This window comes from Albidovulum sediminicola, assembly GCF_025751575.1.
Lineage (GTDB): Bacteria > Pseudomonadota > Alphaproteobacteria > Rhodobacterales > Rhodobacteraceae > Albidovulum > Albidovulum sediminicola.
This window is the reverse complement of record NZ_JAOWLA010000010.1, coordinates 1-55,761: the sequence shown is the minus strand read 5'-3', so window position 1 is coordinate 55,761 and position 55,761 is coordinate 1. Positions and strand designations below refer to the sequence as shown.

The following is a 55,761-nucleotide window of genomic DNA, read 5'->3' as shown; positions in this document are numbered from 1 at the left end:
GTCACGCTTGGCGGCTGGAAGGATCTTGGCGGTATGGGCGACCAGCGCGCCCGGCAGCCAGAACAGCAGAAGCGCCAGCAGAACCGCGACGAAGGCGGCCAGAAGCCCCTGGCGCAGCCGTCCCGGATGGGGGCGCCGTGCCTCGATCAGGCGATGCACCTTGCCAATCGCGGCGATCATGGTGTCGTCCCCGATCTCCAGCTCTTCGCCAGCATCAGCGCCGGGGGCGTAAAGCGCTGGCCGCTTGCCGGGGTTCAGGCGCACGATCGCGGGCAGGGACCAATGCGCAAGTGCGCTCATCGTGCGCGTGTCCGAGATGACGAGCGTCGCATCGCCGAACACGACCAGAACCTCGCGGCGCTGCCCCTCGGGCGCGGAACGCCAAAGGCCGGTCGATTCCAGCCGCTGATATTCGGGTAGCGCCGTCATGGGCGGGGCGGGCCTGCTCTTGCCTCGTTTGAAGTGAGGATAGACCATTGCGGTTTCGGGAACAATCGCAAGCCCGTTCGCCTTGGCCCGCAAGGTCGCGGTTGATTTGCGCTTCGAAGCCGCCTAACCAGCAGCGGCCCAATCCGCGGAGACCGCCATGGCCCAGAACGATTTCGAAGCCCGCCACCTAGAGACACTGGATCGCGACCTCGGCCGCCTGTCCAACCTGGAAACGGCGACGGCCTATGTCGCGCGGCCGATGGTCGGGCCGGGCATCGCGCTTGTGTTCATCGCCCTGGCCGGGCTGGCGGCGGCACTTTTCTTCGGGCAGACCAGCAACACCATGGTCGTGGTGATCGCGGCGGTCTTCGGCGCCTACATGGCGCTGAACATCGGGGCGAACGATGTCGCCAACAACATGGGGCCGGCCGTTGGCGCCAATGCGCTGACCATGGGGGGCGCGATCGTCATCGCCGCGATCTTCGAAAGCGCGGGGGCGCTGATCGCGGGCGGCGATGTGGTCAAGACGATCTCCAAGGGGATTGTCGCGCCCGAAAGCATCGAGACCTCGGCCGTCTTCGTTTGGGCGATGATGGCGGCGCTGCTGTCTTCGGCGCTTTGGGTGAACCTCGCGACCTGGATCGGCGCACCGGTGTCGACCACGCACTCGGTCGTCGGCGGCGTCATGGGGGCGGGGATCGCCTCGGCCGGGTTCGGCGCGGTGAACTGGGCGACGATGGGCACCATCGCGGCGAGTTGGGTAATCTCGCCGATGCTGGGCGGGCTGATCGCGGCCGGGTTCCTCTGGTTCATCAAGGCGCGCGTGATCTACCGGCAGGACAAGATCGCCGCCGCGCGGGTCTGGGTGCCGGTGCTTGTGGGCATTATGGCGGGGGCCTTCGCGGCCTACCTGTCGCTCAAGGGGCTCAAGCATCTGGTCAAGATTTCCTTCCAGATGGCGCTGCTGATCGGCCTTGTTGGCGGCATTGCGACCTGGGCGGTGATGATCCCGGTCATCCGCCGCCAGTCCCGGGGCCTGGAAAACCGCAACAAGTCGCTGAAGGTCCTGTTCGGCATCCCGCTGGTCGTCTCTGCGGCGCTCTTGAGCTTCGCGCACGGCGCCAACGACGTTGCAAACGCCGTGGGGCCGCTGGCCGCGATCGTCCAGGCCTCCGGCAGCGGAGAGATCGGCGGCAACGTCAGCATCCCGCACTGGGTCATGGTGATCGGTGCCCTGGGGATCTCCTTCGGGCTGTTCCTCTTCGGGCCGAAGCTGATCCGCATGGTCGGCAGCCAGATCACAAAGCTCAACCCCATGCGGGCCTACTGCGTGGCGCTTTCGGCGGCGGTGACGGTGATCGTGGCCAGCTGGCTTGGCCTGCCGGTCAGTTCGACGCATATCGCCGTGGGCGCGGTCTTCGGCGTAGGCTTCTTCCGCGAATGGGACGCGGAGCGGCGGCTGAAACTGAACCGCATCGCCAGCCCCGAACGCCCGGTCCTGGGGGCGGAAGAGCGCGGCCGCCGCAAGCTGGTGCGGCGTGCGCATTTCATGACGATCATCGCCGCCTGGGTGATCACTGTGCCGGCGGCGGCGCTTATGTCGGCGGCGCTCTTCTACGGTATTCGCGCCTTGGCAGGGTAGGGGCCGAGGCCCCGCCCCCTCACATCGCTTTCGCGCGGACCCGAAGCTCGAACTTCTGCACCTTCCCGGTCGAGGTCTTGGGGAGCTCGCAGAAGACAACGAACTTGGGCGTCTTGAACCCGGCCAGCCGCGACCGGGCGAAGGTGATCAACTCGGCCTCATCGGCCTCCGCCCCCTCTTTCAACTCGACGAAGGCGCAGGGCACCTCGCCCCATTTGTCGTCGGGCTTGGCCACGACCGCACAGAGGGACACCGCCGGGTGGTGCATCAGCGCGCCTTCCACCTCGACCGAAGAGACGTTTTCCCCGCCGGAGATGATGATGTCCTTCGCCCGGTCGGTGATCTTGATATAGCCGTCCGGATGCTGGAAGGCGATGTCGCCCGACCGGAAGAACCCGCCCTTGAACGCCTCCTCGGTGGCCTTTGGGTTCCGGTAGTAACCCTTCATCACCGAATTGCCCCGGATCGCGATTTCGCCCACGGTGGCGCCGTCGCGGGGCACGGGGTTGCCCTGTTCGTCATGGACCGAGATATCCTCCATGAACGGCATGAGGACGCCGGTGCGCGCCTTGATCGCGGCACGTTCCTCCTGCGGCAGGTCATCCCAGCGCGCGTGCCACAGGCATTCGGTGACATGGCCGTAGGTTTCGGTCAGCCCGTAGACCTGCGTGACGTTGAAGCCCAGGGGCTCGATCGCGGCCAGCGTCGCGGCGGGCGGGGGGGCGCCGGCGGTGTAGACCTCGACAATGTGGTCGAAGTCGCGCCGGTCGCCGGGCTTCGCGTTGATGATCGAGTTCAGGACGATGGGCGCGCCGCCCATGTGGGTCACGCCCTCGTCCGCGATGGCGTCGTAGATGTTTTTGGCGGTGATGTCGCGGCAGCAGACCACAGTGCCGCCCACCGCCGGCATCATCCAGGTGTGGCACCAGCCGTTGCAATGGAAGAGCGGCACGATCGTGAGGTAGACGGGCCTAATCCCCACGGCCCAGGTGACCGCCGTTCCCATCGCCAGCAGATAGGCACCCCGGTGGTGGTAGACGACACCCTTCGGCCGCCCTGTCGTGCCGGAGGTGTAGTTGAGCGCAAGGCTCTCCCACTCGTCGCGCGGCATGTGCCAAGGGGCGTGGGGGTCGCCCGTGGCCAGGAAATCCTCGTATTCCAGATGCGCACCCGAGGGCTGGTAACCCGCCTCGCGGTCCGCGACCTCAATGATCATGGGGGCGGGGCCCTGCATCAGCGCGATAGCGTCGGCAACCAGCGGCAGCAGCGCGGTATCGGCCAGCACCACCTTCGCCCCGCCGTGATCGAAGATGTAGCCCACCGTGTCGGCATCGAGGCGCGTGTTGATCGTGTTCAGGATCGCGCCGGTGGCGGGAACCCCGAAATGCGCCTCGGCCTGGGCGGGGATGTTGGGCAGAAGCGTCGCCACCACGTCGCCCGACACGACGCCCGCGCGTGTCAGCGCCGAGGCCAGCCGGCTGACCCGGGCATGATACTGCGCATAGCTGCGGCGCGTTCCCTTGTAGACGACCGCCGTCTGTTCCGCGTGGACATCGGCCGCCCGCGCCAGGAAGGACAGCGGCGTCATCGCCACGAAATTCGCGGGGGTCTTGTCGAGACCCGTTTCATCTGCAAGCCAGCCCATGGCACTCCTCCCCGACCGTTAATGTCGCAATCAGGCGCGAATATGGGGGGTTGGCGCGGTTCAAGGGAAGTGGAAAACGACACTGGATCTGAACATGACGACATTGGCGGGCACCGCGCCTGCGAACCGGACACTTGCGGCGGCGGGCGCAATCCTCGTCTATGCGCTGCTGATCGGCTTCACCGACAACTTCGTCCAGCATATCGCGGCGGATGGCGGGCTATGGCAGTTTCACGTCATGCGCACGGTGATGGCCTTCGCGCTTCTCGGGCTCGCGGCGGTGCCTTTGCGGCTGAGGCTCAGGCCGCGGAACTGGCGCGCGGTCGGGTTTCGCAGCCTCGTTCACGGCTCGGCCATGGTCGTCTACTTCGGTTGCCTGGCCTTCCTGCCCGTCGCGGTCGTCGCGGCGGGGCTCTTTACCGCGCCGATCTTCGTCCTGCTCATTTCGCGGCTTGCCTTCGGCATCCATATCGGACCTTTCCGCATCCTTGCCGTCGCGGTCGGGTTCCTGGGGGTGATGATGGTTCTCGGACCGGGCGGGGACGTGGCGATCGGCCCGGCCACCGTCCTGCCGGTGGCGGCTGGTGCGCTCTATGCGCTGGGCAACATCGCCACGCGCCAGTGGTGCGCGAAGGAAAGCGCCGAAACGATGGTGGCGGGTTTCTTCGCCGCGCTGGGATGCTATGGCGTACTCGGCCTTCTCGTCCTTGCCGTCTGGCAACCCGAGGTCCCCGCAGGCACCGAGGGCTTCATCCTGCGCGGTGCGGTCTGGCCGACGGCATCGTTCCTGATATGGACGTTCATCCAGGCCGGGGGCTCGCTTCTGGGCGTGGCCATGATGGTCAAGGCCTACCAGATGGCAGAGGCGAGCCGCGTCGCGGTCTTCGAATATGTCATCCTGCCCGCCTCGGCCCTCTGGACCTGGATCATCTGGGGCGAGCTCTTGTCGGCACGGGCGATGGCAGGCATGGTCCTGATCTTCCTCGCGGGTCTGATCATCGCGCTACGCGGCCGGTAACCCCTTCTTCATTGCGGAAATACCCCGCAGGGGATCCGGGGGGGCGCGAAGCCCCCCGGCCTCGCCGCAAAGCGCGCGTTCAGGCGGCTTGGGCCCCCGGCGCGAAGCGGGCATAGAAGCTCTCGCCCCTCTCGGCCATGTCGCGGAGCAGGCCGGGCGCGCGGAAGCGCGCGCCATGCGCGGCCTCCAGCCCCTCGCATATCTCGACGGCACGCGCCGCCCCGATCATGTCCAGCCAGGAGAACGGGCCGCCCGACCAGGGGCAGAAGCCCCAGCCGAGGATCGCACCCACATCGCCTTCGCGGATGTCGGTCAGAACGCCCTCTTCCAGCGCCCGCACGGCCTCAAGCACCTGAACTAAAAGAATCCGGTGCTGCACCTCGGTCAGTTCGGGTTGATCCGGGGACACCGGCCACAGACCCGCCAGCCCGTCCCAGAGCCCGCTGCGCTTGCCGCCCGCGTCATAGGCGTAGAACCCCGCGGCAGCCTTGCGGCCCAGGCGCCCCCGGTCCGCCATCGCGAACAGCACCTCGTCAACCGCGCCGTCGGGATAGGCCGCCCCCATCGCCGCCTTGGTGGCCTTGGCGATCTTCACGCCAAGGTCGATCGAGGTCTCGTCCACCAGTTGCAGCGGCCCCAGCGGCAGGCCCAGAAGCTTTGCGGCATTCTCGATCAGCGCGGGTTCCACGCCCTCGGCCACCATGCGGATGCCCTCGTTGATATAGGGGATGATGCAGCGGTTGGCGTAGAAAAACCGCGCGTCGTTGACGACGATCGGGGTCTTGCGGATCTGCCGCACGAAGTCGAGCGCCTTGGCCACGGCGACCTGGCCCGTTTCGCGGCCCTTGATGATCTCGACCAGCATCATCTTGTCGACGGGGCTGAAGAAGTGGATGCCGATGAACTGCTCCGGGCGTTTGGAGGCTTTCGCCAGCCCGCTGATGGGCAGGGTCGAGGTGTTGGTGGCGAAGATCGCGCCTTCGGGCAAGGCCGCCTCGGCCTTGGCCGTGACCTCGGCCTTGACGGCCGGGTCCTCGAACACCGCCTCCACCACCAGATCGCAGCCCGCAAGCGCGGCGTAGTCGGTGGTGGCGGCGATCTGGGCCAGGACCTTCGCCTTGCTCTCCGCCGTCACCTTGCCGCGCTTCATTCCCTTGTCCAGGATGGCTTCTGAATGCGCCTTGCCGCGGTCGGCGGCCTCTTGCGTGGCATCGATCAAGACGACCTCGATCCCGGCATTTGCCGCCACATAGGCGATGCCCGCCCCCATCATGCCGGCGCCCAGAACGCCCAGCCTGCTCACCTTCTGGTCGGCCACGGCGGGCCGGTTCGCGCCCTTCTCCAAGGCCTCCTTGTTGAGGAAGAGCGACCGGATCATGGCGGAGGACGAGGGGTTCATCAGCACCTTGGTGAACCAGCGCGCCTCGATCCGAAGCGCGGCGTCAAAGGGCACCAGCGCGCCTTCGTAGACCGCCGACAACAGCGCCTTCGCCGCCGGATAGACCCCCATGGTCTTGCCCAGCACCATGGCGGACGCCCCGACGAAGGTCATGAAGCCGGCCGGGTGATAGGGCGCGCCGCCGGGCATCTTGTAGCCCTTCTGGTCCCAGGGCTTCACAAGGTCCGCATCGGTGGCGCCCAGTATCCATTCCTTGGCGCGGGCCAGAAGCTGGTTGGGGGCGACGACCTCGTCGACGATCCCGGCAGACCTGGCGCGCTGCGGGTCCGAGAGCTTGCCCTCCAGCAGGAAGGGTGAGGCCGCCATGGGCCCGAGCTTGCGCACCAGCCGCGTGGTGCCGCCCGCGCCGGGGAAGATGCCGACCAGGATCTCCGGCAGGCCGATCTTGGCCTTGGGATTGTCCGCCGCGATGATGCGATGGCAGGCGAGCGGAATTTCCAACCCGATCCCCAGCGCCGTGCCGGGAAGCGCCGCGACGATGGGTTTGCCGCCCTTCTTCGATTTCGGGTCCATGCCCGCCAGCTCGATCTTCCGTTCCAGCGCGTGGAAACGCATGATCCCCTCGAAAAGGCCCCGCGCGGGGTCGGCGCCGGCATCCTCCTTCATCTTGGCGATGACGTTGAGGTCCATGCCCCCGGCGAAGTCCTTCTTGCCGGAGGTCAGGATCACGCCGCGCGCGGCCGGGTCCGCCAGTGCCGCGTCGATCAGCGCCTCAAGCTCGGCCATGCCCTCAAGGCTCAGCACGTTCATCGACTTTCCCGGAACATCCCAGGTGATCGTCACGACGCCGTCGGCATCCTGGGCAGCGGTGAATTCGGGCATCGGAACCTCCGTTAGTCGAGTGGGCTGCCGTCGCGGCGGGTGCGCCGCACGGTGCCGTTTTCGCGGGTGTAAAGCTTGTCGATGTCGCTGTAGTGCACGCGGTCGGATGGGGCGCGGGTGCCGACGACCAGATAGGAACAGGCTCGGGCGGATCGGTTGAGGACATGGTGCCCGTTCGCCTCCCCCGCGGGCCAGCAGGCCGCATCGCCGGGAAGAAGCCTGTGGGCGCCGTCATCCTCCACGACCGTCGCCTCGCCCGACAGGACCAGCAGGAACTCGTCCTCCGCCTCGTGCCAGTGGCGGTCGGAGGAGGCGGCGCCTGGCGCAAGCGTCTCCACGAAGGCGCCGAACTGCGTCAGGCCGCCGGTGTCGGAGATCAACTCGGCCGTGTAGTCCCCCAGATGCGCGATCTGCGCCGCGGTCGCCGTTTCGCACCGTGCCGTCCCCTTGCGCACGATCATCGCGGGCCCTCCCAGGGCGTGCCGTCCTTGTAGGTGAACGTCGCGACGCCGTCGGCGATCTCGACCCGCATGTCGACATCGCAATAGGTCCCGACCTCCTGTCGGGCCTTCGTGCCGACCACGAGGAACTGCGCGATCCGGTCGGAGCGGTTGACGAAATGATGGCCGTTGGCATCGTTGGCCGGGAAGGCGGCGCAGTCGCCGGGCAGCATCGGATGTTCGCCGTCATCGTCGATCAGCACGCATTCGCCCGCTGTGACCATGACGAATTCGTCCTCGTTCCGGTGCCAGTGGCGCAGGCTCGACATGGCGCCGGGTTCGAGCGTGACGAGGTTGACGCCAAACTGCGTCAGGCCCCCGGCCTCCCCCAGACGAAGGGAGGAACGCCCCACCATCATCGAGGCGTAGGGTTCAGGGTAGATGGACCCGGTCTTGAGCGGGCAACGGTTCAGGTCGAGCTTCGGCATTCTGTTCTCCCTCGGGGGCCCTCGGAAGGGTCAGACCCGTTCGATGATGGTGGCGGCCCCCATGCCCGAGGCGATGCAAAGCGTGGCAAGGCCGGTGCCCTTGCCGGTCCGCTCAAGCTCGTCCAGCAGCGTGCCGATGATGATCGCGCCGGTCGCGCCCAGAGGATGACCCATGGCGATGGCGCCGCCGTTGACATTGACCCTGGCCGGGTCGGCGTCGAAGGCCTGAAGGAAACGCAGCACGACCGCGGCGAAGGCCTCGTTCACCTCGAAGAGGTCAATGTCGGCGATCGACATGCCGGCCTCGCGCAGGATCTTTTCCGTCACCGGGACGGGGCCGGTCAGCATGATCGTGGGGTCGGTGCCGATCTTGGCGGTCGCGCGGATGCGCGCGCGCGGCGTTAGCCCGTGGGCCTTGCCGAACTCCGCGTTGCCGATCAGGACCGCCGCCGCACCATCGACGATGCCGGAGGAGTTGCCTGCGTGGTGGATATGTTCGATCCGCTCCAGGTGGGGATATTTCATCAGCGCGAGCTTGTCGAAGCCGGGCATGACCTCGCCCATCGCCTTGAAGGCCGGGTCGAGTTTGGCGAGCGCCGCCATGTCGGTGCCCGGGCGCATGTATTCATCGCGATCGAGGATCGTCAGCCCGTTCTGGTCCCTGACGGGAACGATCGAGCGGGCAAAGCGCCCTTCTGCCCAGGCCCGCGCCGCACGGGCCTGACTTTCGACCGCCAGCGCGTCGGCGTCTTCGCGCGAAAACCCGAACTCGGTCGCGATGATGTCGGCCGAAATGCCCTGCGGGACGAAATAGGTCTTCATCGCCAGGCTCGGATCGACCGCGATGGCCGCCCCGTCCGATCCCATGGGCACGCGGCCCATCATCTCCACCCCGCCCGCGATATAGGCGGCGCCCGCGCCACCCTTGACCTGGTTGGCGGCGAGGTTCACCGCCTCCATCCCCGAGGCGCAGAAGCGGTTGATTGAGAGCCCCGGAATGCTTTCGTCGAGGCCCGAGAGCAACACGGCCGAGCGCGCCAGACAGCCGCCCTGTTCGCCCACCTGCGTGACGTTGCCCCAGATCACGTCCTCGACCGCGTGCCCCGTCAGCCCGTTGCGGTCGCGCAGCGCATCCAGGAGCCGGGCGGAGAGTGCGACCGAGGTCACCTCGTGCAGGGCGCCGTCCGGGCGGCCCTTGCCCCGTGGCGTTCGTGCCGCGTCGTAGATATAGGCGTCCGTCATCGTTACCTCCGCGTCATTTCGCTTCCCGGTCGGACGGGTTGCCGGGCATCAGGTCATAGGGGGGCTTCCAGCCGGGCAGGGCGGCGATGTTGCTCAGCCAGCGGTCGATTTCGGGCCAGTCGGCGCGGGAAAAGCCGAAGGGCTCCGGGTAATAGAGATAGCCGCAGCAGGAGAGATCGGCGATCGTGGGGCCGTCCCCAACCAGCCAGTCCCGGCCTTTCAGATGCGTGTCGAGCGTCGAATACGCGCCCTTCAGCCGCGCCTGCATGAAGGTGATGACCTCTTTCGGACGCCGGCCCTCGGGCAGGAAGTTCATCAGGAACCGTGTCGATCCGGCCTGAGAGGACATCTTGTGATTGTCCCACAGGACCCAGCGCAGGACTTCCTCTGCCGCGCCGGGCGCGCCGCCGAGTTTGCCCGTGCGGGCCACGACGTGATACATGATCGCGCCCGATTGGGTCAGGATGTGGCCATCCTCCTCGAAGACCGGCACCTCGCCCATCACGTTGAGCTTGCGGAAGGCTTCGGTGCGCGTGGCCCCGTTGAAGAAATCGACGAATAGGGGTTCCCAGTCATAGCCCGCGAGCGTCAGGGTCAGCGCCGCCTTGTAAGCATTGCCGCTTTCGCCGAAGCAGTGGAGTATCGCTGTCATGCCGCTGTCCTCATGGCGCCGTTGGCGGTGGGGGGCCTCACGCCCCCCACACCCCCCGTGGGGTATTTTTCAATGAAGAAGAAGGATTTGTTAACCGATTCCCCGCACGCTTGGTGTCACGGTACAGGCTGGGGAGCCGATGACCGTCAATGGAGAAGTCGCCCCGGTCCGAGCGGCAAGCACCCGAAGCGTTCGGGACGACGGACGGGCCGGGGCGCGCCGTTTGCCCTTTCTCCATTGTCGAAATACCCGTTCCACCGGCCGTGGCGGGCGCGCGGACGCCAAAGAGCCCTGCGGTCGTCTCCGGGACTTTCATCAGAACGCCTCGGCGCTCAGGGCCATGACCGGATCGGCGCCTGACTGAATGCGGGCAAGGCGGAGGGCGGTCGCGGGCAGTTCGCGCGCCATGTAGTAGCGGCCCGTCGCGAGTTTGGCCCTGTAGAAGTCGGCATCGCCGTCGCCGCGTTCAAGCGCGTTGTGCGCGGCCAGGGCGGCGCGCGACCACATCAGCCCCATGCAGACATGCCCGAAGAGGCTCATGAAATCGTAGGAACCGGCCAGCGCGGCGTTGGGGTTCTTCATCCCTTCGGCCATGAAGAACATGCCCGCGGCCTGGAGGTCCTTTGATGCAGCCTTGAGCGGGTCGAGGAAGCCCGCCTTCAACTCCCCGTGGCCTTCGTTTTCCTTGATGAAGCCCTTCACCATGTCGAAGAAGCCCATGATCGGCTTGCCGCCGTCGGCTGCCAGCTTGCGGGCGACAAGGTCGAGCGCCTGCACCCCGTTCGCGCCCTCGTAGATCATCGTGATGCGGGCGTCGCGGACGAACTGGGACATGCCCTGTTCCTCGATATAACCATGCCCGCCGAAGACCTGCTGGGCGTTGACCGTGGACTCGAAGCCCTTGTCGGTCAGGAAACCCTTGATGACCGGGGTGAGGAGGGAGATCAGCCCCTCGGAAGCCGCGTCACCCCCGCGCTGCGCGCGATCGACAAGCGCGGCGCCCCAGTAGGTCAGCATGCGCGCGCCCTCCACGAAGGCCTTTTGCGCCATCAGGTTGCGGCGGATGTCAGGGTGGACGATCAGCGGGTCGGCCGGATCGGCGGGGTTTTCCGGGCCGGTCACCGCGCGCCCCTGAAGCCGTTCCCGCGCATAGGCCCGCGCGTGCTGATAGGCCGCCTCGGCCACCGCGTAGCCCTGGAGGCCGACGGAAAGCCGCGCCTCGTTCATCATCGTGAACATCGCGCGCATGCCCTTGTGCAGGTCGCCAAGCAGCCAGCCCGTCGCACCGTCGTAATTCATCACGCAGGTGGCATTGCCGTGGATGCCCATCTTCTCCTCGATCTTGCCGACCGAGACGGCGTTGCGCGCGCCAAGGCTTCCGTCCGCGTTGACCAGAACCTTCGGCACGATGAAGAGCGAAATGCCCTTGGTTCCTTCGCCGCCCCCCGGGGCCTTGGCAAGAACAAGGTGGATCACGTTTTCCGCCAGGTCATGGTCGCCGGCCGAGATGAAGATCTTCTGCCCGGTGATGCGGTAGCTGCCGTCCTCCTGCGGTTCGGCCTTGGTCCGCATCAGGCCCAGGTCGGTGCCGCAATGCGGCTCGGTCAGGTTCATCGTGCCGGTCCAGTCGCAACCGACCAGCTTCGCGAGGTAAGCCGCCTTCTGCGCCTCGGTCCCGTGGGCCTGGATCGCGGAGTAGGCGCCATGGGTCAGCCCCTGGTACATGTTGAACGCCATGTTGGCGGAGACGAAGATCTCTCCGGTCGCGCAACTCATCAGATAGGGCAGGCCCTGGCCGCCATAGGCCGGATCACCGTCGATCGCGGTCCAGCCACCCGCCTTCAATTCCGCGAAGGCTTCCTTGAAACCCGAAGGGGTCACGACCATGCCGTTTTCGAGCCGACAGCCCTCGGCATCGCCGGAGGCATTGAGCGGGGCGAGCACGCCGCTGGCGATCTTGCCCGCCTCCTCAAGGATGGCCCCGGTGAAATCGCGGTCCAGATCGGCGTAGCCGGGCGTGTCGTCGTGACTGACTTTCAGAACCTCGTGCAGAACGAATTGCATGTCCTGCGTTGGCGCTGTGTAGCTCGGCATGGTCTTGTTTCCTTTCTCAGGCAGCGTCCTGCGTCGACCTTTCCTTGAGGAGTTCGACGGCGCCCTGGATCTGGAGCTGTAGCTCGCCGATGGCGGTGTCCAGTTCCTCGCGCTGCTGCTGCATGTTTCTCAGATGGTTCTGGGCGAGTTCGATCGTCCGCGTCAGCTGCGTGCGCTGGTCGTCGCCGATGTCGTAAAGGCTGAGCAACTGACGGATCTCTTCCAGGCTGAAGCCGAATCTCTTGCCGCGCAGGATCAGTTTCAGCCGCGCCCGATCGCGCCGGGTGAACAGGCGTTTCTGACCCTGGCGGATCGGAAACAGAAGCTCCTTCGCCTCATAGAAACGCAAGGTGCGCGGCGTCACGTCGAAGGCGTCGCACATTTCGCGAATGGTCATCACTTCTTGGGGCATGTTTGTCCTCGAAAAGCTCTCTCTTTGAGTCATGAGGTAGGAAGTGACGGAAGTTTGACCAAGCATACAAGAATGGTTGACGTTAACGTCACCTGTGACGTTGCGTCAGGGCCTCCGTGACGAAACGTCATGAAATGCTGCCCCGGTGTAGCGCAATTTCCTTACGTTGCGTCAGTCGGGTCGGATGCGTGTTCAGAGCTGGTCGGCGACCTGATCGCGCAGCGCCTCAAGGTCGGCGATCGTGGCGATCAGTTCGTCTTGCTGCTTGCGCAGAACCGCAAGCTGGCGGTTCGCCATATCGACCCAGATCAGGTCCTGTTCGCGCGTGCCCTGCTTCTGGTAGACCTCCAGCCACTGGCGGATTTCCTCCAGGCTGAAGCCGAAGCGCCGGCCGCGCAGGATCAGGGTCATGCGCGCGATTTCCCGAGGGCCGTAGAAGCGCGCGCGGCCTTCCTTTTCCGGGGCCAGAAGCTCGATATACTCGTAGTAGCGCAACGTCCGTGGCGTCACGTCGAAGCGCGCGCACATTTCCTTGAACGACAGACGCGGATCAGACATCGCTTCCCTCCGCCGGCGAACCTATCGGCTTGGGCGGGGGCGCACAACTCAGTTCAGGAAGCCGGGCGCGAAGAAGTGCAGCGCATAGGCAACGACGAGCGCGGGTAGGGTCGAATAGACCGTGGCCATGATCGCCGCGCGGGGCGCAAGCGCGATGGCGGGGAACAAGGCGTCGCCGTCGTTCGAGATCGCGTTCGCCGCCAAGGCTGAGAAGGGGATCGCGCCATGCACATAAAGGGTCGCGACCATGACCTGTGGTCCGCAGCCGGGGATGAACCCGATCGCGGCGCCTACGATCGGCAGCACCGGGGCGATCGCGCCGAACATCGCCTTGAGGTCGAGCCCCGCATAGGCAGCCGCATAGTCATAGGCGAGATAGGCGATGATGACCCAGACCGAGATGAAGGAGGTCTCCTCCGCCATCCGCGTCACGGGGGTATCGGACGGGTTGGTCATCGCCGCGACCGGAGAGACGGTCCAGATGGCAAGCCCGATGAAGACGCCGACAAGGGCGATCACCTGAACGGGCACGGTCAGGATCGTCGCGATCTCCACCCCGCCGATCTGCGCCGCGCCCACGACAAGGCCGGGAACGACCGGGATCAGATAGGCGATGTCGCGCAGGCGCAGCTTGCCGATGGCCGCCACGATCTCGCAGGTGCCGCCGCGCGGGCGGTAATCGGTGACCACGAAACGGTCGATCAGCCAGCCCGTCAGGATGCCGACCGCGAGCTGCGTGGGCAGAAGGATAAGCGCGGCATCGGGGCGCGTCGCGATCAGCAGGAAGGCCGCATCGCCCATTGTCGCGGTCAGCGTCGCGACCACCGCGCCGAAGCTGACCTTGCCCGAGGCGTAGGCAGCAACGACCACCACAGCGCCGCCGCAGCCCGGGGTCGCCCCCAAGAGGGCCGCGATCGGAACCTGCATGGTCCGGGCACTGCCAAGCGCGATGCCGATGTCGAAGCGGAACAGCCGCTCAAGCCCATAGAAGATCAGGAGTGTCGCCGCCACGAAGACCGACACCTGGACGAAGGCGTCGGCCATGAGCGACCGGGTCAGCTCCCCAAGCCCCCCCGGCGCCATGGCCAGCGCGGCCAACGCAACAAAGAGAAGCGACCGCCGAGGGCTGAGGCGGAACGGGAGCGTCGAAGGACGGGCGGTGAGGTTGACTGTATCGTGCATCTTGTTTTGCGACTAATTCTCAATTGCGAAAGATAGCACTTGCGGCGCTCCGCGCAAGCCCCTTTTATCCCCGCGACGGCAACAACCCGAAAGGACTGCGGCGGTGGAGGAGCACAAGCACCAGGTAACGCGCCAGTTCGTCGAGGCGATTCCGCATGCGCGCGCCCTTGGCATGGTGCTTGAGGAAATCGGCGCGGGCCGGGCCGTGATCGCGATGGACTACGACACGCGCTTCGTGGGTGACCCGGAAACCGGGGTGATCCATGGCGGCGCGGTCTCTGCGCTGATGGACACCTGCGGCGGGGCGGCGGTGATCAGCTATCCCGGCGTGGTCTCGACCGCGACGCTCGATCTGCGGATCGACTACATGCGGCCCGCGACGCCGGGGCAGCGGATCACGGCGCGGGCCGAATGCTACAACGTGACCCGCACGGTGGCCTTCGTGCGCGCGACAGCCCATGACGAAGACCCCGACCGTCCGGTGGCGACGGCGACCGGGGCCTTTACCGTCGAGCGCGGGGCTTCCGCATGAGCCGTCAGCGCCCCGAACCGGTCCAGGTCGTCAAGCAACGGCGCGACGCGGCGCTGAACGCCCTTGTTCACGGCGTCCCCTATATCCAGTTCCTGGGCATCGAATTCGACCGCCGGGGCGATGAGTTGACCGCCGTCCTGCCCTTCGACGAGAAGCTGATCGGGAACCCGCTGCTGCCGGCCCTGCACGGTGGCGTGACGGCGGCGTTCCTGGAGGTCACGGCGATCATCGAACTGTCCTGGTCGATGATCTGGGAAGAGATGGAAAGCGGGCGGCTCGACGCGGCGGCGCTGGAAGGCGCGCGCCTGCCGCGGCTTCCCAAGACCATAGACTTCACGGTGGACTATCTGCGCTCCGGCCTGCCGCGCGACGCCTATGCGCGGGCGCGGATCAACCGGTCCGGGCGGCGCTATGCGAGCGTTCATGTCGAAGCCTGGCAGGACAACCGCGCGCGGCTTTTCGCGCAGGCCACCGGGCATTTCCTGATGCCCGGTCGCGATGGCTAGCATCACCCACCGCCGCGTCCTGAGGATCGCGCTGCCGATCGTGCTATCGAACGCCACCGTGCCCTTGATCGGCGCGGTCGATACCGGCGTTGTGGGCCAGCTGGGACAGGCGGCGCCCATCGGCGCGGTGGGCGTTGGTGCCGTCATCCTCGCGGCGATCTACTGGATCTTCGGTTTTCTGCGGATGGGAACCTCGGGCCTTGTCGCGCAGTCGCACGGCGCGCGGGAGCCCGCCGAGACCGGCGCGATCCTGATGCGCGCGCTGCTGATCGGGCTTGTGGCGGGGGCCGTCTTCATCCTCTTCCATCGGGCGCTTTTCGCGCTTGGCTTTGCGATCGCGCCCGCCTCCGCCGAGGTCGAGGCGCTGGCGACGCGCTACCTGACGATCCGTGTCTGGGGCGCGCCTGCGACCATCGCGCTTTACGCCGTCACCGGCTGGCTGATCGCGGTGGAGCGCACGCGCGCGGTGCTGCTGTTGCAGCTGTGGATCAACGGGCTGAACGTGGTTCTCGACCTGTGGTTCGTGCTGGGGCAGGGCTGGGGGATCGAGGGGGTGGCCTCGGCCTCTCTGATCGCGGAATGGTCGGGGCTGGGCCTTGGGCTCTGGCTCTGCCGCCCGGCCTTCGCGGGCGGGCAGTGGCGGGACTGGGCGCGGGTCTTCGACCGGGCGCGGGTCCGGCGGATGGTCCAGGTCAATGGCGATATCATGCTGCGCTCGGTCCTGTTGCAGGGCGCGTTCACGGGGTTCATCTTCCTGTCGGCGGGCTATGGGGACGTGACGCTGGCGGCCAACCAGGTGCTGCTGCAATTCCTGGAGATCACCGCCTACGCGCTGGACGGTTTCGCCTTCGCCGCGGAGTCGCTGGTCGGGCAGGCGGTGGGCGCGCGCGCGGTCCGGGACGTGCGCCGGGCGTCGATCCTGACCAGCGAGTGGGGCGCGGGCGGGGCCGTGGCTCTTGGGCTTTTCTTCTGGGCAGCCGGCCCCTCGATCATCGACATCATGACGACGGAGGCCGAGGTCAGGTCAGTGGCGCGCGTCTATCTGCCCTGGGTTGCCGTGGCCCCCGTTCTTGGCATCGCCAGCTGGATGTTCGACGGTATCTTCATCGGCGCAACCCGCGCGCGGGAGATGCGAAACTCCGCCGCGATGTCGGTTGGGATCTATGCGCTGGCGGTTCTTGCGTTGTCGGGCTGGGGTAACCACGGGCTTTGGGCGGCGCTGATGGTGATGAACGTCACGCGCGCCCTGACGCTCGGTGCGGTCTACGGGCGGGTGGAGCAGGCCGCGAGGTGAGCGCCGGGGGCGCTGCCCCCGGACCCCCGGGATATTTGGAAAAAGAAGAAGGGGTCAGAGGAGGGCCAGGACGGCCTCTGGCGGGCGGCCAAGCGCGGCCTTGCCGTGGCGCAGGACCAGCGGGCGTTCGATCAGCGCGGGCGTCGCGGCCATCGCCGCGATCAACTCGCCGTCGGGCGCGGACTTGTCGAGGCCCTGGGCTGCGGGTTCGCCCCAGCGGACCAGATCCGCAGCGGGGCGGCCAAGCGCTGTGAGGGCGGTCTCGATTTCGGTCCGAGAGGGCGGGTTCTGGAGGTAGAGCCGAACCTCGGGCTCGATGCCGCGGTCCTGAAGCAGTTTCAGTGTCTCACGCGACTTGGAGCAGCGCGGGTTGTGCCAGATCACGGTTTCAGCCATGCGTCCCTTCCCTGACCGACGAGGTCGGCGATATTGGGTACGCCGTCGCGTGCAAGCATCGCGTCGAGATCGCGCGCGATCCGCGCCGCAAGCGAGAGGCCATGGTAGACGAGGGCGGAATAAAGCTGCACCGCCGAGGCCCCGGCGAGGATCTTTTGCCTCGCATCCTCGGCGGAGGCGATCCCGCCCACGCCGATCAGGGGCAAGCTGCCCTCTGTCAGCTGTGAAAGCCGGGCCAGAACGCGCGTCGACCTGGTGAAGAGCGGCGCCCCCGAGAGCCCCCCTGTCTCGCCCTTGTGGGGGCTCCTGAGCCCGTCGCGCGAGAGTGTGGTGTTTGTTGCGATCACCGCGTCGATGCGGGAGGTCATCGCGACCTCGGCCACATCGGCGAGTTCGGCCTCCGAAAGGTCGGGCGCGATCTTCAGAAAGACCGGGATCGGGCGGGCCAGCGTGTCGCGCGTTGCGAGTACGCCCGCGAGCAGCGCCGAGAGCGCCGCCTTGCCCTGAAGGTCCCGCAGCTTCTCGGTGTTGGGAGAGGAGACGTTGACGGTCGCGAAATCGACATGGGGGCCGATGGTGGCCAGCACCTTGGCGAAGTCGGCTGCGCGGTCGGCGCTGTCCTTGTTGGCGCCGAGATTGATGCCCACCGGCACCTTGCGATCAAGTCGCGCGAGGCGGGCCGCGACGGCGTCGGCGCCCTGGTTGTTGAAGCCGAAGCGGTTGATGACGGCGCGATCCTCGCGCAGGCGGAAGAGCCGCGGTTTGGGATTGCCGGGCTGCGGGCGCGGGGTGGCGGCGCCGACTTCGACGAAGCCGAAACCCGCGCGGGTCAGCGGGCCCGCGGCCTCCGCGTTCTTGTCGAAACCGGCGGCGAGGCCCACCGGGTTCGGCAGCGAAAGCCCCGCAAGCCGTGTCTCCAGCCGGGGGGAGCGCACGGCGCCGGGAAGCGGCACGAGCCCCATGGACAGCGCGCGGACCGCAAGCCCGTGGGCGCGTTCAGGGTCAAGCCGGTGCAGGGCGGCGAGGCCCGCGCATTCGACGATGTTCAAAGCACACCTTCCGGAAAGATATGGCCAGTCTTGCCGAGGGGCAGGGACTTGTCCCAGACGACCTCATCGAGCCTGAGGGGCCGGTAGAGATGGGGGAAGAGCGCGCCGCCGCGCGAGGGCTCCCACCGCAGCATGGGGCCGAGCGCGTCGGCCTGGACCGCGACCAGGACCAGATCGCTTTCCCGCGCGAAGTGCTTCGCGGCGGTTTCCGTGACCTGCGCGGGGGTCGAGAAATGGATGAACCCATCGGCAAGATCGACCGGCGCGCCCACGGTTTCGCCGGCCTTGCGGAAGGCATCCCATTCGTGACGTCGGAAAATCTTGAGGATCAGCATGCGGATGTCATGCCCTTTGCGCTTCGCGGGGTCAATCCTTAGAACCACGGCCGCGCGCCGCGAAGACCTTGTCGGGGCGGTCGGCAAAGGTCTTTGACAGGCGAAACTTCACGGCGCACAGTCCTTGGGTATTGTTTGACCTGGAGTGTTCGAGAATGAAATCCGCAAATCGCAGCATCGCAGGCATCATGGGGGCGGCAGCGCTTTTCGCGCTGGGCGCGGGCGCCGCAAGCGCCGAATCCGTGAAGCTCACCATTGTCGGTATCGGGGACATCTATGACTACGACGGGGATGGCACGCGCGGCGGCTTCGCACGACTGAACGCGATCGTGAAGGCCGAACGTGCGGCTAATCCGAACACGCTTTACCTTTTCGACGGGGACATGCTGTCGCCCTCGCTGATCTCGGGCTTCGACAAGGGGCAGAACACGATCGACCTGACCGGCCTTGTGCCCTTCGACCTGGCGGTGCCCGGCAACCATGAGTTTGACTTCGGACCGGAGAATTTCTTCGAGAAGATGAAGGCCTCGAACTACCCATGGGCCGCGATCAACATCACCAACGCCGACGGATCGCCCATCGAGGGGCTTGGGGGCGTGATGATGAAGGAGATGGCCGGGCTGAACATCGCGCTGGTTCCCGTGGCGCAGGACACCTCGCCCGAGGTTTCCTCGACCGGCGATCTGAAGTTCCTGCCGACCGTCGACAGCGCGGTCGACGCCGCGCGGGCCGCGCGTGAAGGCGGGGCCGACCTGGTGATCGGCGTCGTCCAGACCGATCTGAACAACGACCGCAAACTTGTCACCTCCAAGGCCTTCGACGTCGTGATCTCGGGCGACGACCATTTCTACGCGGCCTCCTACGACGGGATCACGGCCTATATCGACACCTCGGTCGACGGCCGCTTCGTCGCGCCGCTGGATCTGGCGGTGGAGATCGGCGAGAAGGACGGCAAGAAGACGGTGAAATGGACGCCCACGTTCCGCTTCATCGACACCGCGACGGTCGAGCCCGACGCCGAAACGCAGGCGATGGTCGACAAGCTGACCGCGGATCTGGACGCGGCGCTTAACGTGGAGATCGGCAAGACCGAAGGCGCGCTCGACAGCCGGCGCAACGTGGTGCGGGGCGAGGAATCGGCGATGGGCAACCTGATCGCCGACGCGATGCGGGCCGCGACGGGGGCGGACCTTGCGATCATGAACGGCGGCGGTATCCGCGCCGACCGTACCTATGACGCAGGCGCCATGCTGACGCGCCGCGACATCCTGACCGAATTGCCCTTCGGCAATGTCACGCAGGTGACCGAGCTTCCGGGCTCGCAAGTGCTGGCGGCCTTGGAAAACGGCTTTAGCCAGGTTGAGAAAGGCGCGGGCCGCTTCCCGCAGGTATCGGGGATGGAGGTCGTCTACGACCCCTCGGCAGAGGCTGGCAGCCGCGTCTCCTCGGTCACCGTGGGCGGCGCGCCGCTGGAGCTCGACAAGCTCTACACGCTGGCCACCAACGACTACGTTCTGGGCGGCGGCGACGGTTACGCGGCGCTGGGCGGCGGGCGTATCCTGACCAACGTGGGCGAAGGCAAGCTCGTCGCCAATGACGTGATGGCCTATATCGAGGCGCAGGGCGGGGTGCAGGCCAGCGTCGAAGGCCGGATCAAGAAACTGGGCGAGTAGGCCGAGGCGCGGTTCACGCCGCACAGCACCGCATTCGTCGTGAACGGGGGCCCGGGTCGGGCCCCTTTTTCGGGCGCGTCCGGGGGCAGGGCTCAACGCACAGGCCCCTTTGCAGGTTCGAGGATTAACGGTAGATTTTTCCGCAGCTTCCCTAGGGGCGTGGGCCGGGTCGGGCACTCCGAGGGGAGCTGCTTTAACCATGATGATTGCCGACCAAGATCAACGACCGCGTTGCGCTAAGTGCGCGTGAGGAAACATGCTCGAGTCCAAGTTGATCCGCGCCAAGGGTTTTTGGGCGATCGAGAACTCCGATCGCCCCGCTTTCATCTATCCGGACGGCACGTTCGTAACCTACGGGCAACTGGCGGACGACATCGCCGCATTCTCGCGCCGGATCGGTCAGCAGCGGGGACTGTTCGGCATCCGTTGCGACGGGCACTATCGCCAGTATGTCGCCTACCTCGCCGCGCTGAACGCCGGGTGCCCGGTCCTCTTGATGGGCGAAGGCCAAACGGCGGAGGGGACCGGCCTTTCGCTTACCTATCTCTACGCGGCCGCGACGGATACGCTGGCCCGGTTCGAGGGTGCGGTGGAAAGCTGGCACCCCGATCTGGCGGTACTTCTGTCAACCTCCGGGTCGACCGGATCGGCGAAATGGGTCCGGCTGTCGTTCCGCAACATCGCCGCGAATGCGGCGTCGATCGCAACTTATCTTTCGCTTGGCCCGGACGATCGCGCGCCCATGGCGCTGCCTTTTCAATATTCCTACGGGATGTCGATCGTGAACTCCCATCTCGCGGTTGGCGCTTCGGTGGTGCTGATCGACGGGTCCGTGATCGACGCCGGGTTCTGGGAGGTCTTCGAACACTGCGGATGCACCAGCCTTGCCGGGGTTCCGCACAGTTTCGAACTGATGGAAAAGGCGCGCATCCGCACCGATCACCTCGCCCGGTTGCGCTACATGACGCAGGCTGGCGGCCGCCTGGACCCGACCCGCGTGCGGCATTGGGTTGAACGTGGCCGGGACGAGGGCTGGGACTTCTTCGTCATGTACGGCCAGACTGAGGCCGCGCCGAGGATCTCCTATCTGCCACCGGCCATGGCGCTGGAGACGCCCTCGGCCATCGGCATCCCCGTGCCGGGTGGCGAGATCTGGATCGCCGACGAAGTGGGCAGGCCGGTGCCCGACGGCACGCACGGAGAGCTCTGCTATCGTGGTGCGAACACGATGATGGGCTATGCGCAGTCGGACGCGGATCTCTCCGATGGGCAGGGAAGCGACATCCTCAAGATCGGGGACATCGCGCGGCGCCTGCCCAGCGGCGCGGTCGAGATCGTCGGGCGCAAGAGCCGCTTCGTGAAGCTATTCGGGCTTCGGATCGGCCTTGACGAGGTTGAGAAGCACCTTCGGGCCATGGGGGTCGAGGCCGCCTGCGTGGCACGCGACGACCTCATGTACGTTCTGGTTGCCAACGGCTCCGGGGCCTCGGTCGCGCACCTCGGCCAGCACCTTGCCGAGTGGCTGGGCGTTCCGGCTGGAAACTTCCGGCTTGTCGCGGTCGATGCGCTGCCGCGCCAGACGTCGGGAAAGGTCGATCTGCAGGCGATCGGGGGGCTCCTCGAAGGCCTGCCTGCGGACCCTGCGGCTACGTCCCACACAAGCCCGGCGCGCAAGGGGCTGAAGGGCCTCACGGATCGCATGCTGCTCCGGCGGCGGAACAGTGTCGCGGAGGTGTTCCGCATTCACTTCCCGCAGGCAGACATCTCATCCGGGACATCCTTCACGGATCTTGGCGGCGACAGTCTCAGCTTCGTCGCCGTTTCCCTGGAGATCGAGTCCGTGCTCGGTCATCTGCCCGAGAACTGGCCCGGGATGAGCGTCGCGGAGCTGGGCGCCCAGGCCCGAGAGCGCCGCCGGGCGGTGCATATCGATACGCCGACCCTTGTGCGCGCGCTGGCCATCATGCTGGTCGTGGCGGGCCATGTGGGTCTGGTGAACTATGGCGGCGGCGGCGCCTTCACCCTTTTCGTCGTGGCGGGGATATCCTTCGACACATTCACGCTGCCGCAGGTGCTTGAGCTCGAAAGTGTCGTGCCGGTCGCGGTCCTGGCGATCCGGATTGCCCTGCTGACCATTGCCAACGAAGTGATGTACTTCGAGGTCAGCGGCTACGGGCAGTGGCCAGCGTTCCTCTTCATCGGGAACTGGATTTCGCCCAGGGTGCAAGGGGCGTCCTGGTTCGTCGAGGTCTACCTTCAACTGCTTGTCGTCCTGATGATCGTGCTGTCGTTTGCGACGGTCCGGCGGATGGTTAGAGAGAACACCTTTCGGGTGACAATCATAGCTGCCGTGGCCCTCGTGGGGGTTGCGGCCTTCTCGGACGCGCTTGTGGATACGAACGCCCTATACCGCCGCCTCCCGCATCTTTGCGCCTGGTTTCTCATGGTCGGCGTCGCGGCAGGATCGGCCAGGGAGAGGGGCCAAAAGGCACTGGTCACCACGGTCATGTTGCTTGGCATCTGGCAATTCGACGATTACCGGGTGATCGGACCGGTCTTTTTCCTGCTGGCGACGCTGGCGATGATCTGGCTGCCTTCGGTTTCCCTGCCGAAGGTTTTGGCAAGTGGGGCACGCATGATCGCTGGTGCGTCGCTGATCATCTACATCACGCATCAGGAGTTTTCCGGCGTCGTCGAGATCCTGCTCGGCGCCTGCCCGGTCCTGTCCTGGACGGTCGCGCTTGTCGGCGGCGTTGTGCTGTGGCGGATCTATGATCCCGTTGACGCCTGGCTCGGCCGGCGGATCCGGGCTCTTCTTCTCAGGGCCACAGGGCGGCGGCCCGGCGCTGCGTGAGGCGGCCCGGCCCGCGGCAGGTTGGATTGCGAAGGGTTGGGGGCGGCCGCACGCCCCCGACCGGCAACGACGGCAATCGGATCAATTCAGAAGTCATGTCCCGGTGCTGATTGCCACCCTTGACCTGAGGCGCCGTTCCAGCAAGACAGACAGGCATGACAAAGCCCCGCGCGCGCGATCTTGGCCTACCCTTCCAGGGGACGCCCGGCCCCCTGAACGCCATCACCGATGTCCCCGGGGTGACGGTCGGTTTTTGCACCCTGACCGACCCGTCCCGCGGGATGCGCACCGGCGTCACCGCCATCCTGCCCCGCCCGGGCCATGAGCCGCGGCCTGTCTGGGCCGGGTCCTACGCGCTCAATGGCAACGGCGAGATGACGGGGACGCACTGGATCAACGACGCGGGCTATTTCCTCGGGCCGGTTCTCATCACCAACACCCATGGCGTCGGTGCGGCCCATCAGGGCGCGACGCGCTGGATGATCGACCACTACGCCGATTACTTCCGCGAGCAGCACGTCTGGGCCATGCCGGTCGTGGCCGAAACCTACGACGGGGTGCTGAACGACATCAACGCGATGCATGTCCAGGCCGAACATGCCATCGCGGCGCTGGAAGCCCGCAGCGGCGGTCCGGTGGCCGAGGGGTCGAGCGGCGGCGGCAACGGCATGATCTGTTATGAGTTCAAGGGCGGAACCGGGACCTCCTCACGCATGATCGGGATCGAGGGGCAGAGCTACACCGTGGCCGCCTTGGTGCAGGCCAACCACGGCATCCGCCCCTGGCTCAGCATCCTGGGCAAGCCTGTCGGCCGGATGATCCCGGAGGGCGCGCGCCATTCCGCCGAAATGGGATCGATCATCGTGATCCTGGCCACCGACGCCCCGCTGTCCGGCCTTTCGCTGCGCCAGCTGGCCAAGCGCGCGGCCATCGGCATCGGACGCGGGGGAACGCCGGGCGGCAACAGCTCCGGCGATATCTTCCTGGCCTTTTCGACGGCGAACGAAGGGCCGATGCCGCAGTTGGCCGACGCCGTGCTGACCCGGCAGGAGTTGAACATCGAACGGCTCGACCCGCTTTACCTCGCGGCCGTCGAGGCCGTCGAAGAGGCGGTGGTCAACGCGCTTGTGGCGGGCGAGGACGTGGCGACGGTCAAACCGGAGGGGCACATTTGCCCCGCGCTGCCGACGGCGCGGCTGCAAGAGATTTTCGCGACGGACCCTAAGTAACCCCGCGAGCCAGAAAACGTCCCGCCGATCGGGTCGACGCCGCACGGCGCGGTGGCCATGGCCCGGAGCTCGATAAACGCTTCCCAAGCCCGCTTTTCCGGTGATAATTGCTGCGACGGCGGGCCTTGCGGGGCCGGCCCAACCGGCAGAGTGGCAGATGCAAGGCATTGTCGTTCTCGACCTCATGAACCGCCGGGCGACCGGCTGCGACCTCGTTCCCTGTTGACCCGATGGCATCCTGCCGTCCGCGCTCATTCCCGGAACGAGAGAGATCATGCCCGAAAGCCCGACCCTGCGCCTTGCTGTCGATATTGGCGGCACCTTCACCGATACCGTCCTGATCGAGGGGGCCGACCGCGTCGCAGCCTCGACCAAGACGCTGACCACGCATGAGAACCCCGCCGCCGGCGCCATGGAAGGCGTGCACCGCGCCCTGACCACGGCGGGGCGCACGCTGCGCGAGGTCGGCGGGTTCATCCACGGCACCACGCTCGCCACCAACGCGCTGATCGAGAAGCGCGGGGCGACCGTCGCCACGATCACCACCGAGGGCTTCCGCGACATCCTCGAGATCGCCTATGAGCGGCGCTATGCCCAATACGACATCAACCTGGAAAAGACCGATCTGCTGGTCGGGCGCGACCGCTCGCTGACGATCCCGGAACGGATGAATGCCACTGGCCAGGTGCTGATCCCACTCGACGAGGGCGCGCTGCCGGGGCTGCTGGACCAGATCGACGCGACCGGCGCCGGCGCGTTGGCGATCTGCCTTCTGCATGCCTACGCGAACCCCGCGCACGAACGGCGGCTGCGCGCGCTGATCGCGGCCGCCCGTCCCGGGTTGGCCATATCGATTTCGTCCGAGGTGAGTCCGGAGGCGCGCGAGTTCGACCGGCTTAGCACGACCGTCGCCAACGCCTATATCCAGCCCCTGATGGCGCGCTATCTTTGCGCCTTCAAGGCGCGCTTTGCCGCCGAGGGGCTTGCCTGCCCGATCCTGATGATGACGGCGGGGGGCGGGATGACCACGATCGCGACCGCGGCCCAGTTCCCGATCCGGCTGGTCGAATCCGGTCCTGCGGGCGGCGCGATCCTCGCCGCACGCATCGCCTCAGAATGCGGCCTCGACGAGGTGCTCTCCTTCGACATGGGCGGCACCACCGCCAAGCTTTGCCTGATCGACGGCGGCGCGCCGCAGACCTCGCGCGCCTTCGAGATCGCGCGCGCCGCGCGCTTCATCAAGGGCTCGGGCATGCCGGTCCGCATCCCGGTGATCGAGATGATCGAGATCGGCGCGGGCGGCGGCTCGATCGCCGCAATCGACCGGCTGGGCCGGTTGACCGTCGGCCCGCAAAGCGCAGGCAGTGAGCCCGGACCCGTCGCCTTCGGACGCGGCGGAAGCGAGCCCACGGTTTCGGACGCCGACATCGTGCTCGGCTATATCCGGCCCGAGACCTTCGCCGAAGGACAGTTCACCATCGATCCGCAGGCCGCGGCCGCGGCGATGACACGCGTGATCGGTGACGGGCTTGGCCTTGACGCACAGGCGGCCGCCGACGGCGTCAGCCGGATCGTCGATGAGAACATGGCAAGCGCAGGCCGCATGCACGCGGTGGAATCGGGCAAGGACCTCGGGGCGCGCACGATGATTGCCTTCGGCGGCAACGGTCCCCTGCACGCCTGCCGCGTGGCCCGCGCTGCCGGTGTCTCGCGCATCCTGGTCCCGGCCAACCCGGGCGTCGGTTCTGCGGTGGGCTTCCTCTTCGCCCCGGTCTCGTTCGAGATCGTCCGCTCACGCTACTCGATGCTCCAGACGCTCGACTTCGCCGCCGTGAACACGCTTCTCGCGCGGATGGTCGCGGAGGCCAGGGGCGTCGTCCAGCAGGGGGCGGCCGGGGCCGATATGGCCGTCACCCGGACCGCCTTCATGCGCTATCACGGCCAGGGCCATGAGATCGAGATCGCGCTTCCCGACCGTGACCTCGCGCCCTCCGAGATCGCCCCGCTGACCAAGGCGTTCGAGACCGCCTATGCGCGCCAGTTCTCGCGCCCGGTGCCGGGAATGGAGATCGAGATCCTGAACTGGTCGGTCCGCGTCGCCACCCGGGCCGATGCAATCCAGCCGGTCGAAGCCGTGCCGATCGGGCGCGCCCGAGACGCGCCCGAGACGCGCCCGATCATCTGCGACGTCACCGGCCAGAGGCGCGAAGCCGCCTTCGTGATGCGCGGCGCGCTGGCCCCCGGCGACCGCCTCGCCGGCCCCGCGTTGATCGCCGAGCCGCAGACCACGACCTTCGTCGGCACCGGCTTTGATGCCGAGGTCGATGCCCGCGGCAACCTCCTTCTCACCCGCAAGGGAAACTGAGCCATGACCGATCTTTCCCCCGCCCGTCTCCAGGTGATGTGGAACCGCCTCCTTGCCGTGGTCGAGGAGCAGGGCCAGACCCTGATCCGCGCCGCGTTTTCGCCCATCGTGCGCGAATGCGGCGACATCTCTGCCGGCATATTCGACGTGAAGGGCCGGATGCTCGCCCAGGCCGTGACCGGCACGCCCGGCCACATCAACACGATGGCAGAAGCGGTGAAGACGCTGCGCGAACGCTTCCCGATCCAGACCATGCAGCCCGGCGACATCTACATGACGAACGATCCCTGGCTCGCCTCGGGACATCTGAATGACTTCCTTTTGATGATGCCCGCCTTCAAGGATGGCCGCGTCATCGGCTTCACCTCCTGCACCTCGCATCTGGTCGATCTCGGCGGGCTCGGGATGGGGCCGGAAGGGTCCGACATCTATGACGAGGGGCTCCTGATCCCGCCCTGCAAGCTTGTCGACCGGGGCGCGGTCAACGCGCTCCTCATGGATATCGTGAAGGCCAACTCGCGCGAGCCCATCGCCAACGAGGGCGATATCTACGCGCTCATTGCCTGCTGCGAGGCGGGCGCGGCGCGGCTCGTCGGTATGATGGAGGATTTCGGGCTCGACGACCTCAACGGGCTTGCCGACCATATCATCGAGACCTCGCGCCGCGGCACGCTGGACGCGATCGCTGAGGTTCCGGCGGGCGTATACCGCAATGCCCTAAAAGTCGACGGGTATGAGACCGAGCTGGAGTTGCACGCCACGCTCACCGTGACCAGGGATCGGCTGCATCTCGACTTCACCGGCACATCGGGCTGCTCGCGCAAGGGCATCAACGTGCCCCTCAACTACGCGACCGCCTATGCGGTCTTCGCCATGCGTTGCATCATCGGCCCCGACATCCCGAACAACGCGGGGTCATTGGAGCCCTTCGTGGTCACTGGACCTGAAGGCTGCATCCTGAACGCCCAGCGGCCGGCCCCGGTCGCGATGCGCCACACGCTGGGCCAGATGACGCCGGACCTCGTGCTGGGATGCCTTGCCCGGGCGCTGCCCGACCGGGTTCCTTCGGAAGGTGCCTCCTGCATGTACGACCTGCCGATGCGCCACGCGCCCGAGGCGGTTCGCAACGGCGGCCGCCAGTTCGCGGTGGAGCTTGTTCACAACGGCGGCACCGGCGCCCGCCCGCATGCCGACGGGCTTTCGGCCACCGCCTACCCCTCGGGTGTCTTCGGCAGCCAGGTCGAGATCACCGAGGCCGTTGCCCCGGTCACGATCTGGCGGCGGGAACTTTTGGCCGATTCCGGCGGGGCCGGGCGATATCGCGGCGGCCTCGGCCAGCGGATCGAGATGACCTCGGCGGTGGATGAGCCCTTCCTGGTGTTCCTGTCGGTGGAGCGGGTGAAGAACGCCGCCGCCGGGCGCGCGGGCGGCAAGGCGGGCGCGCCCGGCCGCATCCGGGTCAGCGGGCGCGCTGCCGACATCCCGGGCAAGTGCGAGCTGCGGATCGAGCCGGGTGAACGGCTGATCTTCGACACGCCGGGCGGTGGCGGGTTCGGCGATCCGGGTCTGCGCGACCCGGCGGCGTTGGCGCGCGACCTGCGGTGCGGGCTGGTGTCGCCGGCGGCAGCGGAAGGCCAGTATGGGGGGCGCGAATGATCCCCCCCGTTCCCTATGTCGCCGCGATGGCGCCCTATGCGCTTGCCGATCTCGGGGCGCCGGGAACGGTTTCGCTTGCCCAGAACGAAAGCGCCTTCGGACCCAGCCCGAAGGCCGTCGCGGCCGGGCAGGCGGCGCTGGCAGGCGCGGCGCTCTACCCCGACCCGGACTGGAGCGTGCTGCGTGCGGCCATATCCGAGGTCCACGGGCTCGCGCCCGCGCGCATCCTTTGCGGCGCGGGCTCGATGGAGCTAATCGGTTGCCTCATCCGCGCCTTTGCCGGTCCGGGGGACGAGGTGCTCGGCACCGACTACGGCTATCTTTTCGTCGCCACCGCTTGCCTTCAGGCGGGGGCCAGCTACGTGAAGGCCGTGGAGCCGGACTTCACCGTCTCGGTCGATGCGCTGCTCGCCGAAGTCTCACCGCGCACCCGGATCGTGTTCCTGTGCGCTCCCGGCAATCCGACCGGAACCCGGATGCCCAATGCCGAGATCGTTCGGCTCCGCGATGGCTTGCCGGGGGATGTGCTTCTGGTTGTCGATCAGGCCTATGGCGAGTTCGATGATCAGGACCCCGCACCCGTTTTTGCGCTGGCCGGGCGGGGCGACACGGTGGTGCTGCGTACCTTCTCCAAGGCCTATGCGCTGGCTGGTGCCCGTGTTGGCTGGGGCCTCTTCCCGGAGGCGATCGGGCACGAGACGCGCAAGCTTCTCAACCCCAACAACGTCTCGGCTGTGAGCCAGACCATGGCGGCGGCGGCGATGCGGGACCAGGCGCATATGCGCGCGATCGCGGCGCAGACCGCCGCGATCCGCGATCCGTTCGCCGCGCGCCTCGTCGCGGCGGGCTACCCGATCCCGGCAAGCCACACGAACTTCGTGCTGATCCCCTTCGCCTCGGCCGAGGCCGCGAACGGCGCCGACCGGCGCCTGCGCGCGTCGGGATTGCTCCTGCGGGGGATGGCGGGCTACGGCCTGCCGCAGTGCCTTCGCGCCACCATCGCCGCACCCGAACACATGGCTCGCGCGGCAGAGATTCTCGCCACCTTCAAGGAGGACGGTCATGACCGCTGATCCCCGCGCCCTCAAGATTGGCGTGCTGGTTCCCTACACCAACACCAACCTCGAACCCGACATGATGCTGATGCGTCCGGAGGGCTGTTCGCTGCATTTCGAGCGGCTGGGCGACTATGACATCGATGCCATCCCGGGCGCCGACCAGATGGCGCGTCTGGGCGCCTCAGACATCACCGAGACGTTGCGGCTGATCTCCGGCGTGCGGCCCAAGGCCGTGCTATACGGCTGCACCTCGGCGACGCTGACCCATGGCACCGGCTTCGACCGCGACCTCGCGGAGAGGATCAAGGTGCGCTCGGGCGCCGTTTCGCTCACGGCCGCAGGCTCGGTCGTCGCGGCGATCCGGGCGCTTGGCGTGACGAAGATCGGCTTCTCCTCTCCCTATGTGGGGGAGATCAACGATCAGGCCGTTGCATTCCTGGCCGACGCGGGCATCGAGACCGTGGCCCGCGCCGATATCGGCCGCGAGCTTGGCAACTACGGTCAGGGCGAACTGAGCCCGGACGAGGTCTTCGACCTTGCCATGCGGGTCGACCTGCCGGGAGTGGAGGCGATCGTACTGTCCTGCACCGACATGCGGTCGGTCGAGGCGGTCGAGCGGATCGAGGTCGCGACTGGCAAACCGGTCGTCACCTCGAACCAGGCGATGGTCTTCGCACTGTGCCGGGCGCTCGGCCTGCCGCGCCCCAAGGGCGCGCCGGGGCGGCTTTTCGAGCGGTTGTAGGGCGGCCTGTCCGCTACCCTGGCGCTGTTCATGGCGGTCGTCGGCGCCATCGCCGCGCTCAGGGCTCCCCGTCGCCGATCTCCTGCTTGCGGCGGGCGACATAGGCGTCAAGCTCCTCGCGGATCGCGGGGTCCAGCGCCGGTTCGTCGTAGTCGCGCAGCGCCTGCTGCCAGACGGCCGTCGCGCGCGTCAGCGCGTCCTTGGCGCCGGCCGCTTCCCAGGCGCCGTAGTTGGTCCAGTCCGAGAGGATCGGGCGGTAGAAGGCGTTTTCATAACGCGCCAGCGTATGCGCTGCGCCGAAGAAATGCCCGCCCGTCGGCACCGAGGCGATGGCGTCGAAGCCAAGCTCGTCCTCGGAAAAGTCGATGGGCCGCAGGATCTCCATCATGTTCTGAAGGATTTCCACGTCGAGCACGAGCTTCTCGTAGCTTGCCGTCAGCCCGCCTTCCAGCCAGCCGGCCGCGTGGTAGATCATGTTCCCGCCGCCGAGCACCGCGCCCCAGGTGGCCATGCCGGTTTCGTAGGCCGCCTGAAGGTCAACCGTGTTCGAGGCGTTGGTGTTCGAGGTCCGGTAGGGCAGCCGGTAACGCCGGGCAAGCTGGCCCGAGATGATGTTCGCCTTGGTGTTCTCCGGCGTCCCGAAGGCGGGCGCACCCGAGCGCATGTCCACGTTCGAGGTGAACGCGCCGTACATCACCGGTGCGCCGGGTTTGACGAGCTGGGTCAGCACGATCCCGAAAAGTGCCTCGGCGTTCTGCTGGGCGAGTGCCGCAGGCAGCGTCACCGGGGTCATCGCCCCCATCAGCGTGAAGGGCGTGATCGTCACCGGCTGGCCATGCTCGGCCATGGCGATCAGCCCCTCGGCCATCGCGTCGTCGAAAAGCCGGGGCGAGTTGACCGAGATGATGGTGATGACGCCGGGGTCCTTGGCCATCTCCTCCACGCTGATGCCGCGTGCGATGGCCATCATGTTGATCCCGTCCATCGCACGCCCGCCGCCAATCGCAGTGCAGTGAAACGACAGGTCCGACAGCGTCAGGTTGGCCCGGTAGGTATCCAGGTGCCGGTTGTTCGCGGGCAGTTCCTGCGGCGCGGTCACCTGGTTGCCGATGATGTGGATGGCGTTGAAGTGATGCGCGAGACGAATGAAGTTCTCGTAGTCCTTCAGGTTCCCGGACCGGCGGCCATTCACGCAGTCATGGACGTTCGGCGGGCCCGCGACGAGGCCGAAGGCCATATGGCGGCCGCCGATCGTCAGGCGCTTCGCCGGGTTGCGCGAGGTCAGCGTGAAGGAGGGTGGCGTGGTCTTCAGCGCCTCGGCAACAAGGCTTTCGTCGATACGGATGGTTTTCTCTGCACGCTCGACGATGGCGCCGGCGGCCTCGAAAATGTCCATCACCCGGGCGCTCATCACCCGGATGCCAAGCTCCGAGAGGATCCGGATCGAGGTCCGGTGGATCGCCTCGACCTGATCCGGCCCCGCAAGCTCGACCGGCGCGAAGGAGATCGTGACATCGCGGAGCGGCAGTTGCGAGATCTGCGCCGCGCCCCGCGAAGCCTTCGCGCGGCGGCCGCTGGTCCGTTTTTCGCTGGTCACCTCTGCATCGCTCATTCGGCTGCCCTTTTCCCGGGTTTTTGTTTCAATTTCCCGCGCATGCCGGCGCAGAAGATGGGCCCAGCGTCGGCGGGCGCCGCATCGACGGCGTTTCTCTGGTGCGGCCGGATGAGCGTGAGGACGGTGATACCGCCCGTCACGTCGTATCGGACCCGATCGGTCATGCCGCCGCTTCCCCGGCTTCAGCCGCAGGCGCCTGGATCAGTTCGACCAGTTCCGCGATCCCGCTGCCGTCACCCAGACGGTCGACCGCCGTCTCGATCGCGGCCGCCCGCGCGGTGCCGAGGACCGGCCCGGCATAGGCATGGAACTTGGCGCGCAGGGTCGCCATGTCGACCGGTGCCTCAGGGTCGAAAAGCGCCTCTGTCGGCTCGGACACCAATCGGCGGCCGTCCTTCAGCACCAGGGCCACATGGGCGATGCGGCGCGCCGGGAAGGCGGCATTGTAGTCGTCGCTTTCGCTGACCGTCATGGATCGTGCAAGGCGCCGGATCTCCGGGTCCGCGAAGCTCGCTTCGGTCACATCGACGGGGTCCACGCGGCCGCGCACCAGCGCCACCGCCGTCGGATAGGCGGTCGAATACTGCGCCTCTTCGGTGGTCACCGGTTCGCGCGTGGCAAGGCGCCGGGATTCGTGGAAGGTGGTGATCTCGATCCGCTCCACGTCCTGCGAGGCAAGCCCGTGCGCCGCGCGCAGGTTCAGGACCGCCTGCAAGGGCGGCTGCGCCCAGCGGCAGACCGGGTAGGGCTTGTAATACTGCTCGGCGATGCGCCAGGTGCTGCCGAGATCGTCCCAAAGATCGGCGACATCCGTGCCCTCGACCGTGATCGCGGGGGCGCCGGTAAAACCGTCGGCGGCAAGGTAGGCCGCCGAGACACCCGTCATCGCCCCCCAGCCGGAGCCGTCCTTCACCATCGTCGGATGATCAATGCAGCGCATCATCTGGCTGCGCGGTCCGTGATATTCGGCGATGCCGATCGCCTCGCGGGTGCGGGCCGAGTCGAGACCCAGAACCCGCGCCCCCAGCGCCGCCGCGGCAACCGCGACCCAGGCGCCGGAGGTGTGGTAGTCCGGCGCGGTGCGATGAAGCGCGATGCCCGCCCGCGTCCCGATCTCGTAGCCGGCGACCAGCGCGGCCAGGAACGCGCGGTCGTCCGCGAGGCGCCCTTCGGCCTCGCTCATCGCCAGAAGCGCGGGAAAGACGCCGCAGCCGACATGGCCCTTGGTCAGCTTGTGACCGTCATGGCCGTCCAGCGCATCGATCGTCATGCCACCGGCCAGCGCCGCGCCGGCGGGGCTGACGGCGCGGCCGTCGAACAGGACCCGCGCGCGCCGCGTGCCGGGGCCGAAATGCCCGGCGGCATGGTCGCGGATGATCCGCGAAAGCCGCGTGCCGGCCCCGCCCGCTGCGACCCCGATCAGGTCGAGAAGCCAGCGGCGGCCAAGCGCCAGAACCTCGTCGGGCAGATCGTCGGTTGCGGTCTGGTGGACGAAGTCGACGAAGCGGGAAGACATGGATCAAGCTCCTGTGGATTCGGTGCGGCGTGTGAGACCTATTGTCCAGTAAACACGGCGGTGCGCTTTTCGAGAAGCGCGTCGATGGCCTCCTCGTGGTCGGCGGTCCAGTGGCAGGCCCCCCGTTAGGCGGCGGCGCGTTGCGGCATGAACGACAGCCGCGTGTTAAGCCCTTCGCGCAGCAGGCGCTTGGCCATGCGGAGCTGGCGGGGCGGGTTGCGCGCGATCCGCGCGGCTGGCGCGGGCCTCGTCCATCAGCGCCTCGGGCTCCACAACTTTGGCGACCAGGCCCCAGGCTGGCGCGGTTTCGGCGTCCGCCGGGGGCGACGGTATGGGGCATCTTGGCCGCGCGCGATAGGCCGACCTGACGCGGCGGCAGCCACGCCCCCCCCCTCGCCGCAGATCGGGCCGGCATTCACGAAGTTCTCGGCGAAGGTCGCGCGGGTGGGCGCGATGCGGATGTCGGGCAGGCAGGTCCTGCCGCAGCGCGCGCCATAGGCGGCGCCGTTTGCGGCGGCGATCAGCGGCACTTCGCAGTCCCACATCGCGCGCGCAACGCGCTGGATGCCGACGCGGTAGCCGTCCTTCACCGAAACCACGCCGCCTTCGAAGGTGCCGTGCTTGTCCTTCATGTGCTTGAGGTTGCCGCCTGAGGAAAACGCCTTGCCCGCGCCCGTCCGGATCGCCACGCGCACGCTCTGCTCGGCGGAGATGCGGGCCATCGCGGCCAGGATCGCGTCGCACAGGTCATGGTCGGTCAGCGGGTTGCGCGCCTCCGGCATGTTGAGGGTCAGCGTGACGACGTGGCCGTCCTGTTCGCAGATCAGCTTTTCGGTCATGTCAGGGGCTCATCTCAGGCGGCGGTCGGCGGGTCGGAGCGGGCGATGAAGGCGCTGAGGACCTGCCCCCATTTCTCTTCCCTGAGGTAGACGATCGCGGCCTCCTGGGCGCCGGGGCAGCGATACAGGATCTCCGCGACTTCGCGAAGATAGATGTACTCGCAGCCCGAGGTGATCACGTCGTCGGCGCGGCCGAGGAAGTGGTAGAACCCGTCGGCGTCCTGGCTGAAAAGGGGCCCGGTGTAGACCCAACCGGCCTTGAGCTTCTTCTGGGTCTCGAACGGGTTGTTCCAGTACCCCTCCATCGCCTGGGCCCCGCGCACGATGGGTTGGCCGATCGTGCCCGGCGCGACGGCTTCGGACGGGGGCAGTTCGCGGGTCCGGTCGTCCGTGATGATCCGGCATTCCGAGATCAGCGTCGGCTTGCCGCAGGACCCGAGCTTGCGCCGCGCGCCCTCGGGATGAAGGGAGGGGGTCAGCGAGGCCTCGGTCATGCCGTAGCCGTTGAAGATGCCGGGGGTAGAACTCCATCATCACCCGCTCCATCCTCGTGGCCGAGATCGCGGCGCCGGTGGCGATCAGCCGCAGCGACGACACGTCATGGTCGCCGAAGATAGTCGCTGAAGCGCGGGTGGAACAGAATCTCCTGGATCTGGATCGGCACCGCGATGGCGCCCGGGACCGGGCAGGCGACACAAGTGATGACGGAACTCCCGGAGGTCGTGACATAGAACGCCACCCGGTCGCCGCGGCGCACGCCAAGATCGGACAGGGCTTGCGCGAAGCGGCGGGCACGGCCCAGCCATTCGGCATAGGTCCAGCGCCGGCCCTCGAAGACCAGCGCGATATGATCGGGGCAGCGAGCTGCGGATGCTTCCAGCAGGCGAGCGATATGCATCGCGGTCCTCTTTCGAAGGGTCAGAGATTTGGGCGGATCGCCGGCATTTCCCGCGCGGCGATCAGGTATTTGCATATCTCGGAGGTTCCCCCGGCGATCTGTAGCGCGCGCGTCGCGGCAAAGCTGCTCGACCCGGCCGTATTGGCGCGTCACCCCGTCGCCGCCAGGGATCTGGAACGCGCGGTCGGAACGGAACGCCGCCGTCTCGGTCGCGACGCGCTTGATCTGGCTCGCCTCGCGCATCAGCTTCTTGCTGCCGATCCCGGCGTCGGACATCTTCGCCGCGCGGCGGGTCAGCAGTTCGGCAGCGTCGATGCGCCAGCCGGTCTGGGCGATCATGATCTGGATCCGCTGTTTCTGGCCGAGCTTTGTGGCCGGAACCGCCCAGGATCAGCCGCTCGAAGTGGAAGCCGCCGAGCATGATGCGGAAGCCCGCGTTTGACCTCACGCCCTACGAATACATCTGCAAGATCTGGGCATCAGAGCCAGATCGATTCATCCTCGATCCGATCCGCCAGATGCCGGGACTGAACAGCTAGGGCGACAGCAACGTCAGATCAGCTTCCAGGGCGCTGTCGACGCCATGCTTGGCCATCAATTGGATGCTGTTGCTTGCCTCGATCAGGCTGGCCCGCTCGGCGGCAAGGGTCCATTCATACCGCCGCACGCCAAGAAAGCGGCTCGCTGCCCGCAGCGGTTCCAGGCCGAACTCAGCGCCATCAGCAAGAACCCCTCGACAAGCAGGAAGCGGACCCGCGAGGACCCGTCGCCGCGCATGTTCCGATACGCCCTGGCGAAGTCCGATGCCGACCCTTGGGGCGCGGAACCGGGGTTGGCGGGCTGCCGTTTTCTCGATCTCAGGGCCTCTCCATCACATCCAAATCGGCGCGCCTTGTCACGCGCCGCCCCCTATGCGGTAGCGCGCATCCACAAAGGAAGATCCGTGCCACGGCACGGTCTCGGCCGCACTGGGGGCAGGGCGACGGCGGCGCTTGCCCCGGGCGGCAAATGGGCTCAGGTTTGGCGGGGCAATCAGGCAGAGGATGAGGGACATGAAGCGGTCGCGGATCAACGACATCATGCGGAGCGCGGATGAGATGATCCGCCGTTTCGGCTTCACCCTGCCCCCCTTTGCCTACTGGACGGCGGAGGCGTTCCACGCCAGGGCGGGCGAGGCGGCGCATGTCATCAGCGCGCGCTGCGGCTGGGACATCACCGACTACGGCGCGGGCGACTTCGACCGCATGGGCCTTTTCCTGTTCACGCTGCGCAACGGGTTGCTCGGCGACCTGAAGCGGGGCGGCGGCATGTGCTACGCCGAAAAGCTGCTGATCTCGCGCCAGGATCAACTGTCACCGATGCACACCCATTTCCTCAAGGCCGAGGACATCATCAACCGGGGTGGCGCGACGCTCGTTGTGGAGCTTTACGGCTCGGACGACCGGGGCCGCTTCGCCGAGGACCGTGGCGGCACCGTCTGGTGCGACGGCATCCGTCAGACCTACGCGCCCGGCCAGAAGCTGCGGCTTGCCCCCGGAGAAAGCGTAACGCTCAGACCCGGCGACTGGCACGCCTTTTGGGGCGAGGGCGGCGATGTCCTGATCGGAGAGGTCTCGACCGTCAACGACGACGAGACCGACAACATCTTCCGCGAGCCGATCGGGCGCTTCGCGCAGGTGGAGGAGGACGAGCCGCCCCTGCATCTCCTGGTCAGCGACTACGCGGCCTGGCTTCCCGGACCGGGAACACCGGCCGACCTTGGCGCGGCGGCCCGGAACGGTTAGGCTCGCCCCGGACCGACCAGGAAGGCAGGACCCTAACGTGCCGCTCAGCGAAATCGATTACGGACAGGCGCAGCCCATCGACAGCTACGGCCCCGGGTTCTTCCGCATCGCGGGCCAGGTGCTTCACGGCGCGGTCCTCGTCACCGCCACCGGCGCGCGCCTCTGGCAGGGCTACGGCGACCCCGCGCCGCTTTTCGCGCTCGCAGGCCGCATCGACGTGCTGTTCGTCGGCACCGGGCGCGAGATCGCGCACCTGCCGCCCGCGCTGCGTCGCGAACTCGAGGCCGCGGGCCTCGGGGTGGAGATCATGGACAGCCCCGCCGCCTGCCGCACCTACAACGTCCTTCTGTCCGAAGGGCGGCGCATTGCCGCGGCGCTCCTTCCGGTGGATTGAGGCTTTGCGCCAGCCCGCCGCATCGGTTAACCCGGCACCATGGAACTGACCGTTACCGACCTTTCGATTGCCCGCGGCGGCCTACCGGTCCTGACCGGGGTAAGCCTCCGCCTCGGGCCGGGCCGCGCCCTCGTCCTGCGCGGGCCGAATGGCATCGGCAAGACGACGCTTCTTCGGACCATCGCCGGGCTTCAGCCGCCGCTCTCGGGCAGCATCGGCCTGCCGCCCGAAGACATCGCCTACGCGGGCCATGCCGACGGGATCAAGCCGACGCTGAGCGTGACGGAGAACCTCCGCTTCTGGGCGCGGATCTTCGGCACCGGCGACATTGCCCCGGCGCTTGGCGCGATGGACCTCGTGGCACTGGCGGAACGTCCGGCCCAAAGCCTGTCCGCCGGGCAGAAGCGCCGTCTGGGGCTCGCGCGGCTCCTCGTGACCGGGCGCAGGTTCTGGCTGCTCGACGAACCGACGGTCTCGCTCGATGTGGCCTCGGTCGCGCTTTTCGCCGGAGCTGTGCGCGCCCATCTTGCCCAAGGCGGTGCGGCGCTGATGGCGACCCATATCGACCTTGGCATCGCCGAGGCGGAGGTGCTGGACCTGACAGCGTTCCGCGCCGCCTCCGCCGCCCCGGCGCCCGGCGGGTTCGACGAGGCTTTCGCATGATCTTCTTCTTTTCCGAAGTATCCCGGGGGTCCGGGGGCAGAGCCCCCGGCGCTGCGGCAGGAGGGCGGCCATGACCGCGCTCCTCCTGCGTGACCTCACGCTGGCCCTGCGCGCCGGCGGCGGCTTCGGGCTCAGCCTCGCCTTCTTCCTCATCGTCACGATCCTCGTGCCCTTCGGCGTCGGGCCCGAGGGCGGCACGCTGGGCCGAATCGCGCCGGGCATCCTCTGGGTCGGCGCGCTGCTGGCCTGCCTCCTTTCCCTCGACCGGATCTTCGCGCTCGACCACGAGGATGGAACGCTCGACCTTCTGGCCACGGCGCCGATCCCGCTTGAGACGGTGACAGCGACGAAGGCGCTCGCGCATTGGCTGACCACGGGGCTGCCGCTGACGCTGGCGGCACCGGTCCTGGGCGTCCTTCTGAACCTGCCCGTGCCGGGGTTCTTCTGGCTGACGCTCTCGCTCGCGCTCGGCACCCCGGCGCTGTCGATGATCGGTGCCTTCGGGGCCGCACTCACCGTCGGGCTGAAACGCGGCGGGCTTCTGCTGTCGCTGCTTGTCCTGCCTCTCTATATCCCGACCCTCATCTTCGGGGCCGATTGCGTGCGCAGAGGGGTGGAGGGGTTGCCCACGGCCACACCCTTCCTGATGCTCGTCGGCATCACCCTTGGCTCGATCGCCATCCTGCCCTTCGCGGCGGCTGCGGCAATCCGCGTCAACCTGAGATAGTCACGTTCATGCGAACCCTATTGTGACAGCCGAGCGGAGCATTTAGTCAGTTTCCATGTCGATCTGGGAATACGCCAACCCGAAGAAGTTCATGCAGACCTCGGCCTGGGCCCTGCCTTGGGTGACGGGGCTTGCCGTCGTCACGCTGGTAGCGGGTCTGATCTGGGGCTTCTTCTTCACGCCGGACGATTTCCGCATGGGATCGACGGTCAAGATAATCTACATCCATGTGCCTGCCGCCATCATGGCCACGGGCACCTGGTTCATGATGCTGGCCGCCTCGCTCGTCTGGCTGATCCGGCGCCACCATGTCTCGGTGCTGGCCGCCAAGGCCGCGGCGCCGATCGGAACGACCATGACGCTGATCGGCTTGTTCACCGGCGCGATCTGGGGCCAGCCTATGTGGGGCACCTGGTGGGCTTGGGACCCGCGGCTGACGGCCTTCCTGATCCTGTTCCTCTTCTACCTTGGCTACATCGCGCTGTGGGAGGCGATCGAGGACCCGGACACCGCGGCCGACCTGACCTCGGTCCTGTGTCTCGTGGGCTCTGTCTTCGCGGTCATCTCGCGCTACGCGGTCCTCTTCTGGAACCAGGGTCTGCACCAGGGTTCCTCGCTGTCGCTCGACCAGGAGGAACATGTGGCCGATGTCTATGCCTGGCCGCTCTGGGTCTCCATCATCGGGTTCGGGCTTCTGTTCGTCTCCCTGGTGCTGATCCGCACCCGGACCGAGATCCGCAAGCGGCGCCTGCGCGCGCTTGAAGCGCGGGAAAGGATGGCGTGATGGTCGAGCTTGGCAAATACGCGGGAACGGTGCTCGCGGCCTATGGCGTGACCGTCCTTCTGGTTCTGGGGCTCGTGGCGCTGACGCTGACGAAGGGCGCGCGGGTCAAGCGCGCGCTTGAGGCGCAGGAAAAACGGATGTCGAAGAATGGCTAGGATTTCCCCTCTCGTGATCCTGCCCCCGGTGATCTTCGCGGCGCTTGCCGCCACTTTCTACTGGGGCATGGGGCGCGACAACCCGAACGAGCTTCCCTCCACCTTCATCGGCCAGCCCGCGCCCGAACTGGGCGGGACTGAACTGGCGGGTTTCAGCTTCGCCACCGACGCCGACCTGCGGACGGGCGAGGTGACGCTGGTGAACTTCTGGGCCACCTGGTGCCCGCCCTGCCGGGCCGAGCATCCCAAACTGAAGGACCTGGCGGCAAACGGGGTGCGGATCATCGGTGTGAATATCCGCGACGACGACGCCAAGGCGACCGAGTACCTGAACGAGGAGGGCGACCCCTTCATCGGGGTGGTCTCCGACCCCTCGGGGCGGCGTTCGATCGACTGGGGCGTGACGGCGCCGCCCGAGACCTTCATCGTGGGCGGGGACGGTACGGTTCTGTTCAAGTTCATCGGTCCGCTGATCGGGGCCGACTACCAGCAGCGCTTCCTGCCCGAACTTGAAAAGGCGCTGGGCAAGGACGGCTGACACCGCCTCTAGGTGAGCAACTGGCTCAAGTTGTAGTGGTGGAGCGACCGTTCCCGGATCAGCCCCGCCTCGTCGGGGTGGATATGCGGCTGCTGCCAGTTTTCGCCCGCGAAGGCCTTGATCGCGTCAACGTCGCTCCAGACCATCACCATGCAGAACTCGTTCGGCGTTTCGGGTCGCGGCAGGCCTGGCGTGACCGAAACGATGCCCGGCTGGCTCTTGACCAGGGGCAGCGCGGTGTCGAGGAAGAAGCGCTCAAACTCGGCTTCCTTGCCGTCTTCGACGGTGACGCGAAAGATACGGATGATCATGTCTCTGCTCCTTTCTAAGGCGGCAGGATAGCACGTCCGGACGCTTCGCCCGATCCCGCGAAACAAGAAAGCCCCGCCGAAGCGGGGCCTTCCGGGATTTCGGTGTGTGTCGCCTACGCCTTGGCGAGATTGCGCAGCACATAGTGCAGCACGCCGCCGTTCTCGACGTATTCGATCTCGACCTCGGTATCGATCCGGCACTTGATCTGGATCGTCTCCTCGGTGCCGTCGGCGCGGCGGATGGTGCAGGGCACCAGGCTCAGCGGCTTCAGGTCGCCTTCCAGCCCGGCGATCGAGATGACCTCATCGCCCTTCAGGCCCAGCGACTTGCGGTTCTGACCGCCCGTGAACTCGAACGGGATGACGCCCATGCCGACGAGGTTCGACCGGTGGATACGTTCGAACGATTCGGCGATCACGGCCTTGACGCCCAGAAGGTTCGTGCCCTTCGCGGCCCAGTCGCGCGAAGACCCGGCGCCGTATTCGACGCCCCCGAAGATCACCAGCGGCACGCCGGCTTCCTGGTAGGCCATCGAGGCGTCGTAGATCGAGGTCTGCTGGCCGTCGGGCCCAAGCGTGTAGCCGCCCTCGACCCCGTCCAGCATCTCGTTCTTGATGCGGATGTTGGCGAAGGTGCCGCGCATCATGACCTCATGGTTGCCGCGGCGCGAACCGTAGCTGTTGAAGTCCTTCGTGGCGACTTGGCGCTCGGTCAGGTACTTCCCGGCTGGCGTGGTGGCCTTGAAGGAGCCCGCGGGGCTGATGTGGTCGGTCGTGATCATGTCGCCCAGAAGCGCCAGGACCCGCGCGCCGGAGATGTTGCTGATCGCGCCCTTGTCCTTGCCCATGCCGCGGAAATACGGCGGGTTCTGGATATAGGTCGAGGTCACCGGCCAGTCGTAGGTTTCCGACTCGGTCACCTTGACGCCCTGCCACTTCGCGTCGCCCTTGAAAACGTCGGCGTATTTCTTCTGGAAGGCTTCGCGCGTGACGACCTCGTGGACGAGGTCCGCGATCTCCTTGTTGGAGGGCCAGATGTCCTTGAGGTAGACCGGCTTGCCCTCGGACGAGGTGCCGATCGGCTCGGAGGTCAGGTCGATGTTCATGTCACCGGCCAGCGCGTAGGCGACGACCAGCGGCGGCGAGGCGAGGTAGTTCGCGCGTACATCCGGGCTGATCCGGCCCTCGAAGTTGCGGTTGCCCGACAGGACGGCGGTCGCGACCAGGTCGCCCTCGGCGATCGCTGCCGAGATCTCGTGCTGAAGAGGACCAGAGTTGCCGATGCAGGTTGTGCAGCCGTAGCCCACGAGGTTGAAGCCCACCGCATCCAGGTCCTCCTGCAGTCCCGCGGCCTCAAGATACTCGCTGACGACTTGGGACCCCGGCGCGAGCGAGGTCTTGACCCAGGGCTTCCGGTTCAGACCGAGCGCGCGCGCCTTGCGGGCGACGAGACCCGCGCCGATCAGCACATAGGGGTTCGAGGTGTTGGTGCAGGAGGTGATCGAGGCGATCACGACCTTGCCCGAGGACATGGTGTAATCCTCACCCTTGACCGCGACTTCCTTGCCGAGCGGGCGCTTGAAGCTCGCCTCCATCTCTTTGGCGAACGATGCCTTGGCGTCGGTCAGCGGCAGGTAGTCCTGCGGGCGCTTCGGGCCCGAGATCGCCGGGACGATTTCGCCCATGTCGAGTTGCAGCGTCGAGGAGTAGACCGGATCGTAATCCGCGCCGCGCCAGAAGCCGTTTTCCTTGGCATAGGCTTCGACCAGTGCGATGCGGTCCTCGTCGCGCCCCGTTTGGCGCAGGTAGCGCAGGGTTTCCGCGTCGATCGGGAAGAAGCCGCAGGTCGCGCCGTATTCGGGCGCCATGTTGGCGATGGTCGCGCGGTCGGCGAGCGGCAGGTGATCCAGGCCCTCGCCGTAGAACTCGACGAACTTGCTCACGACGCCGTGCTTTCGCAGCATCTGGACGACTTTCAGGACGAGGTCGGTCGCGGTGGTGCCCTCGACCATCTTGCCGGTCAGCTTGAAGCCCACGACCTCGGGGATCAGCATGGAGACCGGTTGGCCCAGCATCGCGGCCTCGGCCTCGATCCCGCCGACGCCCCAGCCAAGGACGGCCAGGCCGTTGACCATGGTGGTGTGGCTGTCGGTGCCGACCAACGTGTCCGGGTAGGCGACCATCTCTCCGTTCTGGTCGGTGTCGGTCCAGACCGTCTGCGCCAGGTATTCCAGGTTCACCTGGTGGCAAATGCCGGTTCCCGGCGGCACCACGCGGAAGTTCTGGAACGCGTTCTGGCCCCACTTCAGGAAGACGTAACGCTCCATGTTGCGTTCGTATTCCAAGTCCACGTTCTTCTGGAACGCGCGCGGGTTGCCGAATTCATCGATCATAACCGAGTGGTCGATGACCAGATCGACCGGGTTCAGCGGGTTGATCTTCTGGGCGTCGCCGCCAAGCGCCTTGATCCCGTCCCGCATCGCTGCCAGGTCCACGACGGCCGGAACGCCGGTGAAGTCCTGCATCAGCACCCGCGCCGGGCGGTAGGCGATCTCGCGCGGGTTCTGGCCGCCGTTCTTGCCCCAGTCCGAAAACGCCTTGATGTCATCGACAGAGACCGTGCGCCCGCCATCCTCGAAGCGCAGCATGTTCTCCAGCACCACCTTCAGCGCGGCGGGCAGGCGCGAAAACTCGCCCAGGCCCGCGGCTTCGGCGGCCGGGATCGAGTAATAGGCAATCGACTGCCCGCCGGCCTTGAGCGTGCGGCGGGTCTTGGCGGTATCGGTTCCGGTGACGACGGTCATCGAGGACTCCCTCCTGCGGTCAACGTGAGACTTGAAAGGCTAATGCCGCAACGGAAGTCGCGGATCAAGAGGTGTTACAGTTTTTTGTATACCATTGTGCACAATTCTTTCGGGAAGACCCGCCGTGGCATGCCTTCGGACCTCTCGCGCATCCTTGATTGGCCAAAATCGTCGCAAAAGCCTATCACGGAAAAAACGCCTGCGGACCTTCCTGATGCGCCTTCTTCTGTCGATTGCCTTCTGCCTGCTCTCTGGCCTCTGTCTTCCTTCCTCGTCGGGGGCGGGGGAAAGCCCGGTCGTGATCGAGCTTTATACCTCGCAAGGCTGTTCGTCCTGCCCGCCGGCGGATGCGCTTTTGCAGTCGATGGCGGGGCGGTCGGATGTCTTGCCGCTGGCGCTGCATGTCGACTATTGGGACTACATCGGCTGGAAGGACACCTTCGGCCAGGCCAAGTTCGCGGATCGCCAGCGGGCCTATGCCCGCAAGGCCGGGGTGCGGATGATCTACACCCCGCAAATGATCGTTGGCGGCATGGATCACGTTGTCGGCGTTCGCGCCGGGGCGCTCGACAAGGCTGTCCGGCGCCTGTCGGGGATTCCCGATCCCGTCTCACTGCAGTTGGAGCGGTCGGGCGATGCGGTGTCCGTGACGGCGCGCGCACAGGCGACGGTGCCCCAAGACATGGTCGTCCAATTGGTACGGGTGCGTCCCACCGCCACGGTTGCCATCGATCGGGGGGAAAATGCCGGACGCTCCATCACCTATTCGCACATCGTGACCGACTGGACCGCGGTCGGTAAATGGGATGGCCGCGAACCCTTCCATCGCAGGCTAAAGATTGCCGGGCCGGAGGAGGTCGTGGTGATCGTCCAGGCAACCGGTCCGGGCCGCATCCTTGCCGCAGCGGTCCTGCGCTGAGCGGCCGCGCCCCGAAAGCACGGCGGCTTGCGCGTTTCTCAGGGCGTCAGTCGTCCTCCGCCTCGGTCTTCAGGCGGATCTCTCCCGCCGCGACAAGGTCGCGCACGGCCCCCACGAGTTCGGTCTGCGCGGCCTCCGCGTCTTTCTCCCGGACCTTGCCGAGGTCTGCCATCTCTTCCCGCAAGGTCGCGGCCATGCGCTGTGAAAGGGCGGACAGGATGAACTCCGCCGCAGCTTCCTGATCCCCGGAGGCACCCGCGAGCGCGCGCACCAGTACCGCCTGATCGACCCCACGGACCGCCTTGGGCACGTCGCGCGGGTCCAGCCGGGCGGGAACATCTGCGAATGTGAAGATCGACTTGCGGACCGCCGTGGCGAAGTCCCTGTCCTCTTCGTCGAGCGCCCTGAGCACCTCGTCCCGGGTGGCCGAGGCCGACAGGTTCAGGATTGCCCCCATGCGCTCGCCCGGCGAGGCGTCGAACGCGCGGGAGGGCTGGGCCTCCAGGTCCTGCGCCAGCGCCTGCCCGATCCGGCGCACGGTCTCGGGCGCGACCGATCCGGTCTGCGACACCGCGAAGGCCAGCCGCCGGGCACGCTCCCCCGGGAGGAGCCCCAGAAGCTCCGCCGCGCGCGCGACCGGCAATTTCGACAGCAGCACCGCGCCGACCTCAACCGCTTCCCGTTCAAGCACGGGCATGAGCCGTTCGGGCGGCTGACCCGCGAGACGGACCCAGGGGTCGGCGGCATCCGAGGCGTTGGCAAGGCGGCGCAGGCGGCTGGCGGCATCGGCCGAGATATGGTCGCCGAGCATCCCAAGTGCCCCCTCGATCCCGCCGGGGAAGGAGAGCCCCACCGATTCGATGCTGGCGCAGAAATCCTCGACCACCGCGCGCAGCGTGGGCCGATCCACGCTCCGCATCCGTCCGATCTGTTCGGTCAGCGCCGCCTGCATGTGGTCGGGAAGGGCCTGAAGCGGCGGTTCCGCGCCCTCCGACAGCAGCAGGCGCACGATCACGGCCGCCTTCTCGCGCCCCGAAAGGGACAGGCCCGCGTCTGGCGCGGGGGCGGTGGTGGCGATCATCGTCATATGGACCCTCCAGGCTCGGCGATGAGCGCAGGGTCGCAGACGGCGGTTAATGTGCCCTTAGTCCTAGCTCGAAATCACGATGCAACGCTGGGTCGCGGCATCCCAGGTCGAGCCCTCGGCGCAGCTGATCTCGGCGCTGCGCTGGTCGTGGCTGCATCCTTCGGCCACTGCCAGGGCGGGCGACATCGCGGCAAACAGGGCGAAGACAGCAAGAATGGCCTTCGTCTTCATGGCGTCCTCCTTCCGAATTGAGAAACTTTGCCAGCGGAGGGACTGAACACAAAGAAAAACCGCCGGCGGGCCGGCGGTTCTCACGCAATCGTGTGACCGGAATCAGGCGCCGAAGACGCGCGCGAAGATGGTGTCGACGTGCTTGGTGTGATAGCCCAAGTCGAACTTTTCCTCGATCTCGGCGGGGGACAGGGCGGCGGTCACCTCGGCATCTGCCAGCAGTTCCTCGCGGAAATCCTTGCCCTGTTCCCAGACCTTCATGGCGTTGCGCTGCACCAGACGATAGGCGTCCTCACGGCTGACGCCGGCCTGGGTCAGCGCCAGAAGCACCCGCTGGGACATGACCAGGCCTTTGAACTTGTTCATGTTCTTCAGCATGTTTTCGGGGTAGACGACCAGCTTCTCGATCACACCGGCCAAGCGGTTCAGGGCGAAGTCGAGCGTGATTGTCGTGTCCGGACCGATGCCGCGTTCGACCGAGGAGTGGGAGATGTCGCGCTCGTGCCAAAGGGCCACGTTTTCCATCGCGGGCACCACGGCCATGCGCACCAGGCGGGCAAGGCCCGTCAGGTTTTCGGTCAGAACCGGGTTCCGTTTGTGCGGCATTGCCGAGGATCCCTTCTGGCCGGGGGAGAAGTATTCCTCCGCCTCCAGAACCTCGGTGCGCTGCATGTGGCGAATCTCGATCGCGACGTTCTCGATCGAGGAGGCGATGACGCCGAGCGTGGCAAAGAACATTGCGTGGCGGTCGCGCGGGATGACCTGGGTCGAGATCGGCTCCGGGCGCAGGCCCAGTTGCGCGCAGACATGTTCCTCGACCGCGGGGTCGATATTGGCGAAGGTGCCGACGGCGCCGGAGATCGCACCGGTCGCGACCTCGTCCCGTGCGGCAGCAAGCCGGGCCTTGTTGCGGTCCATCTCGGCGTAGAAGCGCGCAAACGTCAGGCCCATGGTCGTCGGTTCGGCATGGATGCCGTGGGACCGGCCGATGCGCACGGTGTCCTTGTGCTCAAAGGCGCGGTTCTTCAGCGCGGCCAGAACCCGGTCCATGTCGGCCAGCAGGATGTCGGCGGCGCGCACGAGCTGGATGTTGAACGTGGTGTCCAGAACGTCGGACGAGGTCATGCCCTGGTGGACGAAGCGCGCGTCCTCGGACCCGATGTGTTCGGCCAGGTGGGTGAGGAAGGCGATCACGTCGTGTTTCGTCACCGCCTCGATCTCGTCGATGCGGGCGACGTCGAACTCCACGTCCTTGGCGCGCCAGACGGCTTCGGCGTTGGCCTTCGGGATCACGCCGAGCGCGGCCTGGGCGTCGCAGGCATGGGCCTCGATTTCGTACCAGATGCGGAATTTCGTTTCGGGCGACCAGATGGCGACCATTTCGGGGCGGCTGTAGCGGGGGATCATCGCGGCCTCTTGAATGTCCTGGCAATCGCGGCTCTCCTAGACCGCATGGGCCGGGGTGGCAATGGGCAGGCGCGCATGAAACGGGCAATGATCGCGATTCTTCTGCTGGCCGCGACGGGTGCGCAGGCGCAGGAGTCGTGGCTACGTCTGCGCCAAGGGGAGCTGAACAACGCGCTTTCGGCCCATCGGTTGCGGCTGGAGGACGGCGCGACCCAGAGCTTCGGCGAGGATGGATTCACCCGCCGCGCGGCCGAAGTTTCGCAGCGCGGGCACTGGAAGATCGACGGCGACAAGCTCTGCACCGCCTGGCCGCCCGCCGAAGGCTGGACCTGCTACCGGGTGTTCGTGAGCGGCGACCGCAAGCGGCTTCGGTTCCTTGACGACGTCGGGGCCGCGACCGTCGGCACCTATATGTCCCGATGACCGCGCTCCGGCTTGCGGATTTCGCCGGACGCTGGCGGATCGAGCGCGACATCCTGGACCAGCGCGCGGGCCAGCAGGGCCGCTTCGAGGGCACCGCTACCTTCAGCCCGGAAGGGGCGGGCCTGCGCTACGCCGAGGAGGGGAGCCTGACCCTTGGCGCGGGCGCCCCGGTGCGCGCGGTGCGGGACTATCTTTGGGCGGAGGCGGGCGGTCGCATCGCCGTCGCCTTCGCCGACGGCCGACCGTTTCACGACTTTGCCCCCGATGACCCCGGGGCCACGCATTTCTGCGCGCCGGACCACTACGAAGTGCGCTACGACTTCAGCCGCTGGCCCGACTGGACCGCCGAGTGGACGGTCCGCGGGCCGCGCAAGGACTACACCATGGTCAGCCGCTACAGCCGTGGCTGAAGCCCCCGTCAGGCCAGGCCCATCAGGCGCTCGTCGAACGGGTAGGTCGTCAGGTTCTCATAGCCGCTCTCGGTGATCAGCACCTGATCCTCGAGCTTGATCGAGAAATCGCCATCCTGGGGGCTGACCAGCGCCTCGACGCAAAGCACCATGCCCGGTTCGATCACGTAGTCGAAGGCGCCTTCCACCCAGGCGTCCGGGTAGGACACCAACGGCCATTCGTCGCAAAGCCCGACGCCATGCATCTTGCAGCCGTATTTCTGTTTGACGAACTGATCGTCGAGCTTGTGCCCGCCAAAGGTCAGTTCCTTCAGCGATACGCCGGGCTTCAGCATCTCCATGTTGGTCTGGATATGCTCATGCGCGTGGCGCATCGCGTAGATCATCGCGTTGGTGGGCTTGGCATCGCCGATCCACCAGGTGCGGGAAATGTCCACGCAGATCCCGTAGGACCCGATCAGGTCGGTGTCGAAGGCGACGATCTCGTTCGGCTGGATGATGCGCGGTCCGCATTCCTGGAACCAGGGATTGGTGCGCGGACCCGAGGCCAGCAACCGCGTCTCGATCCACTCGCCCCCGCGCTTGATGTTCTCGGCATGCAGGACGGCCCAGACGTCATCCTCGCTCATGTTGCCAAGGGGCACGCCCGCGCGGCAGGCGCGCTCCATCTCGGCCACGGCGCTTTCACAGGCATGATGCGCGCAGCGCATGGCCAGGATCTCGTCCGCGCCCTTCACCGCGCGGGTCTTCTCGGTCGCCTCTTCGCCCTCCATGACCTCGAACCCCTGGGATTCGAGCGCGCGCAGCCCGTGGAGCATGATCTTGTCCACACCCAGCCGACGGTTGCCCCCGCCATGCGCCGCGATCAGATCCTTGACCTCGGCGGCGAAGCGCCGCGCTGCGTCTCCCGCCTTGTCGCCGCGGTCGAAGTAGAAGAAGTCGGCGCCCGAACGCTGTTCGCGCACCAGCGGGTTGAACTCCGACAGGAAGGGAGAGTTCTTGTAGTCCCAGATCACCATGTAGCCGTCGGCACAGAGCAAGAGCGCGCGGAACGGGTTGTGGGTGTTCCACAGCTGCATGTTGGTGGAATCCGTCGCGTAGCGGATGTTCAGCGGATCGAACATCAGAAGCCCGCCCCAGTCGCGATCGACGACCGCCTGGGTCAGCCGCTTCCAGCGATGTTCGCGCATCCGTTCGAGGTCGGGCAGCGTCAACCCCGCCGCTTCCCATTCGCGGAAAGCAAGCTGCGTCGGGCCGATCTCCACGCGGTTGTTGTCGTTGGGGGTGCCGTCGCCAAGCCGGTCCCCCCGGTTGGGGTCGATCTTGCGGCGATCCGAATAGTGCGTGTTCATGAAAAGGGGCTCCGTTGCAGGTTGCAGCCAGCTTCGACGCGAGGCAAAGCGCGGTCCTTTCCAAACGCGACACGAAAATGACGGCTTTCGGCTGTTCTTTCTGTCGCCGGGGCTTGCTAGAGGAGGGAAAACGGAGGCGCCCCATGTCCGCGGTCGAGGAACAGTACGAAGCCTACCCCTATCCCGAGCGTGACCCAGCAGAGGAACGCAAGCGGCTGATCACGGGTTCGCCCTCGCACCCGCTGGAGATCGACCACTTCCTCTGGGGCGGTGTGCGGGACTGGTCGCGCCCCCTGCGGGCGCTGGTCGCGGGCGGCGGCACCGGGGACGCGCTGATCCAGCTGGCGGCCGTTCTGACGGCGGCGGGCAAGCCCTATGAGATCACCTACCTCGACCTCTCGCGCGCCTCGCGCCGGATTGCGGAGGCGCGCGCGCAAGCCCGGGGCCTGAAGGGCATCACCTTCGTCACTGGCAGTCTGCTGGATGCTGCCGATCATGGGGCCTTCGACTACATCGACTGCTGCGGCGTGCTGCACCACCTGCCCGACCCGCAGGCGGGCTTCGACGCGCTGGCCGCCGCACTGAAGCCGGACGGGGGGATGGGGTTGATGGTCTACGCACCCTGCGGCCGGTTCGGCGTCTACCCGCTGCAGGAGGCGTTCGGCGCGCTGACCCAGGGCATGACCCCGAAAGCTCGGCTCGAGATGGCGCGTGCGGTCTATGCCCGCCTGCCCGAGGGGCACCCATTCCGCCGCAACCCCCATCTGGTCGATCACGAACAGGGCGACGCGGGGTTCTACGATCTGCTTCTGCACTCGCAGGACCGGCCCTTTGCCATCGACGCACTCCTGGCCTGCCTCGAACGTGCGGGGCTTGCCTTCGCAGGCGCGCCGATGGCGGTGCTTTATGACCCGTCGCGCTTCCTGCCGGAGGGCGCGCGCCTGCCCGAGGACATGGGGCAGGCCGACCGGATGGCCCTGGCCGAAAAGCTGGACGGAACGATCAAGACGCATGTGGTCTATGCCGTGCCGAAGGGCCGGACGCTGGCGGTGGCGGGCGCCACCCCCCAAGCGGTGCCGCACCTGAAGGGGGTCGCGGGCCCCGACCTGGCTCGGCAGGTCGAGCGTAAGGGCGAACTGACCGTCACGCGCGGCGCAACCAAGGTGATGGTGCCGGTGGAGCGCGCCGCCGCGCCGCTTCTGGCGCTGATCGACGGGCGGCGCAGCCTGGCGCAGATCGCCCAGGCGCGGGGTCTTGATGCCTTCGCCTTCAACGCGCTCTGGAAGCCGGTGGAGCGCAGGCTGACGGCCCAGGGGTTGATGCTCTATTCGCGCCTGAGTGCCTGAAACCGGCTGCCGGACGGCTCAATGCCTGATCTCGAAACCCGGCGGCGCGGACGCGGGGTCGGCGGGTTCGGTCCAGACATCGGTGACCCGTGCCGCGCCCGGCCCCTCGGACATGGCGGCGACCATCGCTTCAACTGCGTCTTCCGGCCCGGCGAGCAGCGCCTCGACCGAGCCGTCCTCACGGTTTCGCACCCAGCCGCGAATGCCTTGGGCACCGGCGACGGCGTTGGTCCACGCCCGGTAGGCCACGCCCTGAACCCGGCCCGTTACCCGAACGTTTAGCGCGATGTCCTTCATCTGGGACCCTCCGTTTGGGACCCTTCACCGGAACATCCTAGCACAGCCGGGGTCTTGACCCCAGCCCTCCGCTGCCCGCAGTCTGCGGCGACGCCGAAGGGGGCGTGATAAGGGGTGGCCATGAAAATCGTCCGAACCGATCGTGAGCTTGAGTGCCCCCTGGTCGACGCGGAACTGTCCCGGCGCGGCGATCTGGTGCTTCTGCCCGAGGACGTTTCCGAGGAACGGCTGGCCGCCGAGGTCGCCGACGCCGACCTGCTTCTGATGTGCTATCGGCCCGTGACAGCACGCGTGATCGGCGTGGCGCGGCGGCTGAAAGCCATCGTGAAATACGGGGTCGGCATCGACGCCATAGATATCCCGGCCGCCATCGCGCGCGGCATCCCGGTCGTCAACATCCCCGAATATGCCGAGGAGACCGTCGCCGAGGGCGCCTTCACCCTGATGCTCGCCCTCGCCAAGAAACTGATCCCGCTCGACCGGCAGATGCGGTCCGAGGGCTGGGCCTGGCCGACGGCCTGCTGGATGGGAGGCGACATCGCGGGCAGGACCGTGGGCATCGTGGGTCTCGGCCGCATCGGCCGCAGCTTCGCGCGCATGGCGGGGCAGGGGTTTCGCGCCCGCGTCATCGCCTACAGCCCGGGCACCGGGGCCGAGGAAATGGCCGCCCTGGGTGTCGAGAAGGTGGATGATCTGCACGACCTGCTGGCCCAAGCCGATTTCGTCTCGCTCCACTGCACCTTGAACGAGACGACGCGCCACATCATCGGGGCGGCGGAACTGGCGGCAATGAAACCCTCGGCCTTCCTGATCAACTCCTCGCGCGGGGCGCTGGTCGATGAAAAGGCGCTGGTCGCGGCGCTGACCGCGGGGCAGATCGCGGGGGCTGGCCTTGACGTCTTCGCCTCAGAGCCGCTCAGCCTGACGGGGCATGTCATGAGCCCGCTTTTCGGCCTGCCCAACGTGCTGATGCTTCCGCACCTGACCTTCTACACCGCCGAGGCGATGGAGCGCCTGGAACGCGAAACGATCGAGCGTTGCGACGAGGCGCTGGCAGGCGATCCGGTGCTGGTGAAGTCGCATGACCCACGCCTGCGCGCGCAGTCGCGGGGTGTCCGCTTCGCCTGAGCGGGCGCACGGGTTGACGCGCCGTGTGCCTCGGTTCATGCAGAAGACGACATCCACGTTACGGGCGGGAGCCGCGCCGTGCTGCAATTCAGCCCCCTGACCAATCGCCTGCGGCGGCTCCTGCATTTGCCCGATGCGGAGTTCTTCGAAACTGCCGCCGAACGGTGGGAGATCTCGCCCGCCTGCGAGATCGATTTTCCCGCCGCCGTCATGATTCCAGGCCAGTTGGAGCGCATCCGGCGCACGGAATTTGGCACTTTGGGCGTCGTTCGGGCCATGTTTCTTGGCGACCTCAACCCCCATATCGGGCCGACCATGGCCTATCGGTTCCGTGGGGTCGATTATGTCGATGGCGTGATCTACAGCGGCGGCGCAGAGCTTCACCTGCGCGCACGCGAGCGGCGGGCGCCAGCGTATCGCCAGCCCTCAGTTTCCATTTCTGGATCAATGTACGAAACTTGGCTTGGTAATCGCTGGTTTGGAAACTGGCTCACGGATGACTGCGAGACCTACGCACTTGCCGCCGCCGCTGGTCAGCCGTTGACCTCCGCCGGGCCGGGCACAGGGCATGTCGAACGCTATGAGACGCTTCAGGGCATGGCGCCCGCGCGGATCGGTAACGCGCATTTCGACGAGTTGGTCCTGTTCGACAACAGATTCAACAACGAGGGCCGGATCGCCCGGGCCGCCGCGCGCCGCGCGCGTCTGGTCCGTGGCGTAAACGCCGAGCCGGGGCCGGGGATCTTCCTTCTGCGCGGGGAAACCGGCGACCGCCGGGTGCTGAGCAACGAGGCGGAGCTGGCCGAACATCTTGTGCGGCGCCACGGCTTCCGCGTGATGCTGCCCGCCGAGCAGACCGCCGACGCGCTGATCGCGGCTTGCGCGCGGGCCCCCGTCGTGGTCGGCGTCGAGGGCAGCCACCTGACCCACGCGCTGGTGTCCATGGCGAAGGGCGGCGCGCTTTTGACGATCCAGCCGCCCGAGCGTGTAACGGCGGCGCTGAAGCTCGTCTGTGACCGCATGGGCCTTCGCTTTGGCGTGCTTGTCGCCGAAGGCGGCGCCGACACCTTCCGCGTGAGCCTGGAGGACGTGGAACGAACGCTGGACCTGCTGGCCTAGCCGGTCCCCGACCGCCGCATCCATCGCCGTCGCCCGCACGCCCGCGACCTTGTCCGCCTGATCCCGTGACACATGCGCCCCATTGACCGGGATCGAAATCCCGAGCATATGCCGGACCCATGACCGAGCTCGCACAGATCCGCAATTTCTCCATCGTGGCGCATATCGACCACGGCAAATCCACGCTGGCGGATCGTCTGATCCAGATGACCGGCACGGTGGCCGATCGGGACATGAAGGCCCAGCTTCTCGATGCCATGGATATCGAGCGCGAGCGTGGCATCACGATCAAGGCCAACACCGTGCGCATCGACTACCGCGCCAAGGACGGCAAGGACTATGTCCTGAACCTGATCGACACGCCGGGCCACGTCGACTTCGGCTACGAGGTCTCCCGCTCCATGCGCGCGGTCGAGGGCTCGCTCCTGGTCGTGGACGCGACGCAAGGGGTGGAGGCGCAGACGCTCGCCAACGTCTACCAGGCCATCGACGCCAATCACGACATTGTCCCGGTCCTGAACAAGATCGACCTGCCCGCCGCCGATGTCGATGCCGTCAAGCATGAGATCGAGGACGTGATCGGCATCGACGCCTCGGACGCGATCCCAATCTCCGCCAAGACCGGCCTTGGCATCCCCGACGTGCTGGAGGCGATCGTCACCCGTCTGCCCACGCCCAAGGGCGACCGCGACGCGCCGCTGAAGGCGATGCTGGTGGACAGCTGGTATGACGCATACCTGGGCGTCGTCGTCATGATCCGCGTCATGGACGGTGTCATCCGCAAGGGCGACCGCATCAAGATGATGCAGACCGGCGCGATCTACGGCATCGACAAGCTCGCCGTGCTGAAACCCAAGATGACCGACATCCCCGAGCTTGGACCGGGTGAGATCGGGGTTTTCACCGCCTCCATCAAGCAGGTGCGCGACACCCGCGTAGGCGACACGATCACCCATGAACGCAAGGGCTGCGACAAGGCCCTGCCGGGCTTCAAGCCCGCGCAGCCGGTGGTGTTCTGCGGCCTCTTCCCCGTCGATGCCGCCGACTTCGAGGCGCTGCGCGACGCGATCGAGAAACTCGCCCTGAACGACGCGAGCTTCAGCTACGAGATGGAGACCTCGGCCGCCCTCGGCTTCGGCTTCCGCATGGGCTTCCTCGGCCTTCTGCACCTTGAGGTCGTCCGCGACCGGCTGGAACGCGAATACGATCTGGACCTGATCACCACCGCGCCTTCGGTGGTCTTCAAGCTCCACATGCGCGACGGAGAGGTGCGCGACCTGCACAACCCCGCCGACATGCCGGACCTGACCCATGTGGACCACATCCAGGAACCGCGGATCAAGGCCACGATCATGGTCCCCGACGACTACCTGGGCGATGTGCTGAAGCTTTGCCAGGACCGCCGCGGCATCCAAATGGACCTGACCTATGCCGGTTCCCGCGCCATGGTCGTCTACGACCTGCCGCTGGCCGAGGTCGTCTTCGACTTCTACGACCGGCTGAAATCGGTGACCAAGGGCTATGCGAGCTTCGACTACCAGATGCTCGAATACCGCGAGGATAGCCTGGTCAAGATGTCGATCCTTGTGAACGACGAACCGGTCGATGCGCTGTCGATCATGGTCCACCGCGACCGGGCCGAGGCGCGCGGCCGCGTGATGTGCGAAAAGCTCAAGGACCTGATCCCCAGGCACATGTTCAAGATCCCAGTCCAGGCCGCCATCGGCGGCCGCGTCATCGCGCGAGAGACCATCGCGGCGCTGCGGAAGGACGTGACCGCCAAGTGCTACGGCGGCGACGTGACCCGGAAGAAGAAGCTGCTGGAGAAGCAGAAGGCCGGCAAGAAGAAGATGCGCCAGTTCGGGAAAGTGGAGATCCCTCAGGAAGCGTTTATCAACGCGCTGAAGATGGACTCCTGAGGGGTGCTGTCCTGTGTGGACGTATATGGGCCCCGCGTGATTGCGGCGGTTTGGTTGGGTCTGGTTTGGCGATCACGATTGCTGAGGTATATCCGGCTTCTCTACGCGGCCCGATACATCGCCGCCGCGAGCCCCGATGGGTTTCCGCACGCCTCCCCCAACGGCTCCAAGGCATAGGCGTTGGCCGTGCCGGTCCACACATCAGGTTCAAGAAGCGACGGGTCGTATCCCTTCACCATCTCCTGCCAGGTTGCTGCGATAGTCTTGGGAAAGCCCTCCTCGTTGAGGTTGTTTTGCGGCTGGCGTCAGTCCGGCAATACGGTCTCGGCCGGGCGATAGGACTCACCTCGCGACAAGATCGGCCACACGACCCTGGCATTCTTGTTGGCAAGAGCGACAGCGACGATATTCGGATGACGCCGCTCCCGCATCCGGCTGATCCATTGGCTTCTGGGATCCTTCTTGCCATGAGCTTTGCCGAGAACGGCCCGCGCACCATGGATCATCAGAGTGCGCAGATATCGGCCGCCTCGTTTGCCAATCCCGAACAGCCGGGATTTTCCGCCACTCGACCTTTGTCTGGGACCCAGTCCGGGCCAGGCGGTAAACTGGCGTCCGTTCTTGAAGCAACTCCGGTTACCGACCGCCGCAACGAGCGTTGTCGCGGTGATCGGCCCAATACCCTCGATCTTGCCGGTCCGCTGGCATTCCTCGTTGGTTCGAAAGAGGTGCCTGATCCGTCGGTCATAATCCGTCGGTCATACATGGCGATGCGCTGATCGAGGTCGGCCAGTTCCTGATGCACATCTGCTCCAGATCCCGGAGCACCTCACCAAGGCGACCGGAGGCCCCGTTCGCGATCTGTCCGAGACCACGCCGCAAGCGAGAGATGTCCCGGCCCATCACGGTGCCATGTTCGGCCAGAAGACCGCAGATTTGGTTCGCAAACCTCGTCCGGTCCGACACCAGGCGCTGGCGAATGCGGTGAACCGCCTGGATCTCCAGCTGTTCAGCGGTTTTTGGCGGCACAAACCGCATAGACGGCCTGCCAACCGCTTCACAGATCGCTTCAGCGTCGTTCCGGTCGTTCTTGTTCGACTTAACGTACGGGGTTACGAACTGCGGCGAGATCAGGCGCACGTCGTGACCGAGATCCATCAAAACCCGCGCCCAGTAATGCGCGCCGTCTTGTTGGTGCGATAGTACCCCGGCGCGTGGTTCAGGCGCGCCGCCCTTCGAAGATGTCCAGGTTATCAGGATGCCAGGGCGGGCAGCCTGACGGTGGGATTGTCGGTGACGCGGGCGGGGGGCAAGCGACATGTA

56 protein-coding genes (1 of these 56 only partly in view) are annotated in these 55,761 nt (G+C 66.8%); 27 read left to right on the top strand and 29 right to left on the bottom strand.

Annotated elements, in window-relative coordinates; translation table 11 throughout:
- Positions 1-429 carry the beginning of a hypothetical protein gene (locus OE647_RS11700; RefSeq protein ID WP_263721915.1) on the bottom strand. The gene continues 594 nt to the left of window position 1, outside the view, so only the first 429 of its 1,023 coding nucleotides appear in the window; its start codon is at positions 427-429; its stop codon lies beyond the left edge, outside the window.
- Positions 430-586: 157 nt separating this feature from the next.
- Between OE647_RS11700 and OE647_RS11695 the strand changes: the two genes are divergently transcribed.
- Entirely contained in the window at positions 587-2,071 is a 1,485-nt protein-coding gene (locus tag OE647_RS11695; RefSeq protein WP_263721914.1) for an inorganic phosphate transporter, read from the top strand.
- A gap of 19 nt (positions 2,072-2,090) precedes the next feature.
- Here OE647_RS11695 and OE647_RS11690 read toward each other — a convergent pair whose 3' ends face one another.
- Positions 2,091-3,716, bottom strand: coding sequence for an AMP-binding protein (locus OE647_RS11690; protein WP_263721913.1), 1,626 nt, complete (start codon positions 3,714-3,716; stop codon positions 2,091-2,093).
- Positions 3,717-3,810: 94 nt separating this feature from the next.
- On the opposite strand from OE647_RS11690, the gene OE647_RS11685 reads away from it, so the two are divergent.
- Complete coding sequence (locus tag OE647_RS11685; RefSeq protein WP_263721912.1) at positions 3,811-4,734, top strand: DMT family transporter; 924 nt, start codon at positions 3,811-3,813, stop codon at positions 4,732-4,734.
- Positions 4,735-4,813: 79 nt separating this feature from the next.
- On the opposite strand, the gene OE647_RS11680 is transcribed toward OE647_RS11685, so the two are convergent.
- From OE647_RS11680 to OE647_RS11640, 9 genes are all read right to left on the bottom strand, one after another.
- The gene (locus OE647_RS11680) at positions 4,814-7,015 is read right to left on the bottom strand and encodes a 3-hydroxyacyl-CoA dehydrogenase NAD-binding domain-containing protein (RefSeq protein WP_263721911.1); all 2,202 of its coding nucleotides are present in this window, start codon (positions 7,013-7,015) and stop codon (positions 4,814-4,816) included.
- A gap of 11 nt (positions 7,016-7,026) precedes the next feature.
- Complete coding sequence (locus tag OE647_RS11675) at positions 7,027-7,476, bottom strand: cupin domain-containing protein (protein ID WP_263721910.1); 450 nt, start codon at positions 7,474-7,476, stop codon at positions 7,027-7,029.
- Complete coding sequence (locus tag OE647_RS11670) at positions 7,473-7,943, bottom strand: cupin domain-containing protein (RefSeq protein WP_263721909.1); 471 nt, start codon at positions 7,941-7,943, stop codon at positions 7,473-7,475. The genes OE647_RS11675 and OE647_RS11670 overlap by 4 nt, the downstream gene beginning before the upstream one ends.
- 30 nt (positions 7,944-7,973) lie before the next feature.
- On the bottom strand, positions 7,974-9,185 hold the full coding sequence (locus tag OE647_RS11665; protein ID WP_263721908.1) for an acetyl-CoA C-acetyltransferase: 1,212 nt from the start codon (positions 9,183-9,185) through the stop codon (positions 7,974-7,976).
- Positions 9,186-9,198: 13 nt separating this feature from the next.
- Positions 9,199-9,837, bottom strand: a complete 639-nt coding sequence (locus tag OE647_RS11660) for a glutathione S-transferase family protein (RefSeq protein ID WP_263721907.1) — start codon at positions 9,835-9,837, stop codon at positions 9,199-9,201.
- A 315-nt stretch (positions 9,838-10,152) separates the two neighbouring features.
- A complete protein-coding gene (locus OE647_RS11655) occupies positions 10,153-11,931 on the bottom strand; it encodes an acyl-CoA dehydrogenase C-terminal domain-containing protein (protein WP_263721906.1) in 1,779 nt (592 codons plus the stop codon).
- Between the two features lie 16 nt (positions 11,932-11,947).
- Entirely contained in the window at positions 11,948-12,343 is a 396-nt protein-coding gene (locus OE647_RS11650; protein WP_263721905.1) for a MerR family transcriptional regulator, read from the bottom strand.
- A 192-nt stretch (positions 12,344-12,535) separates the two neighbouring features.
- Complete coding sequence (locus OE647_RS11645; RefSeq protein ID WP_263721904.1) at positions 12,536-12,901, bottom strand: MerR family transcriptional regulator; 366 nt, start codon at positions 12,899-12,901, stop codon at positions 12,536-12,538.
- A gap of 48 nt (positions 12,902-12,949) precedes the next feature.
- Positions 12,950-14,083 carry a putative manganese transporter gene (locus OE647_RS11640; RefSeq protein WP_263721903.1) on the bottom strand — a complete coding sequence of 378 codons (1,134 nt, stop codon included), beginning with the start codon at positions 14,081-14,083 and terminating at the stop codon, positions 12,950-12,952.
- Between the two features lie 103 nt (positions 14,084-14,186).
- Here OE647_RS11640 and OE647_RS11635 point away from each other — a divergent pair, with 103 nt between their 5' ends.
- From OE647_RS11635 to OE647_RS11625, 3 genes are read left to right on the top strand one after another with little or no spacing between them, the layout of a single operon-like run.
- Positions 14,187-14,615: a PaaI family thioesterase gene (locus tag OE647_RS11635; RefSeq protein ID WP_263721902.1), complete on the top strand. Its 429-nt coding sequence runs from the start codon at positions 14,187-14,189 to the stop codon at positions 14,613-14,615.
- Positions 14,612-15,121, top strand: coding sequence for a PaaI family thioesterase (locus OE647_RS11630; protein ID WP_263721901.1), 510 nt, complete (start codon positions 14,612-14,614; stop codon positions 15,119-15,121). Before OE647_RS11635 ends, OE647_RS11630 begins: the two co-directional genes overlap by 4 nt.
- Complete coding sequence (locus OE647_RS11625) at positions 15,114-16,415, top strand: MATE family efflux transporter (RefSeq protein WP_263721900.1); 1,302 nt, start codon at positions 15,114-15,116, stop codon at positions 16,413-16,415. The genes OE647_RS11630 and OE647_RS11625 overlap by 8 nt, the downstream gene beginning before the upstream one ends.
- Before the next feature lie 54 nt (positions 16,416-16,469).
- Here OE647_RS11625 and arsC read toward each other — a convergent pair whose 3' ends face one another.
- The 3 genes from arsC to OE647_RS11610 are packed head-to-tail and all read right to left on the bottom strand — an operon-like array spanning position 16,470 to position 18,195.
- Positions 16,470-16,811, bottom strand: coding sequence for an arsenate reductase (glutaredoxin) (gene arsC / locus OE647_RS11620; RefSeq protein WP_263721899.1), 342 nt, complete (start codon positions 16,809-16,811; stop codon positions 16,470-16,472).
- Complete coding sequence (locus tag OE647_RS11615) at positions 16,796-17,860, bottom strand: quinone-dependent dihydroorotate dehydrogenase (RefSeq protein ID WP_263721898.1); 1,065 nt, start codon at positions 17,858-17,860, stop codon at positions 16,796-16,798. Before OE647_RS11615 ends, arsC begins: the two co-directional genes overlap by 16 nt.
- Positions 17,857-18,195 (bottom strand): DUF952 domain-containing protein, encoded by a 339-nt coding sequence (locus OE647_RS11610; protein WP_263721897.1) that lies wholly within the window; start codon positions 18,193-18,195, stop codon positions 17,857-17,859. Before OE647_RS11610 ends, OE647_RS11615 begins: the two co-directional genes overlap by 4 nt.
- Before the next feature lie 155 nt (positions 18,196-18,350).
- Here OE647_RS11610 and OE647_RS11605 point away from each other — a divergent pair, with 155 nt between their 5' ends.
- From OE647_RS11605 to OE647_RS11575, 7 genes are all read left to right on the top strand, one after another.
- Positions 18,351-19,868 (top strand): bifunctional metallophosphatase/5'-nucleotidase, encoded by a 1,518-nt coding sequence (locus tag OE647_RS11605; RefSeq protein WP_263721896.1) that lies wholly within the window; start codon positions 18,351-18,353, stop codon positions 19,866-19,868.
- Positions 19,869-20,124: 256 nt separating this feature from the next.
- A complete protein-coding gene (locus OE647_RS11600) occupies positions 20,125-22,722 on the top strand; it encodes an AMP-binding protein (RefSeq protein WP_263721895.1) in 2,598 nt (865 codons plus the stop codon).
- A gap of 155 nt (positions 22,723-22,877) precedes the next feature.
- A complete protein-coding gene (locus OE647_RS11595) occupies positions 22,878-23,951 on the top strand; it encodes a DmpA family aminopeptidase (RefSeq protein WP_263721894.1) in 1,074 nt (357 codons plus the stop codon).
- Between the two features lie 274 nt (positions 23,952-24,225).
- Positions 24,226-26,316, top strand: a complete 2,091-nt coding sequence (locus tag OE647_RS11590) for a hydantoinase/oxoprolinase family protein (RefSeq protein WP_263721893.1) — start codon at positions 24,226-24,228, stop codon at positions 26,314-26,316.
- 3 nt (positions 26,317-26,319) lie between these two features.
- The gene (locus tag OE647_RS11585) at positions 26,320-27,972 is read left to right on the top strand and encodes a hydantoinase B/oxoprolinase family protein (RefSeq protein WP_263721892.1); all 1,653 of its coding nucleotides are present in this window, start codon (positions 26,320-26,322) and stop codon (positions 27,970-27,972) included.
- Positions 27,969-29,045, top strand: coding sequence for a pyridoxal phosphate-dependent aminotransferase (locus OE647_RS11580; RefSeq protein WP_263721891.1), 1,077 nt, complete (start codon positions 27,969-27,971; stop codon positions 29,043-29,045). The genes OE647_RS11585 and OE647_RS11580 overlap by 4 nt, the downstream gene beginning before the upstream one ends.
- Positions 29,035-29,772: a maleate cis-trans isomerase family protein gene (locus OE647_RS11575; protein WP_263721890.1), complete on the top strand. Its 738-nt coding sequence runs from the start codon at positions 29,035-29,037 to the stop codon at positions 29,770-29,772. Before OE647_RS11580 ends, OE647_RS11575 begins: the two co-directional genes overlap by 11 nt.
- 58 nt (positions 29,773-29,830) lie before the next feature.
- Here the strand turns inward: OE647_RS11575 and OE647_RS11570 are convergent, their stop codons facing one another.
- The 6 genes from OE647_RS11570 to OE647_RS11545 all read right to left on the bottom strand — a co-directional run bounded on the left by OE647_RS11570 (position 29,831) and on the right by OE647_RS11545 (position 34,955).
- Positions 29,831-31,384, bottom strand: coding sequence for a trimethylamine methyltransferase family protein (locus tag OE647_RS11570; protein ID WP_263721889.1), 1,554 nt, complete (start codon positions 31,382-31,384; stop codon positions 29,831-29,833).
- Entirely contained in the window at positions 31,381-31,551 is a 171-nt protein-coding gene (locus OE647_RS11565; protein WP_263721888.1) for a Clp protease/crotonase-like domain-containing protein, read from the bottom strand. Before OE647_RS11565 ends, OE647_RS11570 begins: the two co-directional genes overlap by 4 nt.
- Positions 31,548-32,903: an MmgE/PrpD family protein gene (locus OE647_RS11560; protein WP_263721887.1), complete on the bottom strand. Its 1,356-nt coding sequence runs from the start codon at positions 32,901-32,903 to the stop codon at positions 31,548-31,550. The genes OE647_RS11565 and OE647_RS11560 overlap by 4 nt, the downstream gene beginning before the upstream one ends.
- Before the next feature lie 254 nt (positions 32,904-33,157).
- Positions 33,158-33,742 carry an enoyl-CoA hydratase-related protein gene (locus OE647_RS11555; RefSeq protein ID WP_263721886.1) on the bottom strand — a complete coding sequence of 195 codons (585 nt, stop codon included), beginning with the start codon at positions 33,740-33,742 and terminating at the stop codon, positions 33,158-33,160.
- Between the two features lie 14 nt (positions 33,743-33,756).
- Positions 33,757-34,236 (bottom strand): class I adenylate-forming enzyme family protein, encoded by a 480-nt coding sequence (locus OE647_RS11550; protein ID WP_263721885.1) that lies wholly within the window; start codon positions 34,234-34,236, stop codon positions 33,757-33,759.
- 104 nt (positions 34,237-34,340) lie between these two features.
- On the bottom strand, positions 34,341-34,955 hold the full coding sequence (locus OE647_RS11545) for an AMP-binding protein (protein ID WP_263722032.1): 615 nt from the start codon (positions 34,953-34,955) through the stop codon (positions 34,341-34,343).
- Between OE647_RS11545 and OE647_RS11540 the strand changes: the two genes are divergently transcribed.
- The 8 genes from OE647_RS11540 (at position 34,861) to OE647_RS11505 (ending at position 39,685) form a co-directional block, all read left to right on the top strand.
- Complete coding sequence (locus OE647_RS11540; protein WP_263722042.1) at positions 34,861-35,082, top strand: hypothetical protein; 222 nt, start codon at positions 34,861-34,863, stop codon at positions 35,080-35,082. The two genes, OE647_RS11545 and OE647_RS11540, sit on opposite strands and share 95 nt — an antisense overlap.
- A 610-nt stretch (positions 35,083-35,692) precedes the next feature.
- A complete protein-coding gene (locus tag OE647_RS11535) occupies positions 35,693-36,424 on the top strand; it encodes a D-lyxose/D-mannose family sugar isomerase (protein WP_263721884.1) in 732 nt (243 codons plus the stop codon).
- A gap of 37 nt (positions 36,425-36,461) precedes the next feature.
- Positions 36,462-36,818 (top strand): Mth938-like domain-containing protein, encoded by a 357-nt coding sequence (locus OE647_RS11530; RefSeq protein WP_263721883.1) that lies wholly within the window; start codon positions 36,462-36,464, stop codon positions 36,816-36,818.
- Positions 36,819-36,857: 39 nt separating this feature from the next.
- On the top strand, positions 36,858-37,481 hold the full coding sequence (gene ccmA / locus OE647_RS11525) for a heme ABC exporter ATP-binding protein CcmA (RefSeq protein WP_263721882.1): 624 nt from the start codon (positions 36,858-36,860) through the stop codon (positions 37,479-37,481).
- Positions 37,482-37,551: 70 nt separating this feature from the next.
- Positions 37,552-38,208, top strand: coding sequence for a heme exporter protein CcmB (ccmB, locus tag OE647_RS11520; RefSeq protein ID WP_263721881.1), 657 nt, complete (start codon positions 37,552-37,554; stop codon positions 38,206-38,208).
- 55 nt (positions 38,209-38,263) lie between these two features.
- A complete protein-coding gene (locus OE647_RS11515; protein ID WP_263721880.1) occupies positions 38,264-38,992 on the top strand; it encodes a heme ABC transporter permease in 729 nt (242 codons plus the stop codon).
- Positions 38,992-39,147, top strand: coding sequence for a heme exporter protein CcmD (gene ccmD / locus OE647_RS11510; protein WP_263721879.1), 156 nt, complete (start codon positions 38,992-38,994; stop codon positions 39,145-39,147). The genes OE647_RS11515 and ccmD overlap by 1 nt, the downstream gene beginning before the upstream one ends.
- Positions 39,140-39,685, top strand: coding sequence for a DsbE family thiol:disulfide interchange protein (locus OE647_RS11505; RefSeq protein WP_263721878.1), 546 nt, complete (start codon positions 39,140-39,142; stop codon positions 39,683-39,685). The genes ccmD and OE647_RS11505 overlap by 8 nt, the downstream gene beginning before the upstream one ends.
- A gap of 8 nt (positions 39,686-39,693) precedes the next feature.
- Here the strand turns inward: OE647_RS11505 and OE647_RS11500 are convergent, their stop codons facing one another.
- Both OE647_RS11500 and acnA read right to left on the bottom strand, forming a co-directional pair.
- Positions 39,694-39,996: an antibiotic biosynthesis monooxygenase family protein gene (locus OE647_RS11500; RefSeq protein WP_263721877.1), complete on the bottom strand. Its 303-nt coding sequence runs from the start codon at positions 39,994-39,996 to the stop codon at positions 39,694-39,696.
- 113 nt (positions 39,997-40,109) lie between these two features.
- Positions 40,110-42,800 carry an aconitate hydratase AcnA gene (gene acnA, locus OE647_RS11495; RefSeq protein ID WP_263721876.1) on the bottom strand — a complete coding sequence of 897 codons (2,691 nt, stop codon included), beginning with the start codon at positions 42,798-42,800 and terminating at the stop codon, positions 40,110-40,112.
- Between the two features lie 214 nt (positions 42,801-43,014).
- Between acnA and OE647_RS11490 the strand changes: the two genes are divergently transcribed.
- Entirely contained in the window at positions 43,015-43,719 is a 705-nt protein-coding gene (locus tag OE647_RS11490; protein WP_263721875.1) for a DUF1223 domain-containing protein, read from the top strand.
- Positions 43,720-43,765: 46 nt separating this feature from the next.
- Here the strand turns inward: OE647_RS11490 and OE647_RS11485 are convergent, their stop codons facing one another.
- The 3 genes from OE647_RS11485 to purB form a co-directional block, all read right to left on the bottom strand.
- On the bottom strand, positions 43,766-44,806 hold the full coding sequence (locus OE647_RS11485; protein ID WP_263721874.1) for a flagellar motor switch protein FliG: 1,041 nt from the start codon (positions 44,804-44,806) through the stop codon (positions 43,766-43,768).
- 63 nt (positions 44,807-44,869) lie between these two features.
- Positions 44,870-45,037 (bottom strand): hypothetical protein, encoded by a 168-nt coding sequence (locus OE647_RS11480; protein ID WP_263721873.1) that lies wholly within the window; start codon positions 45,035-45,037, stop codon positions 44,870-44,872.
- A 102-nt stretch (positions 45,038-45,139) separates the two neighbouring features.
- Positions 45,140-46,444, bottom strand: coding sequence for an adenylosuccinate lyase (purB, locus tag OE647_RS11475; protein ID WP_263721872.1), 1,305 nt, complete (start codon positions 46,442-46,444; stop codon positions 45,140-45,142).
- Between the two features lie 87 nt (positions 46,445-46,531).
- Between purB and OE647_RS11470 the strand changes: the two genes are divergently transcribed.
- Both OE647_RS11470 and OE647_RS11465 read left to right on the top strand, forming a co-directional pair.
- Positions 46,532-46,867 (top strand): hypothetical protein, encoded by a 336-nt coding sequence (locus OE647_RS11470; RefSeq protein ID WP_263721871.1) that lies wholly within the window; start codon positions 46,532-46,534, stop codon positions 46,865-46,867.
- Positions 46,864-47,277, top strand: a complete 414-nt coding sequence (locus tag OE647_RS11465) for a DUF6314 family protein (protein ID WP_263721870.1) — start codon at positions 46,864-46,866, stop codon at positions 47,275-47,277. The genes OE647_RS11470 and OE647_RS11465 overlap by 4 nt, the downstream gene beginning before the upstream one ends.
- Positions 47,278-47,285: 8 nt before the next feature.
- Here OE647_RS11465 and dddP read toward each other — a convergent pair whose 3' ends face one another.
- On the bottom strand, positions 47,286-48,629 hold the full coding sequence (gene dddP / locus OE647_RS11460; RefSeq protein WP_263721869.1) for a dimethylsulfonioproprionate lyase DddP: 1,344 nt from the start codon (positions 48,627-48,629) through the stop codon (positions 47,286-47,288).
- Between the two features lie 143 nt (positions 48,630-48,772).
- On the opposite strand from dddP, the gene OE647_RS11455 reads away from it, so the two are divergent.
- Positions 48,773-49,975: a class I SAM-dependent methyltransferase gene (locus OE647_RS11455; protein ID WP_263721868.1), complete on the top strand. Its 1,203-nt coding sequence runs from the start codon at positions 48,773-48,775 to the stop codon at positions 49,973-49,975.
- Between the two features lie 18 nt (positions 49,976-49,993).
- Here OE647_RS11455 and OE647_RS11450 read toward each other — a convergent pair whose 3' ends face one another.
- Positions 49,994-50,272 carry an acylphosphatase gene (locus OE647_RS11450; RefSeq protein ID WP_263721867.1) on the bottom strand — a complete coding sequence of 93 codons (279 nt, stop codon included), beginning with the start codon at positions 50,270-50,272 and terminating at the stop codon, positions 49,994-49,996.
- A 120-nt stretch (positions 50,273-50,392) separates the two neighbouring features.
- Between OE647_RS11450 and OE647_RS11445 the strand changes: the two genes are divergently transcribed.
- The 3 genes from OE647_RS11445 to lepA all read left to right on the top strand — a co-directional run bounded on the left by OE647_RS11445 (position 50,393) and on the right by lepA (position 54,438).
- Positions 50,393-51,400, top strand: coding sequence for a 2-hydroxyacid dehydrogenase (locus OE647_RS11445; protein ID WP_263721866.1), 1,008 nt, complete (start codon positions 50,393-50,395; stop codon positions 51,398-51,400).
- Positions 51,401-51,478: 78 nt separating this feature from the next.
- Positions 51,479-52,519 (top strand): glycosyltransferase 61 family protein, encoded by a 1,041-nt coding sequence (locus tag OE647_RS11440; protein WP_263721865.1) that lies wholly within the window; start codon positions 51,479-51,481, stop codon positions 52,517-52,519.
- Positions 52,520-52,638: 119 nt separating this feature from the next.
- Complete coding sequence (lepA, locus tag OE647_RS11435; RefSeq protein WP_263721864.1) at positions 52,639-54,438, top strand: translation elongation factor 4; 1,800 nt, start codon at positions 52,639-52,641, stop codon at positions 54,436-54,438.
- A 305-nt stretch (positions 54,439-54,743) separates the two neighbouring features.
- Here lepA and OE647_RS11430 read toward each other — a convergent pair whose 3' ends face one another.
- Both OE647_RS11430 and OE647_RS20200 read right to left on the bottom strand, forming a co-directional pair.
- Complete coding sequence (locus OE647_RS11430) at positions 54,744-55,109, bottom strand: transposase (RefSeq protein ID WP_412174951.1); 366 nt, start codon at positions 55,107-55,109, stop codon at positions 54,744-54,746.
- 73 nt (positions 55,110-55,182) lie between these two features.
- Positions 55,183-55,761 (bottom strand): IS110 family transposase (locus OE647_RS20200; RefSeq protein ID WP_412174948.1); only part of this gene is annotated, 579 nt, incomplete at its 5' end.

Coding starts and splice junctions, on each gene's coding strand:
- OE647_RS11580 (WP_263721891.1), top strand. CDS start 27,969: ATGATCCCCCCCGTTCCCTATGTCGCCGCGATGGCGCCCTATGCGCTT.
- OE647_RS11570 (WP_263721889.1), bottom strand. CDS start 31,384: ATGAGCGATGCAGAGGTGACCAGCGAAAAACGGACCAGCGGCCGCCGC.
- OE647_RS11625 (WP_263721900.1), top strand. CDS start 15,114: ATGGCTAGCATCACCCACCGCCGCGTCCTGAGGATCGCGCTGCCGATC.
- dddP (WP_263721869.1), bottom strand. CDS start 48,629: ATGAACACGCACTATTCGGATCGCCGCAAGATCGACCCCAACCGGGGG.
- OE647_RS11550 (WP_263721885.1), bottom strand. CDS start 34,236: ATGACCGAGGCCTCGCTGACCCCCTCCCTTCATCCCGAGGGCGCGCGG.
- OE647_RS11640 (WP_263721903.1), bottom strand. CDS start 14,083: ATGCACGATACAGTCAACCTCACCGCCCGTCCTTCGACGCTCCCGTTC.
- OE647_RS11445 (WP_263721866.1), top strand. CDS start 50,393: ATGAAAATCGTCCGAACCGATCGTGAGCTTGAGTGCCCCCTGGTCGAC.
- ccmD (WP_263721879.1), top strand. CDS start 38,992: ATGGTCGAGCTTGGCAAATACGCGGGAACGGTGCTCGCGGCCTATGGC.
- OE647_RS11585 (WP_263721892.1), top strand. CDS start 26,320: ATGACCGATCTTTCCCCCGCCCGTCTCCAGGTGATGTGGAACCGCCTC.
- OE647_RS11505 (WP_263721878.1), top strand. CDS start 39,140: ATGGCTAGGATTTCCCCTCTCGTGATCCTGCCCCCGGTGATCTTCGCG.
- OE647_RS11690 (WP_263721913.1), bottom strand. CDS start 3,716: ATGGGCTGGCTTGCAGATGAAACGGGTCTCGACAAGACCCCCGCGAAT.
- OE647_RS11630 (WP_263721901.1), top strand. CDS start 14,612: ATGAGCCGTCAGCGCCCCGAACCGGTCCAGGTCGTCAAGCAACGGCGC.
- OE647_RS11650 (WP_263721905.1), bottom strand. CDS start 12,343: ATGCCCCAAGAAGTGATGACCATTCGCGAAATGTGCGACGCCTTCGAC.
- OE647_RS11600 (WP_263721895.1), top strand. CDS start 20,125: ATGCTCGAGTCCAAGTTGATCCGCGCCAAGGGTTTTTGGGCGATCGAG.
- OE647_RS11680 (WP_263721911.1), bottom strand. CDS start 7,015: ATGCCCGAATTCACCGCTGCCCAGGATGCCGACGGCGTCGTGACGATC.
- OE647_RS11695 (WP_263721914.1), top strand. CDS start 587: ATGGCCCAGAACGATTTCGAAGCCCGCCACCTAGAGACACTGGATCGC.
- OE647_RS11575 (WP_263721890.1), top strand. CDS start 29,035: ATGACCGCTGATCCCCGCGCCCTCAAGATTGGCGTGCTGGTTCCCTAC.
- arsC (WP_263721899.1), bottom strand. CDS start 16,811: ATGGCTGAAACCGTGATCTGGCACAACCCGCGCTGCTCCAAGTCGCGT.
- OE647_RS11670 (WP_263721909.1), bottom strand. CDS start 7,943: ATGCCGAAGCTCGACCTGAACCGTTGCCCGCTCAAGACCGGGTCCATC.
- OE647_RS11590 (WP_263721893.1), top strand. CDS start 24,226: ATGCCCGAAAGCCCGACCCTGCGCCTTGCTGTCGATATTGGCGGCACC.
- ccmB (WP_263721881.1), top strand. CDS start 37,552: ATGACCGCGCTCCTCCTGCGTGACCTCACGCTGGCCCTGCGCGCCGGC.
- OE647_RS11470 (WP_263721871.1), top strand. CDS start 46,532: ATGATCGCGATTCTTCTGCTGGCCGCGACGGGTGCGCAGGCGCAGGAG.
- OE647_RS11565 (WP_263721888.1), bottom strand. CDS start 31,551: ATGACCGATCGGGTCCGATACGACGTGACGGGCGGTATCACCGTCCTC.
- OE647_RS11500 (WP_263721877.1), bottom strand. CDS start 39,996: ATGATCATCCGTATCTTTCGCGTCACCGTCGAAGACGGCAAGGAAGCC.
- lepA (WP_263721864.1), top strand. CDS start 52,639: ATGACCGAGCTCGCACAGATCCGCAATTTCTCCATCGTGGCGCATATC.
- acnA (WP_263721876.1), bottom strand. CDS start 42,800: ATGACCGTCGTCACCGGAACCGATACCGCCAAGACCCGCCGCACGCTC.
- OE647_RS11485 (WP_263721874.1), bottom strand. CDS start 44,806: ATGACGATGATCGCCACCACCGCCCCCGCGCCAGACGCGGGCCTGTCC.
- OE647_RS11465 (WP_263721870.1), top strand. CDS start 46,864: ATGACCGCGCTCCGGCTTGCGGATTTCGCCGGACGCTGGCGGATCGAG.
- OE647_RS11480 (WP_263721873.1), bottom strand. CDS start 45,037: ATGAAGACGAAGGCCATTCTTGCTGTCTTCGCCCTGTTTGCCGCGATG.
- OE647_RS11610 (WP_263721897.1), bottom strand. CDS start 18,195: ATGCTGATCCTCAAGATTTTCCGACGTCACGAATGGGATGCCTTCCGC.
- OE647_RS11675 (WP_263721910.1), bottom strand. CDS start 7,476: ATGATCGTGCGCAAGGGGACGGCACGGTGCGAAACGGCGACCGCGGCG.
- OE647_RS11595 (WP_263721894.1), top strand. CDS start 22,878: ATGACAAAGCCCCGCGCGCGCGATCTTGGCCTACCCTTCCAGGGGACG.
- OE647_RS11665 (WP_263721908.1), bottom strand. CDS start 9,185: ATGACGGACGCCTATATCTACGACGCGGCACGAACGCCACGGGGCAAG.
- OE647_RS11490 (WP_263721875.1), top strand. CDS start 43,015: ATGCGCCTTCTTCTGTCGATTGCCTTCTGCCTGCTCTCTGGCCTCTGT.
- OE647_RS11655 (WP_263721906.1), bottom strand. CDS start 11,931: ATGCCGAGCTACACAGCGCCAACGCAGGACATGCAATTCGTTCTGCAC.
- OE647_RS11450 (WP_263721867.1), bottom strand. CDS start 50,272: ATGAAGGACATCGCGCTAAACGTTCGGGTAACGGGCCGGGTTCAGGGC.
- OE647_RS11560 (WP_263721887.1), bottom strand. CDS start 32,903: ATGTCTTCCCGCTTCGTCGACTTCGTCCACCAGACCGCAACCGACGAT.
- ccmA (WP_263721882.1), top strand. CDS start 36,858: ATGGAACTGACCGTTACCGACCTTTCGATTGCCCGCGGCGGCCTACCG.
- OE647_RS11515 (WP_263721880.1), top strand. CDS start 38,264: ATGTCGATCTGGGAATACGCCAACCCGAAGAAGTTCATGCAGACCTCG.
- OE647_RS11660 (WP_263721907.1), bottom strand. CDS start 9,837: ATGACAGCGATACTCCACTGCTTCGGCGAAAGCGGCAATGCTTACAAG.
- purB (WP_263721872.1), bottom strand. CDS start 46,444: ATGATCCCCCGCTACAGCCGCCCCGAAATGGTCGCCATCTGGTCGCCC.
- OE647_RS11455 (WP_263721868.1), top strand. CDS start 48,773: ATGTCCGCGGTCGAGGAACAGTACGAAGCCTACCCCTATCCCGAGCGT.
- OE647_RS11555 (WP_263721886.1), bottom strand. CDS start 33,742: ATGACCGAAAAGCTGATCTGCGAACAGGACGGCCACGTCGTCACGCTG.
- OE647_RS11535 (WP_263721884.1), top strand. CDS start 35,693: ATGAAGCGGTCGCGGATCAACGACATCATGCGGAGCGCGGATGAGATG.
- OE647_RS11645 (WP_263721904.1), bottom strand. CDS start 12,901: ATGTCTGATCCGCGTCTGTCGTTCAAGGAAATGTGCGCGCGCTTCGAC.
- OE647_RS11685 (WP_263721912.1), top strand. CDS start 3,811: ATGACGACATTGGCGGGCACCGCGCCTGCGAACCGGACACTTGCGGCG.
- OE647_RS11605 (WP_263721896.1), top strand. CDS start 18,351: ATGAAATCCGCAAATCGCAGCATCGCAGGCATCATGGGGGCGGCAGCG.